Origin of the sequence: Microbulbifer variabilis ATCC 700307, assembly GCF_000380565.1 — a bacterium.
Lineage (GTDB): Bacteria > Pseudomonadota > Gammaproteobacteria > Pseudomonadales > Cellvibrionaceae > Microbulbifer > Microbulbifer variabilis.
On the sequence record NZ_AQYJ01000022.1, the window covers coordinates 1 to 57671 of the forward strand.

Annotated in this window: 50 protein-coding genes (1 of these 50 running past the window's edge); 14 read left to right on the top strand and 36 right to left on the bottom strand. The window is 50.0% G+C overall.

Annotated elements, in window-relative coordinates:
• Positions 1 to 118: 118 nt before the first annotated feature.
• From G367_RS0104170 to G367_RS0104190, 5 genes are all read right to left on the bottom strand, one after another.
• Entirely contained in the window at positions 119 to 1528 is a 1410-nt protein-coding gene (locus G367_RS0104170; RefSeq protein ID WP_020411843.1) for a M20/M25/M40 family metallo-hydrolase, read from the bottom strand.
• A 29-nt stretch (positions 1529 to 1557) separates the two neighbouring features.
• Complete coding sequence (locus G367_RS0104175; protein WP_020411844.1) at positions 1558 to 1908, bottom strand: hypothetical protein; 351 nt, start codon at positions 1906 to 1908, stop codon at positions 1558 to 1560.
• A gap of 4 nt (positions 1909 to 1912) precedes the next feature.
• Positions 1913 to 2680 (bottom strand): TSUP family transporter, encoded by a 768-nt coding sequence (locus G367_RS0104180; protein WP_020411845.1) that lies wholly within the window; start codon positions 2678 to 2680, stop codon positions 1913 to 1915.
• Positions 2667 to 3296, bottom strand: a complete 630-nt coding sequence (locus tag G367_RS0104185; protein WP_020411846.1) for a lysophospholipid acyltransferase family protein — start codon at positions 3294 to 3296, stop codon at positions 2667 to 2669. The genes G367_RS0104180 and G367_RS0104185 overlap by 14 nt, the downstream gene beginning before the upstream one ends.
• Before the next feature lie 70 nt (positions 3297 to 3366).
• Positions 3367 to 4947: a peptide chain release factor 3 gene (locus G367_RS0104190; protein ID WP_026304917.1), complete on the bottom strand. Its 1581-nt coding sequence runs from the start codon at positions 4945 to 4947 to the stop codon at positions 3367 to 3369.
• A gap of 361 nt (positions 4948 to 5308) precedes the next feature.
• Between G367_RS0104190 and G367_RS25975 the strand changes: the two genes are divergently transcribed.
• From G367_RS25975 to G367_RS0104205, 4 genes are all read left to right on the top strand, one after another.
• Positions 5309 to 5716: a hypothetical protein gene (locus tag G367_RS25975; RefSeq protein ID WP_157533335.1), complete on the top strand. Its 408-nt coding sequence runs from the start codon at positions 5309 to 5311 to the stop codon at positions 5714 to 5716.
• 426 nt (positions 5717 to 6142) lie between these two features.
• Positions 6143 to 6583: a hypothetical protein gene (locus G367_RS0104200; protein WP_020411850.1), complete on the top strand. Its 441-nt coding sequence runs from the start codon at positions 6143 to 6145 to the stop codon at positions 6581 to 6583.
• Positions 6584 to 7193: 610 nt separating this feature from the next.
• Positions 7194 to 7301: a hypothetical protein gene (locus G367_RS27065; RefSeq protein ID WP_157533350.1), complete on the top strand. Its 108-nt coding sequence runs from the start codon at positions 7194 to 7196 to the stop codon at positions 7299 to 7301.
• Positions 7302 to 7779: 478 nt separating this feature from the next.
• Positions 7780 to 9543, top strand: a complete 1764-nt coding sequence (locus G367_RS0104205; RefSeq protein WP_020411851.1) for an aminopeptidase P family protein — start codon at positions 7780 to 7782, stop codon at positions 9541 to 9543.
• Positions 9544 to 9612: 69 nt separating this feature from the next.
• Here G367_RS0104205 and G367_RS0104210 read toward each other — a convergent pair whose 3' ends face one another.
• From G367_RS0104210 to G367_RS0104260, 13 genes are all read right to left on the bottom strand, one after another.
• A complete protein-coding gene (locus G367_RS0104210; RefSeq protein ID WP_026304918.1) occupies positions 9613 to 10284 on the bottom strand; it encodes a response regulator in 672 nt (223 codons plus the stop codon).
• 5 nt (positions 10285 to 10289) lie between these two features.
• A complete protein-coding gene (locus G367_RS0104215; RefSeq protein ID WP_020411853.1) occupies positions 10290 to 11747 on the bottom strand; it encodes an ATP-binding protein in 1458 nt (485 codons plus the stop codon).
• Positions 11748 to 11930: 183 nt separating this feature from the next.
• Positions 11931 to 12488 (bottom strand): hypothetical protein, encoded by a 558-nt coding sequence (locus tag G367_RS24880; RefSeq protein ID WP_020411854.1) that lies wholly within the window; start codon positions 12486 to 12488, stop codon positions 11931 to 11933.
• Positions 12489 to 12518: 30 nt separating this feature from the next.
• The gene (locus G367_RS0104225) at positions 12519 to 13865 is read right to left on the bottom strand and encodes a YHYH protein (protein WP_020411855.1); all 1347 of its coding nucleotides are present in this window, start codon (positions 13863 to 13865) and stop codon (positions 12519 to 12521) included.
• A gap of 553 nt (positions 13866 to 14418) precedes the next feature.
• Positions 14419 to 14565, bottom strand: a complete 147-nt coding sequence (locus tag G367_RS25985; RefSeq protein ID WP_020411857.1) for a hypothetical protein — start codon at positions 14563 to 14565, stop codon at positions 14419 to 14421.
• Positions 14566 to 14670: 105 nt separating this feature from the next.
• Positions 14671 to 14853, bottom strand: a complete 183-nt coding sequence (locus G367_RS24885) for a YHYH protein (protein WP_020411858.1) — start codon at positions 14851 to 14853, stop codon at positions 14671 to 14673.
• Between the two features lie 3 nt (positions 14854 to 14856).
• Positions 14857 to 15540, bottom strand: coding sequence for a hypothetical protein (locus G367_RS24890; RefSeq protein ID WP_157533337.1), 684 nt, complete (start codon positions 15538 to 15540; stop codon positions 14857 to 14859).
• Between the two features lie 233 nt (positions 15541 to 15773).
• The gene (locus tag G367_RS0104235; RefSeq protein ID WP_020411860.1) at positions 15774 to 17156 is read right to left on the bottom strand and encodes an MATE family efflux transporter; all 1383 of its coding nucleotides are present in this window, start codon (positions 17154 to 17156) and stop codon (positions 15774 to 15776) included.
• 155 nt (positions 17157 to 17311) lie between these two features.
• Positions 17312 to 17788: a ribosomal protein S18-alanine N-acetyltransferase gene (gene rimI / locus G367_RS23070; RefSeq protein ID WP_020411861.1), complete on the bottom strand. Its 477-nt coding sequence runs from the start codon at positions 17786 to 17788 to the stop codon at positions 17312 to 17314.
• Positions 17785 to 18552, bottom strand: coding sequence for a hypothetical protein (locus G367_RS0104245; RefSeq protein ID WP_020411862.1), 768 nt, complete (start codon positions 18550 to 18552; stop codon positions 17785 to 17787). Before G367_RS0104245 ends, rimI begins: the two co-directional genes overlap by 4 nt.
• Positions 18553 to 20088, bottom strand: coding sequence for a 2-isopropylmalate synthase (locus G367_RS0104250; protein ID WP_020411863.1), 1536 nt, complete (start codon positions 20086 to 20088; stop codon positions 18553 to 18555).
• Between the two features lie 399 nt (positions 20089 to 20487).
• On the bottom strand, positions 20488 to 20985 hold the full coding sequence (locus G367_RS26740; RefSeq protein WP_020411864.1) for a MarR family winged helix-turn-helix transcriptional regulator: 498 nt from the start codon (positions 20983 to 20985) through the stop codon (positions 20488 to 20490).
• Complete coding sequence (locus G367_RS0104260; RefSeq protein ID WP_020411865.1) at positions 20982 to 21461, bottom strand: glutathione peroxidase; 480 nt, start codon at positions 21459 to 21461, stop codon at positions 20982 to 20984. The genes G367_RS26740 and G367_RS0104260 overlap by 4 nt, the downstream gene beginning before the upstream one ends.
• 170 nt (positions 21462 to 21631) lie before the next feature.
• Here G367_RS0104260 and G367_RS0104265 point away from each other — a divergent pair, with 170 nt between their 5' ends.
• Positions 21632 to 23563: a cytochrome c/FTR1 family iron permease gene (locus G367_RS0104265; protein ID WP_211214882.1), complete on the top strand. Its 1932-nt coding sequence runs from the start codon at positions 21632 to 21634 to the stop codon at positions 23561 to 23563.
• A 254-nt stretch (positions 23564 to 23817) separates the two neighbouring features.
• Here the strand turns inward: G367_RS0104265 and G367_RS24895 are convergent, their stop codons facing one another.
• The 6 genes from G367_RS24895 to G367_RS0104300 form a co-directional block, all read right to left on the bottom strand.
• Positions 23818 to 25641, bottom strand: coding sequence for an MFS transporter (locus G367_RS24895; protein ID WP_020411868.1), 1824 nt, complete (start codon positions 25639 to 25641; stop codon positions 23818 to 23820).
• A 168-nt stretch (positions 25642 to 25809) separates the two neighbouring features.
• Entirely contained in the window at positions 25810 to 26250 is a 441-nt protein-coding gene (locus G367_RS0104280) for a lysophospholipid acyltransferase family protein (protein ID WP_020411869.1), read from the bottom strand.
• 23 nt (positions 26251 to 26273) lie between these two features.
• Entirely contained in the window at positions 26274 to 26612 is a 339-nt protein-coding gene (locus tag G367_RS0104285; protein ID WP_020411870.1) for a hypothetical protein, read from the bottom strand.
• A 197-nt stretch (positions 26613 to 26809) separates the two neighbouring features.
• Complete coding sequence (locus G367_RS0104290) at positions 26810 to 28696, bottom strand: MFS transporter (protein WP_020411871.1); 1887 nt, start codon at positions 28694 to 28696, stop codon at positions 26810 to 26812.
• Between the two features lie 194 nt (positions 28697 to 28890).
• Positions 28891 to 30960, bottom strand: a complete 2070-nt coding sequence (locus G367_RS0104295; RefSeq protein ID WP_020411872.1) for a M13 family metallopeptidase — start codon at positions 30958 to 30960, stop codon at positions 28891 to 28893.
• 212 nt (positions 30961 to 31172) lie between these two features.
• The gene (locus G367_RS0104300) at positions 31173 to 32402 is read right to left on the bottom strand and encodes a TonB family protein (protein ID WP_020411873.1); all 1230 of its coding nucleotides are present in this window, start codon (positions 32400 to 32402) and stop codon (positions 31173 to 31175) included.
• A gap of 342 nt (positions 32403 to 32744) precedes the next feature.
• On the opposite strand from G367_RS0104300, the gene G367_RS0104305 reads away from it, so the two are divergent.
• From G367_RS0104305 to G367_RS0104320, 4 genes are all read left to right on the top strand, one after another.
• Positions 32745 to 33455 (top strand): cyclic nucleotide-binding domain-containing protein, encoded by a 711-nt coding sequence (locus G367_RS0104305; RefSeq protein WP_020411874.1) that lies wholly within the window; start codon positions 32745 to 32747, stop codon positions 33453 to 33455.
• 321 nt (positions 33456 to 33776) lie between these two features.
• The gene (locus G367_RS0104310; RefSeq protein WP_020411875.1) at positions 33777 to 34973 is read left to right on the top strand and encodes an efflux RND transporter periplasmic adaptor subunit; all 1197 of its coding nucleotides are present in this window, start codon (positions 33777 to 33779) and stop codon (positions 34971 to 34973) included.
• Positions 34970 to 38122 (top strand): efflux RND transporter permease subunit, encoded by a 3153-nt coding sequence (locus G367_RS0104315; RefSeq protein WP_020411876.1) that lies wholly within the window; start codon positions 34970 to 34972, stop codon positions 38120 to 38122. Before G367_RS0104310 ends, G367_RS0104315 begins: the two co-directional genes overlap by 4 nt.
• A gap of 67 nt (positions 38123 to 38189) precedes the next feature.
• Complete coding sequence (locus tag G367_RS0104320; RefSeq protein ID WP_020411877.1) at positions 38190 to 39116, top strand: hypothetical protein; 927 nt, start codon at positions 38190 to 38192, stop codon at positions 39114 to 39116.
• Positions 39117 to 39220: 104 nt separating this feature from the next.
• Here G367_RS0104320 and G367_RS0104325 read toward each other — a convergent pair whose 3' ends face one another.
• Both G367_RS0104325 and G367_RS0104330 read right to left on the bottom strand, forming a co-directional pair.
• Positions 39221 to 40144, bottom strand: coding sequence for a hypothetical protein (locus G367_RS0104325; protein WP_020411878.1), 924 nt, complete (start codon positions 40142 to 40144; stop codon positions 39221 to 39223).
• Between the two features lie 1315 nt (positions 40145 to 41459).
• Positions 41460 to 41864 (bottom strand): hypothetical protein, encoded by a 405-nt coding sequence (locus tag G367_RS0104330; protein ID WP_020411879.1) that lies wholly within the window; start codon positions 41862 to 41864, stop codon positions 41460 to 41462.
• Between the two features lie 171 nt (positions 41865 to 42035).
• On the opposite strand from G367_RS0104330, the gene G367_RS0104335 reads away from it, so the two are divergent.
• Complete coding sequence (locus tag G367_RS0104335) at positions 42036 to 42488, top strand: methylglyoxal synthase (RefSeq protein WP_020411880.1); 453 nt, start codon at positions 42036 to 42038, stop codon at positions 42486 to 42488.
• Between the two features lie 186 nt (positions 42489 to 42674).
• Complete coding sequence (locus tag G367_RS0104340; protein ID WP_020411881.1) at positions 42675 to 43097, top strand: ExbD/TolR family protein; 423 nt, start codon at positions 42675 to 42677, stop codon at positions 43095 to 43097.
• A gap of 150 nt (positions 43098 to 43247) precedes the next feature.
• Here G367_RS0104340 and G367_RS0104345 read toward each other — a convergent pair whose 3' ends face one another.
• Positions 43248 to 44039, bottom strand: coding sequence for a tryptophan 2,3-dioxygenase (locus tag G367_RS0104345; RefSeq protein WP_281164325.1), 792 nt, complete (start codon positions 44037 to 44039; stop codon positions 43248 to 43250).
• 120 nt (positions 44040 to 44159) lie between these two features.
• On the opposite strand from G367_RS0104345, the gene G367_RS0104350 reads away from it, so the two are divergent.
• The 3 genes from G367_RS0104350 (at position 44160) to G367_RS0104360 (ending at position 47432) form a co-directional block, all read left to right on the top strand.
• Complete coding sequence (locus G367_RS0104350; protein WP_020411883.1) at positions 44160 to 45407, top strand: Zn-dependent hydrolase; 1248 nt, start codon at positions 44160 to 44162, stop codon at positions 45405 to 45407.
• An 84-nt stretch (positions 45408 to 45491) separates the two neighbouring features.
• A complete protein-coding gene (locus G367_RS0104355) occupies positions 45492 to 46412 on the top strand; it encodes a dimethylarginine dimethylaminohydrolase family protein (RefSeq protein WP_020411884.1) in 921 nt (306 codons plus the stop codon).
• 240 nt (positions 46413 to 46652) lie between these two features.
• A complete protein-coding gene (locus tag G367_RS0104360) occupies positions 46653 to 47432 on the top strand; it encodes an enoyl-CoA hydratase (RefSeq protein ID WP_020411885.1) in 780 nt (259 codons plus the stop codon).
• 46 nt (positions 47433 to 47478) lie between these two features.
• Here G367_RS0104360 and glpQ read toward each other — a convergent pair whose 3' ends face one another.
• From glpQ to G367_RS0104405, 9 genes are all read right to left on the bottom strand, one after another.
• Positions 47479 to 48582: a glycerophosphodiester phosphodiesterase gene (glpQ, locus tag G367_RS0104365; RefSeq protein WP_051089471.1), complete on the bottom strand. Its 1104-nt coding sequence runs from the start codon at positions 48580 to 48582 to the stop codon at positions 47479 to 47481.
• 197 nt (positions 48583 to 48779) lie between these two features.
• Positions 48780 to 50411, bottom strand: coding sequence for a long-chain fatty acid--CoA ligase (locus G367_RS0104370; protein ID WP_020411887.1), 1632 nt, complete (start codon positions 50409 to 50411; stop codon positions 48780 to 48782).
• Positions 50412 to 50641: 230 nt separating this feature from the next.
• The gene (locus G367_RS0104375; protein ID WP_020411888.1) at positions 50642 to 52102 is read right to left on the bottom strand and encodes a M48 family metalloprotease; all 1461 of its coding nucleotides are present in this window, start codon (positions 52100 to 52102) and stop codon (positions 50642 to 50644) included.
• 29 nt (positions 52103 to 52131) lie between these two features.
• Positions 52132 to 52794 carry a hypothetical protein gene (locus tag G367_RS0104380; protein WP_020411889.1) on the bottom strand — a complete coding sequence of 221 codons (663 nt, stop codon included), beginning with the start codon at positions 52792 to 52794 and terminating at the stop codon, positions 52132 to 52134.
• Positions 52795 to 52806: 12 nt separating this feature from the next.
• Positions 52807 to 53475 carry a hypothetical protein gene (locus tag G367_RS0104385; protein ID WP_020411890.1) on the bottom strand — a complete coding sequence of 223 codons (669 nt, stop codon included), beginning with the start codon at positions 53473 to 53475 and terminating at the stop codon, positions 52807 to 52809.
• 23 nt (positions 53476 to 53498) lie between these two features.
• Positions 53499 to 54503 carry a VWA domain-containing protein gene (locus G367_RS0104390; RefSeq protein ID WP_020411891.1) on the bottom strand — a complete coding sequence of 335 codons (1005 nt, stop codon included), beginning with the start codon at positions 54501 to 54503 and terminating at the stop codon, positions 53499 to 53501.
• Complete coding sequence (locus G367_RS0104395; RefSeq protein WP_020411892.1) at positions 54500 to 55582, bottom strand: vWA domain-containing protein; 1083 nt, start codon at positions 55580 to 55582, stop codon at positions 54500 to 54502. Before G367_RS0104395 ends, G367_RS0104390 begins: the two co-directional genes overlap by 4 nt.
• Entirely contained in the window at positions 55572 to 56876 is a 1305-nt protein-coding gene (locus G367_RS0104400) for a hypothetical protein (protein ID WP_020411893.1), read from the bottom strand. Before G367_RS0104400 ends, G367_RS0104395 begins: the two co-directional genes overlap by 11 nt.
• Positions 56877 to 56924: 48 nt before the next feature.
• Positions 56925 to 57671, bottom strand: the 3' portion of a protein-coding gene (locus G367_RS0104405; protein ID WP_020411894.1) for a MotA/TolQ/ExbB proton channel family protein. Its footprint extends 48 nt past the window's final position; 747 of the gene's 795 nt are visible here — the last part of the coding sequence; its start codon lies beyond the right edge, outside the window; the stop codon is at positions 56925 to 56927.

The following is a 57671-nucleotide window of genomic DNA, read 5'->3' on the forward strand; positions in this document are numbered from 1 at the left end:
TTTTATTAAAGGTGGCACGGAAGTCTTTGTGATCGAAAGTTTGGGTTGGGTGGAATAAGAGGGAAATAAAAAAGCCCCTCTGAGTGGGGCTTTTTAAAATAACTGGAGTATTTATAGATTACTCAGATTTAGTGGGAATACGCCCGAGGTCACCTTCCATTTCGGTGGCAAGGAAAGACATCACCACCCAGGCAGCGACATTTTGGCGCAGGTTCTCAGGGTCGATCTTGTCCAGGGTATCGTTGGGAGTATGGTGGTAGTCGAAGTAATCAGTACCATCCTGGTAAAGGCCAAAGGCTGGCACACCCTGGGCGACGAAAACACTGCTATCGGGGCCGCCATAGGATTCGTTATTACCACGCTCAATGCCTAGCGGCGCCAATAATTGCATCATCTGGTCGGCGATATCGAATTTACTCTCCGGCAGCCTAGTATCAAAGCGCCAGACTTTTCCTGCGCCAAAGTCAGATTCTGAAATGGCGATAATGTTGTCGAGTTCATGGCGGTGGGCATCGATATATTGCTTAGCACCGACCAAGCCAATTTCTTCTGCACCGAACAGGACTACACGCAGGGTGCGACGTGGACGCTCGGGTAACTCACCAATCAGGCGTGCAGTCTCCAAAACAATGGCGACACCAGCACCATCGTCAAGGGCACCTGTGGCTTCGTCCCAGGAGTCCAGATGGGCCCCAATGATCATGACTTCTTCCGGTTTTTCGCGACCAGTAATTTCCCCAATCACATTAAAAGAGGGGCCATCGGCAAGGCGCTCATTATTCACATTGAGCTTAACTTCTACAGGTGCACCGCGTTTGAGCATGGCTTCAAGCAGGTTGGCATCGGGTGCTGAGAGCGCCAGGGCGGGGACCGGATTTTTAATACCGTCGATAGACATCATACCGGTGTGAGCGAAACGGTCTGAGTCTGTGCCGACGGAGCGCAGGAGCAGGGCAGCTGCACCTTTCTCTGAAGCTGCGCGCATACCGCGACTGCGCCCCTGAACTGCAGGGCCATAGCCTTCACCGGTGCGGGCTTTTTCCATGCGTTTGTTGATAAACGCTATTTTACCCTTAACCTGTTTTGGCGATGCTTTAATTAAAGCCTCTACATCGGCGAACTCGACAATCTCGGCGGTGAGACCGCCATCGGGTGTTGCAACACTGTAGCCCAGGGAGCTGACAACCAGGGGTTGCGGATAAGGAGAAACAACTTCTGCGTGGGCATGGCCACGAGCCCAGCGCGGTACGTCTATCTGTTCCGTATAGACCCGGTCAAAACCCAGGTCTTTCATCTTTTTCTGAGCCCAGGTCACTGCACGCCGGTCTCCCTCTGTACCTGCGCGGCGAGGCCCAACTTCCACTGTCAATGATTCCACGATGCTGTATGCATCTGAGGACTCCAGGGCGCGGTCGCGTAGCACCTCGGCAACTGAGAGGTCCTCCTGAGGCAGCGGTTTTGCCTGGGCGATACCAATCGCCATGGTTGCTATAAGACCCCCGGTAAGGGATAACAGTGGTTTAAACATATGTTTATCCTTGATTAACACTCGTTGGCTCAAGATTTTGACTGTTTGTCTGATGTATTAATAAGTAGTTTGCTGCGAATTTGGCGCAGCTGTTCCAGTCCCCTTTCGGTAAATAAATAGGGTGGGCTATCACTGGACTCGTACTCTTCTATTTCCAGGCACTTGAGACGCATTTTCTCCAGCTCTGGGTCATGGCGCATCGGAATCGCCACCAAAGCACGCCACTCACTCTCGCTGGCCTGACCGGTAATGGCGTCTTCCAGGCCTTTAATAAAAGTGGCTCTATCCATGCGAAAACGCGGGGTACGCAGGTGCATAAAAGTCCAGATTACAATGACGAATGCACAGAAGGACAGCAGCAAGGTGAGAAACAGGGTCACTTTTCTACGGCTCCAATAGTAATTTTATCGAGATAGCCAGGGTGGCAAGAATAATCACAGGCTTAATTAGCTTGGCTCCATGTGTGATAACCAGGTTGGACCCAAGTCTTGCACCAATTATCTGGGCGGCAGCCATAGTAATACCCAGCATTAGAGAGAGGTGGCCACCTAGTATAAATATAACTAGAGAAGTGATATTTGTGGCCAAAACCAATGGTTTGGTCGACGCAGTAGCTTTACGCATGTTGTAGCCGAGTAGCGCCGCAAATGCCAAGGCATAAAAGGCTCCCATACCGGGGCCAAAAAAACCTCCGTAAAAACCTATCCCGCCACCGACAAAAAGATGAAAGAGCCTCGAGTCCATTCTGGGTTTGGAGTCGATGTCTGAAATTCTCGGTGAAAAACTGAAGTAGAGAGCAATGGCGATAATCAGTAAAGGCAGTAATGTATCCAGTGTTTCAACGCCGAGCTTTGTGACAGCCCAGGTCCCCATGGATGAACCGATCATTGCTGTGACCAGGCCGGGCCACAGGGGTCTCAGTTGCAAGTGCCCCTTTTGAAAATAGTTAAAACTGGATGAGAGAGTGCCGAAAACCGCTTGGAATTTATTGGTGCCGAGGGCATCGAGCGGGGGAAGGCCAGCCCATAAAAGTGTGGGCAGGGTGATCAGGCCTCCACCACCGGAGATGGCGTTGATAAAGCCCGCGGTGAAGGCCACCGCGGTGAGTATCAGGAGTGTGGTTAAGGTTAAATCGCTACTAAGTTCTATCACGGGAGGATTCGTTACCCTCCAAGGTGCCAGTCTGCATTTTGCGGTGGAACCCCTGGTATTTACTGAAGCGGTGCTGGATCTCTCTCATATCCTCGTCCAGGTTTCCGGTGGGATGGTAGAGGGAGTCAAGGCAGAAGCGTTTACGTGAAAAATCCCAGGCAACCAATAAGATTGGTACATTGGCTGCGTAAGCAATTCGCAGGAAACCACTTTTCCACTTGGTAACTTTCTTACGAGTTCCTTCGGGAGTAATACCGACCCACATTTTTTCGTTATTGCGGTACTGCGTGGCTACCTGTTTTGCGATACCCCCTGCGGAGCCGCGATTGGTAGGGACACCGCCGAGCCACATAAAGAGATTTTTAAAGGGGAAGAAAAAAGCTTCCCGTTTCATCAGCCAGGAAATTTTTACCCTGTAGGCCATGATAAAAGGCATGGCTACGACAAAATCCCAGTTGGATGTGTGTGGGGCCAGGGCCACCATCACTTTCTTCTCAGGGGGGAAGGTGCCCTCCAGGCGCCAGCCCATCAGCCTGATCAGCAGCCTGCCAATAGCAGCGGTGACGCTGTTGCCAAGGCGGGGTATCTCTGCCGGTAATTCTTTCTGCTGACTCATTATGGATCTCTCAGTCTACTGCTTAAACGCCCTGGAACTGGCAAATGGTCTCAGGAAAAGCCCGCATAAATTAATGCTCACGGGTAGCGTAGAAGCGAATATCCGGATAACGCTCCTCTGCCAACTGCAAATTCACTCGGGTTGGTGCCAGATAGGTTAGGTGGCCGCTACCGTCAATGGCGAGATTGGTACTTGCTTTGCGTTTGAAGTTCTCCAGTTCTTTGACGATTTCACTTTCCACCCAACGGGCTGTATTCACATTTACATTTTCGTAAATGGCTTCTACTTTGTATTCGTCCTTAAGGCGATAGGCAACCACTTCAAACTGCAGTACACCAACGGCACCGACAATAATGTCGTTGTTATCCAGCGGGAAAAATACCTGGGTAGAGCCTTCTTCAGAAAGCTGTTGTAAACCTTTTTGTAACTGTTTCAGTTTCAACGGATCTTTGAGGCGAATCCGGCGGAACAACTCTGGAGCAAAATTGGGGATACCAGTAAATTTAAGAGCCTCACCTTCGGTAAATGTATCGCCAATCTGGATAGTACCGTGGTTGTGTAAGCCGATAATGTCACCGGCAATGGCCTCTTCTACATGGGTGCGGTCGCCGGCCATAAACGTCACGGCGTCGGCAATTTTTACATCCTTGCTAATGCGCACATGCTTCATTTTCATTCCGCGGGAGTAGGTACCGGAACAAACGCGCATAAAGGCGATACGATCCCGGTGTTTGGGGTCCATGTTGGCCTGGATCTTAAACACAAAACCGGAAAACTTTTCTTCGCTCGGTTCAACCTGGCGCTCTTGGGTAGCGCGGGACTGGGGACCCGGAGCCCACTCCACAAACCCATCGAGCATTTCACGAACGCCAAAGTTACCAAGGGCAGTACCAAAAAATACTGGGGTAAGTTCACCCGCAAGGTAAGCTTCCAGATTGAACTCATGGGTGGCACCGCGCACCAGCTCGATCTCCTCGCGGATATCCTCTGCGTACTCCCCGAGCAATTCGTCAGCCTCTGCTGAATCAAGTCCCTTAATCTGGATATCATCCGGGATGGTGTGGCCTTGGCCTTGGGTAAATACGTGAATCGTATCGGTGTAGAGGTTGTAAACCCCTTTAAAGCTTTTGCCGGAACTGAGCGGCCAATTGATAGGAGCGGCCTGGATGTTGAGGACCTCCTCAATTTCATCCATCACTTCGATGGGGTCTCGAATGTCCCGATCGAGTTTGTTGATAAAAGATAGAATGGGAGTGGTACGCAGGCGGCACACATTCATTAGTTTTATTGTACGGTCTTCGACCCCCTTGGCCCCATCGATCACCATCAGTGCCGAGTCCACTGCGGTGAGTACCCGGTAAGTATCCTCGGAGAAGTCCTCGTGTCCAGGAGTATCGAGCAGGTTAACCGTGCGCTCTTTGTAGGGAAACTGCATGACCGATGAGGTGACAGAGATGCCCCTTTCTTGTTCCATGGTCATCCAGTCAGAGCGCGCATGGGGCCCCTTCTTACCTTTGACAGAGCCTGCCATCTGGATTGCGTTTCCGAACAAAAGTAACTTTTCGGTCACGGTTGTTTTACCGGCATCCGGGTGGGAAATGATGGCGAAAGTTCTACGTCTTTGAAATCGTTGAGAAAAATCTTGGTTCACTTAGATTTAACCTTATCTGTGTACGCCCTGTGTACACATATAGAAATATACTCCAAGGCCGAATCCGAAAGGACGCATTATATCAAATTGGCCTTTGGTTTTGCTCTTGGCTGGTGACCAATGAATACTATCCGGTCAGGCTGGTCGATGCTAATAGGGTGGCAGGGTAGGCTCTTGGCTGTATACATTTACTGTTGCTGGAGTTGACTCTTTCCAACGTTCCTGGGTTAGCTTCACTGATTAGTTTTCGCGGTCCATGTTTTGTATTGATGTGACAATATTGACATTTGATGACAGGCTGGGTTGAAATGACTATGGACTTGCTGAAAGTCTTCACACGTCATTTTCAAGGAGCACTGAAATGGAAGTTAAACGAAAATTTTTTCTAACAGCAGCATTACTTGTATCAGTAGCGCACTCTGTACCGGCACTGGCATCTACATTATCAACAAGCATAGAACTCAAAAATAACACTTCTTCTGATAATGTGCTCATTAATGGAACAAATTCAACCGGGATTATTTCTCCATTATTTCCAAGCCCAGCAGTTGCAAACAATTCGACTTTCCACACCTCTATCACTAATGGTGTGGCGGATGCTGGGGTATTAACCTATCAATCATGTAGGTTCAATTGGTCAGTTATCCAGATGAATGGCTACTATCAATTTTCAATAGGAGCAACCCCTTCATCTAAGTGCAGTTCAGATGTATTGGTTCAAAATGTGTTTACTGGGGAATACAAAATAAGATTCAACATCGACGCCTAAATAAGTAAGTAATCCTTAGCGAAGGCGATGAGGTGCCTGTCATCGCTAAGGATGGACTGGAAAGCAACTGTGTATTTTTTAAGTGTAAAATTTGAACCTCCCGCTGCTCATCACCTTTGATCGACTAATATTCATTTAAAATCTTTTTGCCTTCGATATCGAAAATCCCTTAGAGATACGCAAAATGTAATACCCGCTCAATTTTAACGCAGAAAAAATAATTATTTTCTATTAATTGATTATGGGTAATGGAGATAGATTTATTGAGAAATGCAATAAAAGACGCCGTGTAATTGTGTGTGATAAATAATGAAGTTCGAAGCGTAACAACTTACCCCTTAGTGCCGACAAATAATCTCAAGTCAGATTTTTTACTTGAACTTAGTGGATAAATTTATTTGCGACGGTTATGTAAGGAGAATGATGATGTGTAATAGTTGTTATAGTTCTGGGGCAACTTATACCTTAATAAATAAAATTGAACTGTGGGCCAATAATGGTCTTACCTATACCGATTTGGAGTGTTTGGTTCGTTCATCTGCTGTGACTTATCCAAATACTTATGTTTTTGTTTTTAAAAATGCAATTATATTTAACGGTACTGCTCGAAAGGTATACGTCGACGTACATTATGTTGGCAACAAAATAATTCCGGGTTCGCCGCGACAAGCATTTGGAGGGCTTTGGGTGAGCGGAGTTGGAAATCAAGCGATGAAACCAGAACAGCACGGTGGTGTGCTACTAAGACAATTAAAATTGGAGCTTCCCAGTCATGCGCCAAAAGGTGGAGTAAAAGCTGTATTTGGTGACCGACATGGCAATCAGCCATTACCAAATGGGATAATTCAATCGAATAAGTTAATATAAGGTGCTCTTTTCGGGTTGATATCCTTCCCGCCCGATAAAATACAAGCTTTCCTCTTCGGGTGGGGAAGTATTGGTCTCAAGCTGATTCTGGATGTGAAACTTGAGACTCTCACTTTTCAATATCATCGATAGCCCAATGTTTGTGACTGTCAGATGCTTTGATGTGTGGCTATGGAAAAGGGTTTGTGTCTCATTTTATCCATCTAAAAAATGTACGGCATGAGTAGCGGTAGTGCTGGTATAAATCCTTGGTTGACCAATATCCTTTAATCATATTTTTTCTGTTTCTTAATATCTAGACATTTTGCTCTACACAAAGGCAAATCCCTGGCCGTTGTGTGTGAGTTCACCTGCTTGCTACACGGAGTCGTAAACGGGATTAACCGTTGCGTGTTCGAAGAAAATATCGTTGATAATATTGCGTATCATTAGGTGATGTGATCGCCGAAGTTACCATTACCGCTATACAGACTCCATACATCACCGGTGATTCGTAGGTAGATTTTCGGCAGGTCAGAAAGTCCATTATTGGGTCGTAATTGCCAGGTGAAGGGAAACTATACAAACGATCGAAAGACTCAATTTAAAGTCTGGCTAGGGAACCCTTTATCTGGGGGCTGTAGGTCCTCAAAAGAAATGGAAGATACAGGAGGCTTATATATCTCCTGCCTATACCATTAGGTGGGGACTTGCCAAGGGTGATGACTTGAGTAGTTAGTGGAAGCTGTACCTTAGGAGTGGGATTTGCTGAGGGTGGCAACTTGAGTGGCTTGCAGAAATTTTACCCTTAGAAAATTAACATTTAAATCAGGTAGTGTTCCACTTCATATTCTTTGTGCCATCTCAGCCACTGTATTCTGCCAAGTGTCCGACAGTGCTCTGTACGTATACATTTTCACGGTTAACAACAAGTCGATTTGTGAACATGCCTATATACAGATTTTCTTGTGGTTGAGGTTGGTTTTGTATGCGTCGGTACTGTTTAGAGGGTGGGGTATACTGCGAATTAGGCAATATGTGAGCTTGATCAGCGAAGACCAAGCTCCAATGGGCTGAGTTGCTGTCAGGGCTGGCGTTTCTGGACATCTTTCGAATAAAGTTGGCCTTTCAGCCAAATCAATGTTGGACGGATTGCACAGTGGGACCAGTCAAGGCTGGTGAACGGGTTTGCAGTTCTCTTAAGCTAAGGGGGATCTATGAGTCAGGACAGGTTGCAGGCGTTGCGTGGTGAGCTCAAGCGGCAGGGGGTGGAGGCCTTCCTGGTTCCCCGCGCTGATGAATATCAGAATGAGTATGTACCCGCCGCCGATGAACGACTGTCCTGGATAACTGGGTTTACCGGGTCCGCCGGCATGGCAGTAATCAGTCAGAGGGAAGCAGCGCTGTTTGTCGATGGGCGTTATACATTGCAGGGAGAGCAGCAGATAGGGGATCAACCCATTGAGTTGGAAAACCTTGATGGTCAGGCTATTGCTGCTTGGGTTTGCGATCAATTACGTGAAGGACAGTCGCTTGGCTTTGACCCACGTCTACATACCGAACCTGGACTGGCACTGCTGAAAAAGCGTCTCGCCGAGAGGGATATCTCTCTCCGGCCACTGGAACAAAATCCAATAGATGCGGTTTGGCGGGATCGGCCCCACCCCCCCTGTGGAGCCGCGCGTCCACATCCATTGGTATTTACCGGGGAGCACTCTAGAGAAAAGCGCCAGCGTATTGCTGGATTACTGGCGGAAAAACGTGTAGATGCCCTTTGGCTGCCCAACCCCGAAAGCTGCGCTTGGCTTTTTAATATCCGCGGTGATGATATTCCCCACCTCCCCGTTGCCCTGGCTAATGCGGTGTTGTACCGGGATGGCAGTGCCACACTGTACCTGGCCGAGCAGGCTATTGGTGAAGGGGTGCTGGAGCATCTGGATCACGAAGTGACACTGGTGTCAGAAAAAGGGCAGTTATTCGAAGACTTGCGCCGTCGCCATGCCAATAAGATCTGGGTAGATGCCTCAATAAGCAATTGCTGGACCCTGCAGCAGCTGCGCGAACTGGATTTACAGTTGCTACTTGAGCGCGATCCCGTGATTGAGGCGAAGGCTTGTAAAAATTCTGTGGAGCTGGCCGGCTCCAGGGCCGCCCATGAGCGCGATGGCGCGGCACTGTGTGAGTTTCTGTGCGAGTTACCCAGCGCGGTTCAAAATGGCCTCGACGAACTGTCGGCGGTGCAACTGCTGTATAGCAAGCGCGAGGAGCGCGAGGGTTTTCGCGGAAATAGTTTTGAAACTATCTCGGGCTACGGACCTAACGGTGCCATTGTGCACTACCGGGTGAGTGATCAATCCAGCTTGGCGATGAAAGCGGAAAGCATTTACCTGTGTGATTCCGGGGCTCAATACCCGGATGGCACCACCGATGTCACTCGCACAGTGGCCCTGGGGAAATTTCCGGCACCTGCAAAGGAGCACTTTACCAGAGTACTGAAGGGCCACATTGCAATAGCCACCCTCCGCTTCCCACTAGGCACCTGCGGAGAGCAGATAGATGCTATCGCAAGGCGCTCACTGTGGGAGGCGGGTCTGGATTATGCTCATGGTACAGGCCATGGGGTTGGCAGTTTCTTAAGTGTGCATGAAGGACCACAGAGAATTGGCAAGGTAGCCACTGGTGTGGCATTGCAGCCAGGCATGATTCTTTCCAATGAGCCCGGCTTTTACCTTACCGGCCAATATGGAATTCGAATAGAAAATCTGGTTTTCGTTAAAGAGAGTGCGGATTACATCGGTTTTCTGGAGTTTGAGGAGCTGACATTGGCGCCGATCGATCACCGTTTAATTGATGTGGAGCTGCTGACAAAAAAGGAGTTGGACTGGCTCAATCGCTATCACCAGCGCGTACGCGATACTATTACGCCGCTGGTCAATGAGAAGACTGCCGAGTGGCTGCAAAAGGCGACCGAAGCCCTGTAATTTTTTAGCTGGGGCTTGCCCCCAGCAGTTGTTATAAGCACCAAAATTTGCCTATGAAAAACAAGGCTATTATTGCATCTCGAATTTATATCCCGCCCCATACACCGATTGAATAAGCTCTGTGTCTGGTAGTACAGCGGTTATTTTCTTGCGTACTTTTTTGATATGGCTGTCGATAGTGCGGTCGCTGATTACCCGGTAATCTGAATAGATGCGATCCATGATTTGCTCTCGGGAAAAAATGCGGCCGGGTTCACTGTAGAGCAGCTCAAACAAGTGAAACTCCAGGGAGGTCAAACCAACATCGCGGCCGCCAATACGCAGCTGCCTGGTTTTGGGTTCCAGTTGTATCGTGCCCAGGTCTGGTTGCCCGGTGGCAGTGGTACGACGTAATACCGCCTTTACCCTTGCTACCAGCTCCCTGGGACTGTACGGCTTGCACACATAGTCGTCCGCACCAATTTCCAGCCCTCGCAGGCGGTCTGCTTCCTCTATTCTGGCGGTCATCATAATAATCGGTACATTACTGGTGCGACGGATTTCCTCGCAGATTTCCAGTCCGCCTTTTCCGGGGAGCATCAGGTCCAGCAAAATTAAATCTGGCGATTGGGACTTCATATAGGGCACAACCTGATTGCCATCAGAAAGGATATCGGCTTGATATTCAGCTGCGCGTAAATAGTCCAGCAGCAGGTTGGCCAGCTCGGTTTCATCTTCAACTATAAGGATTTTTGCGGTCATTATTCCTACCATTTGATCCGCTGAATAAGGGGGAGAAAAATACTGATTTCCAGGCCTCCTAAGCGCGAAGAGGTGGCTGAGATACTGCCCTCATGGGCTTTGACAATATTTTGACAGATTGACAAACCCAGGCCAGCCCCACCGGTCTCGCGGCTACGTGAACTTTCAGTACGGTATAGGCGGTCGAAAAGGTGGGGTATATCCCCATTGGTGACTCCAGGGGCTGAATCCTCGAAAGTGAGGATAACGGTTTGTGCTTTGGCACGGGCTGAAACTCGTAATTGGCCGCCACTATCGGTATAGCGCTCACTGTTAGTGAGCAGGTTGCCGAATAGCTGCTGTAGGCGCGCCGCATCGGCATAGATGAGCCTGTCTGCACTTAGTTTATTGGTCAATTTCAAGGCTATATTTTTCTGCGCAAAGGCACTGCGAAAATCATCGACGATATCATTTAGTAATGGAGCTAGGGGAATATCGGTTTTGCAATAACTAAGAGCTCCCACGTCAGATAGGGAGAGTTCGTAGAGGTCGTTGATCAGGCGATTTAACTGGTGAATTTTATCATGGAGTATATCGAGGTTTTTTGGGGAAGCGGTGCGTACACCATCCTGTAACGCCTCAATTTGTCCCTTCAACACTGCCAGTGGAGTGCGCAATTCATGGGATATATCTGCCATCCAGCGATTGCGTGCGTGTTCATTGGCCTCAAGGGTTGCAGCCAGCCGGTTGAAATCCGCACTTAGCTGGCCCAGCTCATCGCTGCGTTCAATATCGATACGGGTTTTGTAATTGCCGGAGGTAAGGCGATGGGTAGCTTCAGCTAGGCGGCGGATGGGGCGAACCAGCTGCCAGGCCAGGGGCAGGGCGATACCAAGGGCCAGGATGAAGGTGACAATAGAGATCAGTGCAAAAGTACGTGACTGTTCCCGTATAAAGCCCTGCTCATAATTATTGGACAGGGATGCCGGTGGGTTGATAGTGAGAAACCCCACTGTCTTGCCTTCAATGGTCAAGGGTTGGTAGAGCAATTTCTCTGCTGGTGCGGGGCGTCCAATCACCAGGCGCTTTTCGCTATCGAGCAGGCTTAGGCGTGGGCCGAGACGGTCACCAGCGGGTGGGGGCATTCCTGGTCTGCCACCTTCTGGACCCATGCCCCTTGGAGGCCTGCCGGGGCCGCCAGGGGGCGGTGGTGGTAATTGTCCCAGTTGGCGAAAGATAGTTTGGTGGTGTAGGTCCAGCCATTCATGGCCGTTGCCTTCCAGGGACTGCCAGCTCCCTTTATGTGCATAATAGTCTTCCAGCGCTTGAACAAGGTCTTCAACATCGCGTAGTTCCTGTGCACGCATGTAGGCGAGAAAACCGTGGCTAAAACTCCACTGGAAAAATACAAACATACCACCGACGGTAATTGCGGTGGTCAGTAAAAATGCCAAGCTGAGTTTGTAGCGAATATTTAACGACATATCGTATCCGGTTCGTCCTTCAGGCTGTAAACGCGGCGAATCCTCCCGTTCCGTTGATCCTGGGTCGTGCCTGTGCTGGTAGGTTGTAACACAAGCGTACACGTACAGTAATTATGCAGTAAATACGCAGGTGATTTTCTTTCCCATGGCGGGTGAGTAGCTTTTGCTGTGCAGAACAAAAGCTCAATTATTTGCAAGGGCGGCTCCCAGTGTTGGAGCCTGATTTTTAACGGAAGCTCCGAGAGAAATTGGCGAAGTGGAAAACCGGTGTAAGACGAAGTTTTCCCGGTCGCACTGTATAAAGAGGGTTGCCAGTATCCGTTTACCTCCACGGCTCCAGGTGCTGTGATCATGTGCATTTAGGGTTACAGTGATTTGGTTAAATCCGGGCCGTAATAGCTTTTCTGGCAGGTGCACATCGGCGGCATAGAGGCGCTGTACTTTTTTGCCATTAATATAAAGATGTGCGTGGCCCTCAAGAAATCTTTGTGGGGTATCACTGGCATCGCGAGGTGATTCGAGTTCGAAGCGGTCAAAGTCGATGTGTAAATTGAATCCGGACATCGTATCCCGGCTGATGTTCAGCTCAATTCTCGGTGTGGCAATATGCATTGGTATTTTCACAATGGGGTGCTGATCACCACCGTGTCCTGTATGCGGATTGGCTTGGGCTATCACTGTGAGGGTGCCGATCACTGCATATACCAGGAACCCAGCAGTTAAATACTTGTGTAATTTCATAAGCTGCTCGCTTCCAAGTATGATTAAACTTTAACGACCAACAGTAGTGGAGCATCGATTCACGATAGTTTGGTCGTCCAGTTTTCCGTAAAAGCGCGGCCCAAAAGTAAATGGGAATGCCGGTATCAGCTGGGCATCATCACTGAGCGTAACCGTTAGGTGGTAGTGATAGCCGCGCTCGCTATCGCTGTGCCCGTTGTACTGATCAAGGTAGGCTCCGCCCAGAGCGGTTAATTCGGAATCCCAGTAGTAATCTTCGTAAAAGAAACCAGAGGTTGTATCGAATTCATTACCCGATAGTGAGGTATAGCTGCCGCTGGTAGTGGGACCGGTATTATTGGTGGTTTGGGTCCCCTGGTTGATGTTGTATTCATCTACCAAGAGACAGCTCCGCTCTCCGGCATCGCCACAGCCGGTTTTCGAGTTGGGATCGTTATAGTTGCGCACCGCCCAACTACTCAGTGCCAGTTGGTCGTCGTCTTCCCAGGGGCCGTGAATGGCATAGCCATCGGCAGTGTAGCCGTAGATTGGTGAGTGGCTATCACCCACATCACCCACCAGGTCAGCGAGGCAGTTGCTGTAGAAGTGATGGTGGTAGTCGCCATTGGCGGCATGGCCTCCACAGACATCCACATCGTAGACCTCTGCGAAAGGTGCGAGAGTGTGCCAGGTGTTGTTAACTGACTGGCCATCACTCCATTGGTAAATTGAGGTGCCGTTCACCCAGTAGCCCTGGACGCCGAGGCCGGTCTCGCAATCCTCGGTAGCAACTTCTGGCGTTTTGGGAATATAGCCTTCATGGGAAACGTTTTCTGGGCAAAGGGGCCCCGGTGGCCAAAAACCATATCCAGCTTCAGCGCCGCAAGAGGAATTACTGCGGTAACCAATATCCTGACCAAAACTGATAATATCCCCTGGCTGCACTGTAGGGCTGCCACTGAGGAAGTCTGTGCTGACTTTGGGGCGGCTGAGAAGCGCGTTGAGGATATTGTCAGTGATAAGAATTTCGTAGTCGGGGATGCCTGTAGCAGTTACCCGTGTATAGTCTCTGCCATTCACCGTTACTGACTCGACACTTTGTACGTTTACCTGAACCTGTTCATTACTGTTATTCTCATAGATGTAAGGAGCGCGCTCATCGGTGGTGTTGATGATCCAAACACCGGCATCCCCCGAGCCGCCATCATCGCTGCTGTTATCCCCAGAGTCACTATCGCCATCACTGCCACTGCTGCTCACATCACTGCTTGTTTCTGTTTCAGAGGAGGAGTTTCCACCACCTCCACAGCCATGCAGTACACCAGCGAGTAATGTGAGGGTGAGGGCATAGGACAGTAGCGAGTACCCGTCGTGATTTAAGAGTGCTTTTACTTTCATAATCCACCGAGGCATCAAAGGATAAGTACTTTGAAACTACCCGAGAAAAGTGGACAAAATATGGATGCTTGCTGTGCATTTTGATACTGGATGCAGTACAAGAATTATACTGAGAAGCGGTTTCTAAGCTGGAAATTCCCCCCGACAACCTAAACTGAAAAGCTGTCCTATGTCTTTGCCGCTAAGTAATTCAGTCATTTTTTAGAGAGAGCAAATTCCTCCTGTACCTATGATTATTTATCGCCGGGCATTGTGTACAGTGCGCCTGGGGTAATGGTGTTAATTTTTGCAAAGCCCAATATTTTTATGGACAGAGTTCCAGCGCACAGGCTGTGCGCTGGAGTCCCGTCGAGTCACGGAGGGAATCAGGGGCGCGGAGGTGGTCTGGGTGGCAGCCCGCCGCCGACTTCACCGGAGCAGACATTTACCAGGGTTTGATCGTCCAGCTTGCCGAAGAAGCGTGGGCCAAAGGTATAGGGGAAGGCTGGAATTAACTGCGTGTTGTCACTCAGGGTCACGGTCAGGTGGTAATGGTAGCCACGCTCGCCCCATTCTATTGGTCCAGATAAGCGCCGCCTTGTGCGGTTAGATGCGGGTCCCAGTAGTAATCCCTATAAAAGAAGCCGGCAGAAGTTTTGAAGATATTGCCGGACAGAGCGGTAAAAGTATCGCTGGTACTGGGACCAGGTTTATTCAGCACTTCATAACCCTGTGCCAGGCTTTATTCATCGACCAGCCGGCGGTTCCTCTCTCCGGGAGAACCACACCCGCTGATTGAGTTGGATCGTCGTAATTTTCGGATAGCTCAGCTACTTTTGGCCAGCACACCATCTTCTTCCGAGGGCCCATAAACTGCATAGCCGTCGGCAGTAAAGCCGTAAATGGGTGGGTGGTTGTTACCTATGTCGGCTACAAGCTCTGCAAGGCAGTCGCTATAGGAATGGTGGTGGTAATCGCCACGTGCGGCGTGCCCACCGCAAATATCCACATCCTACATTTCTGCCACTGGCGCCAGAGTGTGCAAGGTTCCATCCAAAACCTGGCCGTCGCTCCACTGATAGATAGAGGTACCGTTAACCCAGTACTCTTGGACACCCAGGCCAGTTTCACACGCCTCCCCAGACTCTTCCGGCACCAGCGGAAAATACCCCTCGTGGGAGATATTTTCCGGGCAGACCGGGCCTGATGGCCAGTAATCATAGCCAGCATTCACGCCACAGGAAGAGTTACTGCGATAGCCGATGTCCTGGCCAAATCTGATGAGATCGCCAACCTGTAGGAGTGGATTGCCGCTGACGAAATCGGTATCCACCCTGGGTCGACTTAGGAGCCATTCGTACAGGTCTTCAGTAATTTCGGTTTCATAGTCGGGGATACCGGGGGCCGTTACACTCGAATAGTCTTTTCCACTCACCGTAACCGAATCGACACTCTGTACATTCACCAGAACCTGTTCATGACTGTTGGCTTCGTAAATATAGGGCGCGCGTTTATTGTCGATATTTATTATCCAGGGGAAATTATCCAAGTTTTCAGTGAAGTTATTTAAATTCTCACTCGAGTCAGAGCTTTCTTGGGTTGGGTTATCCCGATCGCATCCGCCTAACAAGCCAATGAATATGATTAACAGGATTTTTTCAGGCAGCAGGCGCTGCATTGAGCGGGGGTATTCCATTGCTTCCATAGGTCACCGACCATGTTGGGAATTGGTCGATTTCTAAGTGATCCTTCACCGGAAATGCCGGATTTGAGGTGAGGCTTGCCGGTGGTGTCTGAAGCGATTGAGGAAAAGTGGAAGTAATGTGCATGAAGAGAAAAGTGGCGGTCGCTTCCTTGACTGGTACTGACGTTTGAGTTAGTGGAGTGCCTGAGGTGGGGAGTAAGCCCCGGTGTGCCCGGGGCTGCTGTTTAGCTGGCTGGCAGCTGCTCCGGGGTGGCTACTTCGGCCGTACGCTGTCGGGTATCGTGGCGTAGCCACCACCATGAAAGGATACCCAGGAGGATATTGGATGTGGCTGTCGCAACAAACAAACCGGTCATTCCCCATAGCTGATTTCCCAGCCAAGCCAGGGGCAGGTAGATACCGAGCACCCTCAAGAAGGAAATCATGGTAGCGGGCAGGGGGCGTCCAAGGCCGTTAAAGGCGGCATTGGCTGACATTACAAAGCCGTAACCGGCATAACTGATGGGCACCAGGGTGAGGTAGGCGACTGCCACGGCGATAACTTCTGGGGACTCACTAAACAGGCGCGCGATAGGTTCGCCAATAAAATATAAAAGTACTGCCAGGCTACTGCCCAGTATGAGGCAGAAACGTGCCAGTACGCTGACAGTTTCCCGCAGCCGATCGATTTTTCCAGCTCCAGCATTCTGTCCCATAAAAGGACCAACTACCGCTGAAAGCGCATAGAAGATAATCAGAGCCATCGGCTCAATACGCATCGCTACCCCCAGGCCGGCAACGGCATCATCACCATGCACAGCAACCAGTGCTACAACGACACCGCCAGACATGGGGATGATCACATTGGTCAGTATCGCCGGCAGTCCTACGGCCAGTATCTTGCGCCAGGATTCAATCAGGGTGCCCAGGTGCCATTGGGGTGGGGCCATCAAGTGTTCGCGGCGAATCAGGAAATAAAGAGCTGCAAAGAAACTCAGTGCGCGCACGATGACCGTCGCGATTGCCGCACCCTGTAATTCCAGGCGGGGGAAGCCAAACAGCCCAAAGATCAGGATGGGATCGAGAATAAGGTTAAACAGGGCCACACCCACCATAATACGCCCGGTCAAGGCGCTGTTGCCGATGGCGCGTAAGGCGGACATGGCGATCGTGGGGACAATCACGAAGATAGTGCCGAGGTACCAGGGCACCATATAGTCGGCAATGAGTGGCAGTAGCTCAGGGCTCGCACCAAGCAGTGAGAATAGTGGTCGGATCGTGAGCAGGCCGGCAACTGAGATTACCAGGGAGATCAGTAACGCCAAAATCGAAGTATCGGTAACCAGTCTGCGTACATCCTGTACTTCTCCGGCACCAAAGGCACGGGCGACTGCCGATGAGGTGCCGGCGCCCAGGCCGATAGCAAAGCTGTTGATTACCATCACTACGGGAAAGGTAAAACTCATGGCCGCCAGTGGCGCACTGCCCAATTGGGAGACAAAGAAAGTGTCCACAATATTGAAGGACATTACGGCGAGAATGCCCCATACCATAGGAAGGGCCAGCCTCTGCAGGTGAGCGGGCACCGAGCCTTCGAGGAGTGATGGGCTGCTGTTCGATAGCGTCATTCAATAACTCTTTTTACGCGGTCGGATCAGTGGGAACCTCGGTGATGCTGCCGCAAAAACTGATGGGTGGTGACGCTGTTTGGCAGGGCGCCCCCCTTGAAAGTCGCCCTCTAGGCGCAGTGAGAAAACGGTCCTTTCTGTCGTCAGTGGGTATTTTACGACCCGCTATCGTCCAGGGCGAGGCTCATGAGTACAGCATTCTCTCTGCTACCGTTTTCTGCGGGATAGTAATTCTTACGCAAGCCGTCTTCAGAAAAACCTAGTTTGCGGTAGAGCGAGAGTGCGGCGAGATTTGAACTGCGCACCTCAAGCAGTAGCCGCCGGATGTCATCGGGTAGCTCTGTGATTAACCCCTTGAGCAATCTCTCGGCGATGCCGTGCCGGCGCCAATTAGGAGCGACGGCTACATCGAGGATTTCCACCTCGTCGAATAGATGGCTGATGACACAGCAGGCGATCATTTCCCCTTCATTCTCAAGTAGCCAGCCTTGGTGTCCAGACTCAAGACTTTGTCGGTATTGGGTTTCATTCCACGGGTGGCTGTGAGCACTGCGTGCAAGCGCAGCGAGAGCTGCACAATCAGTTACTCCTGCCAGGCGTTTTCGTAACCCAACAGCTGCCGGCAAACTCATTTTGCCTCTGTCTCTGCCGGGTAAGTTACACGCAGTAATTGCCAGAGGTCGCGTTTGCGCTCGGGTTCCTGTAACAATAGGGACAGGCTTGGCATGCCGATGACACGGACCCCTTGCCAATTATTGACAGTTTCATCGAGTGGAATGGGAGTACAAAACTTCTGTGCTTCATCGCCCATCAGCCAAATAGACTTTACCGGGTGGCGGGCACAGGAAGCTTCTAGCCAGCTGGAAAAAGTATCTCGAGCTTCAGAGGCATCGGCTATCGGGCCAAAGCGGTTTTGTGCCAGAGGCCAGTGCAAGCGCTCCTGCTGACGCGATAACTGATGCCAGTTCATCGCTTGTACAATATTGCCAAACAGGGCATCCAGCGGTAGGGCGGCTCCGGGCTCATGGCTGTCCACAGCGAGAAGCTCTTCCCCGAGTCGCCAGCAATTGAGGACAAATGGCCGAACCTCCTGTCGGGGCGGCGCAACCTGCGTAATGACCGCAGGTTGCACTTGGGGTACGCCACCGGTAAGCGTTGCAATATCCGGCGGGCTAACAGCTGTGTCAGCCTGCTCTGGGGTAGAGACAATGTGCGCTACCGATTGAGGCAGAGGGTTGGCAGCGGGCTCTGCCTGTCGCAGTGGGGGTGGGGCAGCCTCTACAGCCGGTGGCAGCAGGGCTTGGCGAGGCTCCGGTGCGAGCGGCAATACGAAGCGCGGCGCATAGCTGGCGACACCAAGTACTGACAAATATTCCGCTCGCTGCAGTTCGTTCACTTACACGCCCTGTTTTTTACTCTCACTACTGGCGAGCAAGTTTAACGCATCCATATAGGCTTGTGCGGAGGCAATTAGAATATCGGTATCTGCCCCTACCCCGTTAACCAAACGGCCATCTTTTTCCAGGCGTACAGTCACTGATCCCTGGGAATCGGTTCCCTGGGTAACAGCATTCACGGAATAGAGTTTCAGGTCTGCACCGCTATCGACGATATACTCAATGGCTTTAAACGTGGCATCTACGGGGCCGTCACCCTTAGCTTCTGTCTCGTGAGCTTTGCCATCAATTGACAGGCTGATAAAAGCCTGGGGGGCGCTGCCAATTTTGCTGCGTACATCCAGGTCGTTGAGCTGAAAGCGCTCCACAGGAGCTTCACTTTCAGCAACCAGGGAGTGTAAGTCTTCGTCGAAAATTTCGTGTTTCTTGTCAGCCAGTTCTTTAAAGCGCAGGAATACCTGATGGAATTCTTCGCTGTCTGAGAAATTGATGCCCAGTTCTTCGTAGCGGGCGCGCACGGCAGCACGACCGGAGTGTTTGCCTAAAACTAGGCGGTTCTGGCCCCAGCCCACATCCTCAGCACGCATGATTTCATAGGTTTCACGATGCTTGAGTACACCGTCCTGGTGAATGCCGGATTCGTGCGCGAAGGCATTGGCGCCGACGATAGCTTTGTTTGGCTGCACCGGGAAGCCGGTTACTGAGGAAACCATGCGTGAAGTGGGTACAATATGGCTGGTATCGATACCGGTTTCTACTGGGTAGAGATCCTGGCGGGTCTGCACAGCCATAACAATTTCTTCCAGGGAAGCATTGCCTGCGCGCTCTCCCAGACCGTTGATAGTGCACTCTACTTGACGTACCCCATTCATCACGGCGGATAGGGAGTTGGCTACTGCCAGGCCCAAGTCGTTGTGGCAATGGGTGGAGAAGATGGCTTTATCGGAATTGGGGACACTCTCGATAACCCGGCGGAACATGGCACCGTATTCTTCTGGTTCGCCGTAGCCGACAGTATCGGGAATATTGATGGTGCCAGCCCCGGCAGTGATTACCGCTTCAATAATGCGGTACATAAAATCGGGCTCGGAACGGCTACCGTCCTCCAGGGAGAATTCCACATCATCGGTAAACTGGCGTGCGGTTTTAACTGCGTTTACCGCTTGCTGCAACACGTCTTCCGGATCCATCTGTAGCTTGTACTTCATATGGATCGGAGAGGTGGCGATAAATGTGTGGATGCGGGAGGCGTTGGCTTTCTTTAAGGCTTCACCGGCACGCAGAATATCGGCGTTAACCGCGCGGGCCAAGCTACAAATCCGGGATTCGGTCACTGCTTCAGCGACTGCCTGCACGGCTTCGAAGTCCCCGGGGCTAGCGATTGCAAAACCGGCTTCTATAACGTCCACCCGCATGCGCTCCAGCATACGGGCAATACGTACCTTTTCCTCTTTGGTCATAGAGGCGCCGGGGCTCTGCTCACCATCGCGCAGAGTCGTATCAAAAATGACTAACTTATCTTTCTTTGTGCTCATTTTCGCTTGTTCTCCTTATTTGTTCCGAGGCTAAACAAGCGGCTCTGCTGCTGTCTATGCGCCGTCCAAATAAAGTTGGGAATTCTGTTGGGGGTGGGGGAGAGAAAAATTATATGCCGCGTAGCGGCACTCGTAGCGAGGAAGCTAGGGCGAGATGATGCTGGCTAAATGTACAGATGTCAGTCTTCATGTCTGGCGATATCCGCGTCGGACTGGATTTCACACATTATGTATATTTTTCAACCTTGCAGTCAATGGTTATCCTAAATTTGCACTTTATTCTTTTTTTTGTAGTTTTTTCATCCTATTTTATATCGGTTTTCAATGAATTTTATTTAATAAATGCATGTCCCCTCAAACTGTGAGGCCAATGAGGGGGCATAAATGGAGCAGTAGAGTCTATTTAGTAGGTGAACTGGCAGTCTCACTTCCCAGCTTATTCAGGAATTGCCAAAGGTCTCCGTGCAATTGCTCCACTTCAGACCTAGTGATTGAAGACTGGTCAATGCGTTGTTGTACCCAGGCGCGGGCCCGGGGCTTAAGATCCAGAGCTACTTCGGTAGCCGACAGTAGGGTGACACGTTCATCCCAGGAGGCGCGGTATCTTTGGACCAGACCGCGCTGCTCCATGCGCTTTAATAGGGGGGTGAGTGTGCCCGAATCGAGCATGAGGCGCTGGCCAAGAGCTCCAAGGCTCCGATCTTTGTGGCTTTGATCCCCCTCCGCGGCCCACTCCCACAGAACCATCAATACCAGGTACTGGGGGTAGGTGATATCCAGGTCCTTCAGCATGGGCTGATATGCCCGGGTCATAGCTCGGGAGGCGGCGTAAAGGGCAAAGCAGAGCTGGCGATTGAGAGCCAGCTCTATGGAATCATCATCACAGACCACAGTCACAGCATCCGCTCAATTTCCGCCTGGAGGGATTCGGGAGTGTCCTTGGGAGCGTAGCGCTTTACCTGTTCGCCGTCCTTACTAATCAGAAACTTGGTGAAATTCCACTTGATTCCTTCGGTGCCAAGCAGCCCCGGTGCACGCTTTTTCAATTCTACAAACAGTGGATGTGCAGAGGGGCCATTTACGTCCAGCTTGGCGTAAACAGGGAAACTGACTCCAAAATTCAGCTCACAAAACTCCTGAATCTCTTCATCACTGCCTGGTTCCTGCTTGCCGAATTGGTTGCAAGGAAAACCGAGAACAGTCAGGCCGCGATCCTTGTACTCTTTGTAGAGGTTTTCCAGCCCACTGTACTGTTTGGTAAAGCCGCATTTACTAGCGGTATTGACTATCAGGATCACCTTGCCCTTAAAGTCTTCGAGAGTTGCAGTCTCACCAGCGGCAGTCTTGACGGGAATCGAGTAGAGGTCAGTCATGATCATCTCCTGTAATTTATATTGTGCGCAATGTAATTGTGTGCAATATAAATTACAAGCTTATCTCTGAAGCAGTTAGTGTTCATGCGGACTTTGTTGTGAGAATGGTTATCAATTATATTATGCGCCATATTCTCAACATTGTTTGCAGCAACAGAAAAGGACTCTCCATGCGCCTTTCCCAATACCTGGCCCGCCTGTTTGTGGCGTTGTTGGCGATTACGATAATCCCCACCCAGGCCCAGCAGGCAGGCCTTTCCGAGCAGCAGCTGCGCCAGCTTATGCAGATGGCGGAATATATAGGTGTGGATTACCCGGAGGCGGTGGCCGACGGTGAGATCATTAACACGGATGAATATGCTGAGATGGAGGAGTTTGCCCAGTTGTTGATCGACCGTGGGCAACAGCTCGCGGATTCCGCAGAGGCTGTGACAATCCGCGCCGAAGCCAGGGCTTTACAGGAGGCGATTCAGCGCAAAGCAGCTATTGCCGAGGTCCAGGTGCACACGGCTAAATTGCGACAGGGATTACTGTCTATTGCGCCGGCGCTTTCTCTGCCTACCACGCTGCTCGATCTTAATGAAAGTCGTGCCCTCTATCAGGCTCAGTGTATCGCTTGCCACGGTGTGGAAGGTAAAGGGGATGGCCCTCTGGCGGCCCAGCTGGAACCTGCACCGACCGATTTCCACGAGCGCGAGCGGGCTGAGAATCGCTCGCTGCTTGGGCTCTATGATGCCATTAGCAATGGTATCGACGGTACTGCCATGACAGCATTCAAGAACCTCAACGAACAGCAGCGCTGGTCACTGGCTTTTTTCGTGGGGAGCCTGGCTTTTACAGGAGAAAGCGCTGACGCTGCAGAACCGAAGCTGAGCTTGCAGGATCTAGTGATGTACAGCCCACAGGTACTGCGAAGCGACCGTCCGGATTTTTCCCCCCAGTCAGTAGCGGCTCTGCGTGGAAATCCCAGCGCGCTGTTTAGCACTGCAATGGAAGAGGGGGACACCCCAATTGATGTCGCGCGTGTACAGTTGCAAAAATCCCTGCAAGCCTACCAGCAGGGCGACTTTGTCAGTGCCCGTACTCTGGCTATCAGCGCTTACCTGGATGGCTTTGAGATGGCTGAGAACTCGCTGGATTCACTGGATGTGCATCTGCGCCAGGCCACTGAGCGTGAACTGCTGGGTTTGCGTGCACAACTGAACGCAGACAGCGACCCACAACAGGTTGAAGATCAGGTTGAGGCGATTCTGCAGCAACTGGCTCAGGCGGAAGCACTGATGGAGGATAGCAATCTGTCCGGCGCCGCCTTGTTTATTGCCAGCTTGGTAATCCTACTGCGTGAAGGGCTGGAGGCCCTGCTGGTAGTAATTGCGCTGACAACAATTCTGGTGAAGACTGGACGCCGCGATGCCCTCAAATTTGTGCACTTGGGTTGGATTGGTGCATTTGCAGCTGGCTTTGCCACCTGGGTTGCGGCCCAAAGCGTTATCACCATCAGCGGTGCCAGCCGTGAGGTCATGGAAGGTGTCGCTGCGCTGTTGGCCGCAATGGTGCTCTTCTATGTAGGTTTCTGGATGCATAGTAAGACACAGGCGTCAGAGTGGCAGAAATATATTCAAGATAGTATCAATCGCAGCTTGAGTACTGGCGCCCTGTGGGGGATTGCCGGCCTAGCCTTCATTGCGGTTTATCGTGAAATTTTTGAAACTATTCTGTTCTATCAGTCGCTGTTGGCGCAGACTTCAGAAAGTCAGTACAACACACTCTGGGGAGGTATTGTCGCTGGTGTGGCCCTGCTCGCAGTAGTTGGCTTTGCCCTGATGCGTTACTCAGTGAGCCTGCCGATTGGCAAGTTCTTCTCTGCGACCACTTATGTACTGCTGGCCCTGTCATTCGTGCTCGCAGGAAAAGCGGTGGCGGCGCTACAGGAAGCGGCCTGGATTGCTATTTCACCCCTTCCAGTACAATTCAGTATTGACTGGTTGGGAATTTACTCCACTTGGCAGGGGCTAGGTCTGCAGGCCACTATTCTTGTGGCCGCGTTATGGCTGATGAGAAAAGGCGGTGCTACTGCTGAAGCTGCGGGCAAAGCGGCTTAGATGTCAACGAGATACCCGTTCTTGTGGACGGGTATCACCTCCCCCTACTCCTCCTTCAAGTTTGCATTTGCTCTTGCAGAGTTTCCGCGTCAATTTTAAAAGCGGTCAAAGTCTTACCTGTCACGGCCAGAGTTCTGGGAAAGCTGGTTTTTTCTTGTCTCGGGTTGTCGGGCCAGTGAGTTTGCAATATGGCTTTTGGGGAGCTAGGGGCATTACTGGCGCCGACGAACAATTGCTCAAGTACCCCTTGGAGATCATTGGTGAAAGGTTTTCGTATCTTCAGGAGTAATTGCTGCTCCAGCGGTGATATGAACTTTGGACAGAAGTTTCTGCCGCTTTTTACTCTTATTATTTCTGTGCGTATTGAGCCCCTGTAAAAAGATAGGAAAAAGGGGAGTAGTTATGCCGGACAGAACTCTGTCGATAGAGACCCGGTTATCTTGGGTATGATCTTTATCCGTTCCAGTACTGGGGAATAAGCAAACCAGATCACCATTGCCTAGCGCATTTTGGATGTCTCCAGATACTTTCTCTTCAGCTTCGGTTATGTCATGGATGATGGGATTGGTGCCGTAATTCTTGAATATAAAGTGCAATACCGGTGCTTCATAGATAGACCTGGGCAACACAAAACGAATAGGGCGTGAAAACGTGTCCATTAATAGTAGAGGGGCAAGTTTCCCGTCAGGAGAGCAAACCAATAGAGCCGCGCCCTTTTTGGGTATTTGATTGAGGTTTCCGTGTGTTGTGCGGACCAAAAGGCGAGATGAAAACCAGATTATCAGGTGCACAATAAATTCGGGTAATTTGCAAAAGAGGAAGGTTATGACTGCAATATTTAAAAGAGCGATGAGAATAAACAACTGTGGAATGGTGATTTTCAACACGTCCAAAAATACGATATTCAGCAGTGAGATAGCTACAATAAAGAAAGCGTTAAGTACGTTATTGAGAGATAAAACCTGAGCGCGAACCGTTTTTTCTGTTCGGTCCTGAATAATGGTATAGAGTGGAACGATAAAAATACCTCCAAAAATGCCCAGTAAAGCGGTGTATATCAGGATTGCATAGGCGCCATCGCTGCGGAGGTACTCTGCTACCGATGCCCCGGATAGTGTTTCAAACTGGGCGGCACTCCAACCCAACCCAAGACCGGCCAGTGTTATACCTAACGCACCGACAGGCACGATACCGAAGGTAATTCGTCCCCTGGAGAGACTCTCACACATCAGTGAGCCTACCGCGACCCCAATAGATAAACAGCATAAGATGAGGGTGATAACAGGTTCACTGGCGCCCAGTATATTTCTAGTGAAGCTGGGAATCTGGGCCAAATAGGCTGAGCTCACCAGCCAAAACCAGGAACAGGCAATAATTGCATAAAAAACAGATGGTGTTTTTATGGTCAGCCGTAAGATGCGCCAAGCCTGTGACAGGGGGTTCCAGCCGATATGTAGCTTGGGAGCCGATGATGGTGCTGTCGGGATCCAGCGACTAGTTAAGTAGCCAAATATTGCGACGATGACCATGATCCAGCCTATATCGAATAGACCAGGCTGTCCCGGTTTGGTATAGCCAGCCAGTAGAGAGCCGGCAATGGTACCGATAAGTACCCCGGCAAAGGAGCCCATTTGTGCAAGCCCGTTACCGCCCATTAACTCCTGGCGCTGCAAGTGCTGGGGTAAAATGGCATATTGCACTGGGCTGAAGATCGCTGTGTGTGCTGCCAGCAGGAAGAGCACAAGAAAGTCCAAGGTACGGCTGTTGTAAATCAGGGCATAGGCCCCGAGTATCACAATAAAAATCTCAGCCAGCTTCAATATTCTGATGATTACGCTTTTGTCATACTTGTCGGCCAACTGCCCGGCGGTAATGGAAAATAAGAAGTAGGGCAATATATAGAAGCCGGTAGCCAGGTTGATCAGTGCGTTGGCCTGACCTTCTGATAGGCGGAATGCCAACATTACCAGGAGCGCATTTTTGAATATATTGTCATTGAATGCCGCGGTAGTCAGCGACAGAAATAATGGCAGGAATCGGCGTCTACATAGCAGTTTGAATTGATTGTGCTGAGCCATTGATGCTCGCTTCATAGAATTATTAGCGCTGGATATTGCCGAGAGGCTCTAAGTATCTAGGGCATCAGTAAACGCAGCCTCGCCGCCCAATAGTGTGGAAATATCAAGATGCTAGTTATAAGAATGCTAGCAGGTTGTGGCAGTCATATTTGCCTGGCTTGTTTCAAGCTAGAAATACTTTTTCCATAGATAAGAAAACTGTCGCTCAATACTCGCTTTATTTACACTGGCGCCATTAATAGGCTTATCAGCGAGGAGATAAAGCCGTCTAAATAGATGATGATGTTCATTATTGCCCTGTGTATCTTGAATTGAACCCGATTGCGTCTTTCCTGTTAAAAGTAGCGGAATGACTGGAAGTTCACTGTGCGCAAGGATTTTCCCTATCCGTCTATCCCAAGTACGTTCACCAACTTCTAGCTCAGGAAAAATACACAGTAGCTCGCCCTGACCGATGGCCCGCTCCAGTTCGGCACGAGTGGTCTTTGTGAAGTCCCCTGTGGGTAAGTCATACCAAATAGGAGAGGGGCCGCCATGTTTCAGTGTGAATCGCAGAAGTGCCGATACTTCTTGGCAGTATAAAGCGGACTTGTCGAGGCACCGTGTCATAAATAATCAGTGGAGCCAGTTAATCAAATGGGCTGCAGAATTTTACTGCCAATAAAGAGGGCGGCCGCACCCAGTAGAACTATAGGAATCTCTATCAGTTTGATGATTCGCAGCATACGGCTTTTATCTACCCTATCTGCCAATTGCCCTGCGGTAACTAAAAATAGGAAGAACGGGAGTAAGTAAAAACCGGTGGCGAAGTTGATCAGGGCATTGGCTTCTGACTTTGCCAGCTGGAATGCCAGTATGACCAGTAGAGCATTCCGGAATAAATCATCGTTGAAAAAGGTGGTGACGAGAGATAAAAAGAGTGGCAGAAAGCGACGTTTGCCCAGCAGTTTAAATTGATTTTCTCTGGCCATCGCCGCTTATTCTGGGAATAGGATTGTGCAGAGTCGTATAAATAACTGACAGCCATACTCTAGGCACATTCTGTACAATAAGTGGAGCGTCAGAGCGGAGCTAGGTGGGGAAAGGTTAGCGTTTGGGAGACTGTGGCTCAGTATCGTAACAATGAACTGGGGCTGAGCATGCAGGTCAGCCCCGGGAATAAGGGCTTTTAGCGCTGTTCGCCGCGCAATTCTAAAACTTCATCGTGGAGTATTTCTGCCTTGGCCTCGGGGGGCTCAATTGGACTACCGGCAACTACGCTCACTTTGGACCAGAAGCGCCGAGGCCAGGTAGAAAAAGCGTGCCCATCCTTGTGGCTGAAAAAACTGCCCCACAAGCCCCTTAGCGCCATAGGAATTACCGGCACCGGGGTTCGCGCCAATATTTTTTCAATACCGGCTTTAAACGGTTGTATTTCTCCATCCTTTGTCAGTTGTCCCTCGGGGAAAATACATAGTAGATCGCCATTCTTCAGCCCCTGTTCAATTTCCTGGAAAGCTTTTTCGTAACCCTCTGGGTCCTTCGCCTTGGAGCAGATGGGAATGGCGCGCCCGGTTCGGAAAATAAAATGCAAGACCGGAATTTGGTAAATGGGCTTGTACATGATGAAGCGAATCGGGCGTCGCACGGCGCCGGCCAATAGTAAAGCATCGACATAACTGACATGGTTGCACACAATTAGTGCCGGACCATTTGCGGGTATCTGTTCCAGCCCTTCGTGCTTTACCCGGTACATCGTATGGGAAAGCATCCAGATCAGTAAGCGCATGGCAAACTCGGGCACCTTGGTAAATACGAAGGTGGCCACAGCGGCATTCATCAAGGCAATTACCAGAAAGAACTGTGGAATGGTGACTTCCAGGATATTCAGGAAGAACAGGCCGAGCAAGGCGGAAACCACCATAAACAGCGCGTTGAGGATATTGTTGACGGAGATAATTTGTGCGCGAATTTTTGCGGCTGAACGGTCTTGCATCATCGCGTAAAGAGGTACTATGTAGAGTCCCCCGCAGATACCGATCAGAACCAGACAGGTGAGGATTGGGTAAGCTCCGTCACTGCTGAGGAAAGCGCCCAGGCTTGCCTGCTGTAATTCGACAAAATTGCTGCCGAAAACAGATAGGGCAATACCGGTAACAGTAAGGCCGGCGGCCCCAAGGGGAACCAGGCCCAGTTCAATATTTCCATCCGACAAGCGCTCACATAGCAGTGAACCCAGGGCTATGCCAATGGTAAAGGTACATAACAGCAGGGTGACGAGGGATTCGTCACCGCCGAGAACATTTTTGGTAAAGCTGGGAATCTGTGTCAAGTAGGCTGCACCCATTAACCAGAACCAGGAAATACCAATAATTGCGTAGAAAATGGATGGGGTTTTGGAAGTCTGAACCAGGATGTTTTCTGTTTGGGTAAAAGGGTTTGGGTTGACGCGTAGGTTTGGCGCTGGTGCTGGAGCCAGTGGAATACTGCGACTAGTCAGGTATCCCAGGACTGCCGCCCCCATAATCACCAGGCTTAGGTAGAAGAGGCCGTTTTCTCCCTGGCCGGTTATCCCTGCCAGCAGGCCGCCGACGATGGTCCCGGTAAGGATGCCGACAAAGGTTCCCATCTCTACCAATGCATTGCCGCCAACCAGCTCAGAGCGCTTCAGGTGTTGCGGCAGGATGGCATATTTAACTGGGCCGAAGAAAGCGGACTGTATACCAAGCAAGAAGAGCACGGCGAGACAGAATACATTATTTCCACTGTAAAGTGCGGTGACGCCAAGTGCCCCAATACAGATTTCCCCGAGCTTGATAAGCCTGATCAGACGGCTTTTATCGTACTTGTCGGCCAGTTGCCCGGCGGAGGCGGAAAAGAGAAAGAAAGGCAGGATGAACAGGCCCGCAGCCACATTAATCAGGGCATTGGCCTCGCTCTCTACCAAGCGGAAAGCAATCATCACGATCAGTGCATTTTTATAAACATTATCGTTAAAGGCACCGAGAAACTGGGTGAGGAAGAAAGGCAGAAAACGGCGGCTGCTTAGCAGCTGGAATTGGGTGCGGTGGGCCATAAATAATCTCTTTCCAGTAAGCACCTTACCTATGTTACGCCATAGCGGCTACAAGTTGTCTAGGCTGTAGTGGCAATGAAATATGCGAAATTGGCGCGGGGCAGTGAATAGTGCAGAGAGGGGCGGGAGGAGAGATATCGCAGGGATAAGGATGACCGGCCGCTGGCGGCGGCCGGTCTTGAGAGGAAAGTCCGTTACCAGATTTTCACCCGCTCTTCCTCAGGCAGATACATGCCGTCACCCTCTTTTACATCGAACGCCTCGTAGAAAGCTTCAATGTTGGGCAATACGCCTTGGACCCGGTATTCGGCGGGAGAATGGGTATCTGTTTTCATACGACCGCTAAGCGCTTTATCGCGCATTTTACTGCGCCAAACCTGGGCCCAGCCCATAAATACACGCTGATCGCCAGTGAAGCCATCAATCACCGCAGCCTCTTTGCCATTAAGGGACATTTTGTAGGCTTTGTAAGCGATGCCCAGACCGGAAAGATCACCGATATTCTCACCCAGGGTCAGCTCGCCATTGATATGTTCGCCTTCCAGCGGTTCGAAAGCGTTGTATTGGGAGACCAGCTTGCTGGTGAGGCTTTCAAAGTTGCTTCGGTCTGAGTCTGTCCACCAGTTGTTCAGATAGCCCTTGCCATCGAACTTGCTGCCTTTGTCGTCGAAGCCGTGACCAATTTCATGGCCGATCACTCCACCAATACCACCATAATTCACCGCGTCGTCCGCATTTACATTGAAGAAAGGTGGTTGCAGGATAGCGGCCGGGAAAACAATCTCGTTCATCGCCGGGTTGTAGTAGGCATTAACGGTCTGTGGGCTCATGCCCCATTCGCTGCGATCGATAGGTTTACCCAGCTTGTCACGCTCGAAGCTGGCTTCAAACAAGTTGGCGGCCAGCACGTTACCTACCAGGTTATTGGCATCCACCTGAAGGGCGGAGTAGTCGCGCCACTTATCGGGATAGCCGATTTTTGTGGTGAAGTTATCCAGCTTAAACAGCGCCTGCTTGCGGGTATCCTCCCCCATCCACTCCAGAGACTGGATGGATTCACGGTAGGCCGCTTTCAGGTTATCCACCAGAACGACCATGCGCTCCTTGGCCTCTGGCGGGAAGTGCTTTTCTACGTAGCGCTTGCCGACAAGCTCACCCACCGCGCCGTTGACGAACTGTACTCCGCGCTTCCAGCGGGGTTCCATTTGCTCTACACCGTGAATAGTGGTGCTATAAAAGTCAAAATGGGCCTGTGCCAGTTCACTGTGCATATAGGGCGCCATAGCGGATAGGACTTTGACCTTTAGATAGCGCTTCCAGGTGGCCATATCGGTATCGGTGATAATCTGGTTGGCCGCTTCCAGGTATTCGGGCTGGCCGACGATGAAGCTGTCAGCCTTACCCAGCTTGGCCTTGGCCAGATAGCTGTCCCAGTCTACCGCCGGCATCAGCTTCTTTAGCTCCGCAACAGATTTTTTGTTGTAGTACTTCTCGGGGTCTCGGTTATCCAGACGGCTGCGCTGGTGCTTAGCTAAGCTCTCTTCCAGTTTGAAGATCTTGTCAGAGAAAGCTTTGGCATTGTCGAGCCCAGCCAACTCCTGGATTTGTGCCAAGTACTCTTTATATGCTTTGCGCAGTTTCTTGCTCTTCTCGGTATCCTCGAAATAGTAATCTCGATCCGGCAGTCCCAGACCCGCCTGCCAGAGGAAAGTTATGTAATTTTCAACCTGCTTCAGGTCCTGATAGATAGTACCGCCGAAAGGAACGTTGTAGCCGGCGATATCTGCATAAGCGAAGAAGTCAGTTAGGTCTTTACGGGACTTGATAGCGTCTACCTTGGTGAGTTCACCGGAAACGGCAGACAAGCCCTTTTTCTCAATCAGCTTCTCATTCATAAAGCTGTTGTAGAGGTCACCAATTTGTTTAGCGCCATCGCTTTTGGCGCCCTTGCCCGCTTCCATAATGAGGGCTTTTACCTGCTCGGTGCTCTGGTCCCGCAGGATTGAGAAGCCACCCCAGCGGGATTTGTCAGCGGGGATTTCGGTGTTTTCCAGCCAGGTACCGTTTACATAGGCAAAGAAGTCATCCTGTGGACGTACGTTAGTATCCATGGCGCTGAGATCAATGCCTGAGGAGAGCTGCTCCTGCTGGCTAGCGGCTTTATGATGGCCAGAATTGCCGTGATCGTGTGCCTGGGCTGTTATTGATAGTTGGGTGCCGGTAAGGATGCCCGCGATAGCGACTGGTAATAATAATTTTTTCATTTTTGCTCTATTGGCTAAATTTTCATCGGTCAAAACAGCCGCATATGGTAAGAGGTGACCTCAGGCCAGGACAAGGGGAACTGCGTTCAGAGGGAGATTGGTCGCGATAGACTGCGGAGGGAGCAAGTAAAAAGAATGGGATGAGGGCGGTAAAAGTATCAGTTTGAGCCAGTAATAAGGCCCCATAAGCTGGGACCTTATTGGGATGGGACTTAGTCTGGTAAGTTAAAGGTAATTGGCAGTGAGAAGCTAAAGCCCTCGCTCCCGAGCTGTGTGGGCACAGAGGGGTAGGGGGCTGCCCGCTCAACAGCAGCACGGGCTTCGCGATTGAGAATACTGTAGCGAGAATCCTGTACCGTCTGAATTTCCTGGATATCACCAGCAGAATCAATTACCACATGCAAGCGTACACTGCCTTCCTGGCCGCGTTCCTGGGCGCGTTTGGGGTAACGAATATGGCTGAAAGTATGGCGCAATAGGGTGGAATGGAATATCTGACGGGCGAGAATCATATCTGCGGTGAGAGGGGCTTCTTCTTCCTCCTCAAGCATTTCCGCAGTGTCGGCGGAGGACTCCATGGCGTCAGTGGCAGCCAGTTGGTTGGCCTCTGCGCTGTCTACACCTGCGAGTTGGCGCGGTTCACCTGCTGACTGCAGGAGTTGGTCTGTTGTCTCAGCTCCGGCCGCGCTCTCTACCAAGTCTATGACCTCAATAGTCTCGGCAGCCGCGGGTGTTAGGGTCATTGTTGGGGGGGCGAGTTCGACTGCGGCCAGAGTCGGTTTGGGTAATACCTCCTCTTTTTCCGGCTCCTGGGCAGCCGCTAGGGCTTCTTCCTGGCTGATTTGCTTCAGCTGCAATTCGGCGATGCGTTCACTGCTGGGCTCGAGTGCTTCAAAGGAAGTGAGTAGGCCACTGGGAATATTTCCCGCAGCGAGCAGACCATCGCGGAAATCTGTGGATGGCGGTACAGGACCAACCCAGGCACGCATCAGGGTATCAAAGAAATCGGGATCATTGATCTCGCCCAGAGTAATGCCGTTTAAGGCTACGGTGGTGATGCCGGTATCTGCGGCAAAATCAATGGTCAACTGGTCCCCGCGTAAAAAGCGCCCCTTAAACAGATTGGCAAATGTCACCATGGTTTCAGCCTGGCTGCTCAAGGTATCGCCGCGGTTGTTAATGGCGATGCCTTCCATCCACTGGTTGCGGAATCGGCGTGCGGGCAGGCTACTGGCTAGTACACGCACCTCGAGCCGTCGTAGCAATTCACTATTAAGTAGCCCGGCGGAGTCACCGCTGAGGTTTTCAGAATAGATGGCGGCGATGTAGAGCTCTTTGTTGAATTGCTTTTCGAGCGCGAGGCCGTTTAGGAGTGGTGCAGCTTTTGCAGATACAGCAAGTGTAAACACCAAAAGTGAGAAGACAATTTTTATCGATTTCATTGTTCTACGGTGTCTGATTACCCGGATTAAGAGGTTCCGGTAATTAAGAAGTTGGGGCCCCTCCCCAGTGCACACAAGTCAGATGAAAAAGTGCGCATTCAAAGTGTGAGCGAGCACACTGTACTCACCACTTCGTCTAACTCTACTGCAACTGCAATGGAGTTCAAGCCTAGAGCGGTTAGAATGTCCTCCTACAGGTGATTGGACGATCACAGCGGGAAACGATTGTCACAAGTCAGGATGGGTGTTGCAGACTGTTATCGTTTAGAATCGCGCTTTATAAAGTCGCTTTGGCCACAGTTTCCAAAAAAATGGAATAGTTTTCACTAATTTGTCGTACGCATGGAAATTAAACCTCTTATCGATTACCCGCGGGATGCCGTGGATCGGCTGCTCAATGTCATTCATCTCTTTCGTGATATTCGCGCAGCCAGTGAATGGCAGTATGATGTACTGTTGAAGCGATCCAGGCTGGTAAGCCTGGAGCCGGGAGAGCAACTGTTGCGCGCCGGTGATGTGGATCAATGGGTCTATTTCCTGTTGCGTGGTGAGTTGCAGGTACAGATGGAAAATACCGGTAATGGTTTGGGGGTGTCCCCGGAGCGTACCTTGGCAGTTATTCGGCCGGGAGAATTATTTGGCGATTTGTCGATGTTGCTGGCGGAGCCGCGCAGTGCCAATGTATTTGCCGCGCGTCATAGCCGTGAGACTCAGGTACTAGGCCTCGATTGTACTTTGTTTGGTGATCTGGAAGACCTCTCCCTATTGCAGTTACCGGCTAAGCTGATTTTTTATCGCAACATGGTGCATTCACTGCGTTGGAAACTAGAGGTTTACCGCTCCAAGTATCCGGGCCACCAGTTGGCGGATAGCCACCGCAGGCTGAAACTTTATACTGGTCCCAAGAATAGTCGCGAGGAACTCCTTGCCCTTGCGGAGCAGGCTCGTGCATTGGCGCAAATACTGCTCGATTGGAATGCGGAGTTTGGTTCTGGCGAGTTGGTCGATGATGAATCTGATATGCTCGGCTTCCTCGAATCCATGCTCTCATGAGTATCAAACCAATTTAATCTTTAAGAGGGTTGAGCTGCTGTCGTGGCCCTAGGTAGTTAGTCAGAATTTGGCAGTGGCCAGCCTTCCCTCCTCTTTAGGTTAAATTCCCGGTTAAAACCAACGCTGTGATTAGGCTCCCCATATACTCAGAGTCTCTCAGACCTCTGTGGATGTAATCGGCCCTGTCGTCACGTCAGTTGGTCTATTTCCAGCAAAATTCAATTTTGGAATATGGCCGTGCTGTGTAAAATTTGGCCTGCTTAAGCCCCTGCTCCATTGAAGCGGGGCCTGTTTACCTTTGTTCAACAGGTTTTTATAGCTATGAGTTTATTGGCATCCATCTGGTCTAACCGCAATTACCGCATGGCAATGTTCATCAGCCTGTTGGCATTTGCCTGGCTGTTCAGCGGCGAATTGCGTTCGGGTGATCCTGTTGAGGAAGAGGAGAAAGCGGCGGCAGGTATAAAGCCCGAGGCGACTATGCGCGTCCAGGCCCAGCGTATCGAGGCACAGTCCTATGCAACCCAGGCACTGGTAAATGGGCACACAGAAGCTAACCGCAGTGTACGCCTGCGTGCGGAACTGGATGGGATCATTACCAATCTGCCTGTGCCCGAGGGCAGTTCTGTGCAACGCGGAGAGGTGATCTGCGAAATTGAAGCGGAGGATCGTCTGGATAAATTGGTGCTAGCGGAGGCAGCCCAGCGCAAGGCTGAGTTGGATTATGCCGGTGCCTTGCGCTTGAAAAAGAAGGGGTTGCAATCGGATACCGCCATGGCTGCTCAGCAGGTGGCATTGGCCCAGGCGCAAGCGGACTACATCCAAGCCAAGGTTATGGTTGATAACTTAAAAATCCGTGCCCCTTTTGACGGCGTTGTTAACAGCCGGGCTGTAGAGTTGGGAGACTTTATTCGCCGCGGTGAAGAGTGTGCCACTCTGTTGGATCTGGACCCGCTCCTGATAGTCGGAGAAGTATCGGAAAACCAAGTAGGCCACCTAATTCCAGGGGGACCAGCCAGCGCGCAATTACAGCGTGGAATACCGGTGCAAGGTAAGGTCCGTTATATCAGCCAACAGGCCCAGGAGATTACCCGTGCCTACCGGGTCGAGGTTGCAGTTAATAATCCTGATAATGCTCTACGGGGTGGCTTGAGTGGTCGCCTGGCCCTGCCTACCGGTGAAATCCTGGCACATCATATCAATTCCTCGCTATTGACCCTGGATGATCGGGGTGAACTGGGGGTGCGTATCCTCGATGAAAATAATCAGGTTAACTTTATTAATGTCACCCTGGTGGGCGATGGGGATGGTGGTGTCTGGGTTAGTGGTCTACCGGACAAGGTCACATTAATTACTGTAGGCCAGGAATATGTCAGTACTGGGGATATTGTCCGTGTGGAAATGATTGCACCCGAGCGGACTTTTGAAAGTCTTTCCCAGCCTGCAAATACTAACTCCGAGCCTGTTTTAATACCTGCCTCGGACCAGCGCCCAATAGTAGAAGGTGACCAGCAATGAAGTTGTTGGAAGGCGCGATTGAGAGAAATCGCAGTACGCTTTGCTTGATGCTGCTGATTGTCCTGGTGGGGCTGGTGGCACGCGGAGCAATGACGATCGAATCCAGCCCCGAAGTAAATCCACCCTTTGTTATGGTGCAGGTAACCCATGAGGGAATCTCGCCGGAGGATGGAGTTCGACTGTTAGTGCGCCCAATGGAGCAGGAAATCCGTGCAGTCGAGGGCGTTGTCGAAGTGATTGCCGTCGCGCGGGAATCGCTCGCCTATATAGTGGTGGAATTTGATTCCGCAATCGACGTCGATGATGCCGTGGACGATATCCGCAATGCTGTTGAGAGAGCCAGGGCCGAATTACCCAGGGATGCGGAGGAGCCGACAGTTGAAGAGGCTTCAGCACAGCCATTCCCCACAATAGTAGTTACTCTTTCTGGAGAAAAGGTCAGTGAGCGGGTTTTACTCGACAGTGCACAACGGCTAAAACGCAAAATTGAAAATCTCAGTGATGTGCTGAGTGCAGACCTGCATGGAAACCGTGAAGAAGTTGTTGAAGCAATTATCGACCCGGTGCGCCTGGAGCATTACCAGGTAACCAGTAACCAGCTGATTAATGCGGTACTGGGTAATAATCTGCTGATTCCCGCCGGCGAACTGGATACCAAGCGCGGTCGTTTTTCAGTAAAAGTTCCAGGTTTGATAGAAACTGCCCAGGATGTTTATGAGATCCCCTTAAAAAACTCCCCCGATGGAGTCATTACCCTGGGAGACGTTACCGATATCCGCCGTACCTTCAAAGATGCCGTTAGTTATACAAGCATTAATGGCCGCCCCGGTCTCGCAATTAATGTCGAGAAACGTAACGATGCCAGCTCCGTAAATGTGGCTGACAGTGTCAGACAGGTTGTACAGGAAGAGCTGGATATGCTGCCCAGGGGGGTGGAAGTGGAATTTGTCTTCGACCAGTCCAACTTCGCGCGGGATATGGTCAGTGAAATGCAGGGCAATATTCTCACAGCCATGCTGCTGGTGATGATTATTGTGGTCGCCGCACTTGGTTTCCGCTCGGGTATCCTCGTGGGTCTGGGCGTACCTTTTTCATTGCTATTTGGTTCCATTGTTACCTGGTATTTGGGTTACTCCTTCAACTTTATGGTGATGTTCGGCATGTTGCTGGCGCTCGGGATGTTGATTGATGGTTCCATTGTGATCACCGAGTTTGCCGATCGCAAAATGGCTGAGGGGTTGAGCGCACGCAATGCCTATATCGCCTCAGTCAGCCGCATGTTTTGGCCGGTGGTCGCCTCTACCGCGACAACGCTCGCCGCTTTTTTGCCGATCATGCTTTGGCCTGGAGTTGTCGGGGAGTTTATGCGTTATTTGCCGGTGACTGTATTTGCAGTTCTGGCGGGTTCGCTGTTGTACGCGCTCTTTTTTGCCCCGGTGCTGGGCTCCCTGTTTGGCAAGAGTAATCTGACTGCATCCACTCGAAATCACCTCAAGCAACTGGAAGAGGGAGAGCCGACCCTGCTGCCGGGCATTACCGGATATTACACACGCCTGCTGGCGTTTGTACTGCGTCGCCCCGCCGCAGCATTTGCAACCACGATAGTGATACTTGTGGCGATCTTTATGGCCTTTGGCCGTTACGGTGCTGGGGTGGAGTTTTTTACGGAAACTGAAGAGCAATATGGCAATGTAGAAATTCGGGCTCAGGGCAACTTGTCTATGGCGGAAAAGAAAGTACTTGTAGCCCATGTAGAAAAGGCTGTGTTAGGCGTACCGGAAGTTCGCGTTGCTCACAGTACTATTGGCTCTGGAGGAATATCCGGTAATTCCGATAGGGCACCGGATCAAATAGCCAATATGCTGGTAGAGCTGTTACCGGCAGAAGAGCGGGCAAGGCGCAGCCGGGAAGTATTTGAAGATATTCGTGCACGCACTGCCAACTTTGCCGGAATTAAGGTGACGGCCAATGTTATGGAGGGAGGGCCGCCGGTTGGTAAGGATATTGTCTTGGAGTTACGAGGGCAGGATTATGAAAAACTCCTGGCGGAGACTTGGCGATTGCACCGGGCGATGGAGGATGAATTCACAGGTCTGCGGGATGTTGTGAATACAGCCCCACTTCCCGGTATTCAGTGGGAGGTGCAAGTGGACCGAGCCAAAGCTGCCCTGTATGGAGCGGATCTCACTGAAGTAGGGCGCGCAGTACAATTGGTGACAAATGGTGTGCGCGTGGCCGAATACCGTCCCGATGACACTGATGAAGAGGTGGATATTCGTATTCGCTACCCAAGGAGCGCCCGTGGAATTACCGCATTGGAGCAGCTGAAGGTAAATACGGCCCGAGGTACAGTGCCGATCAGTAGCTTTGTACACACAGAGGCCATGCCCAAGGTTGATAAAATAGAGAGGATTGATGGAATAACCCGTATGCAGATTAAGGCGGACGCCCAGGAGGGAGTATTACCGGATGATAAGGTAAAAGAAATCCGGGCCTGGCTGGAAAAAAATCCGGTGGATCCGAGTATTGAATTACTGTTTCGTGGTGCAGATGAAGAGCAGAGTGAGTCTTTCCAGTTTTTAGGCGTTGCTTTCCTACTTTCACTATTCCTCATGTTTATCTTATTGGTGACCCAGTTCAACAGCTTTTATCAGTCATTGCTGATTCTATCCTCGGTAATTATGTCTACCATTGGCGTCATGCTCGGCCTGCTGGTAACCCAAAGTACTTTTAGCGTCATTATGACTGGAGTTGGCATCGTTGCTCTGGCGGGAATTGTGGTCAACAACAATATCGTACTTATTGATACTTACAATTTTGTGCGTAAGAGTGAACCGGGACTCACACCAGCCCAGGCTGCGCTAAAGGCCTCTACCCAGAGGCTGCGCCCGGTGTTTCTTACTACGGCCACAACTATTCTTGGGTTATTACCACTGGCTTTGGGGGTGAGTGTGGATATGGTTGGCAGGAATGTGGTGGTTGATGGAGTGATAGCCTCCTTCTGGGTCAAACTTGCCAGTGCTATTGTGTATGGTCTTTCTTTTTCCACATTACTAACGCTTCTGGTCACTCCGGTGATGCTGGTGCTACCGGGACATCTACGTGGAAAGCGATTTGGGACCGGGTTGGGCAAAATTCGCTGGAGTTAGCTTTATATAGTCTTATGATCACTAATTGCGGGGGCCATGGCCCCCGTTTTCTTTGTAGGAAATAAAAATGCTAAAAACCTGGCCCGAAAGTATTGTGGAGCGCAGCCGCTATCTTGTCGGGACAAACTTGCGCTCCAGTATCGTGGACTTTATTTCGCAGCATCAGTTGCCAGCGGAGTTTCACTCAGAGGTACTTCAATATTATTTGCCGCTGGCATTGTGGTTGCAGGAGTGTCATGCACCAGGAAAAACGCTGGTAGTGGGTATTAGCGGTGGCCAGGGCACTGGTAAGTCCACACTGACAGACTTTATTCGTTGCGTTTTGTCAGAGTTTGGACTCGATTGTTGTGCACTCTCCCTGGATGATATTTACCTGACCCGCGCAGAGCGACGACAACTTGCACAGGATGTTCACCCCCTTTTGCAAACTAGGGGAGTACCGGGCACTCATGACGTTCAAATGGGGATTGATATCCTTGAGGCTCTGTGTCATGCCAGCAGTCAAACGACTATAGCTCTCCCCCGTTTTGACAAAACTGTTGATGAGAGGGCGCCTCATGATCGGTGGCCGATACACAATGGGAAGGTGGATATAGTTCTGTTTGAGGGCTGGTGCCTTGGAGCTCGGCCAATGGTTAGAGCAAATTACCCATTAAACCTTCTGGAAAAGACAGAGGATCAAGCTGGTATCTGGAGGAATTACGTCAACCAACAGCTCAAAGATCATTACCAACAGCTTTTCGATAAAGTAGAAGTTATGGTATTGCTAAAGGCGCCAGATATGAGTTCTATTCTTGAGTGGCGAAAACTGCAGGAGCAAAAGCTACGTAAGCGGACTGGTATGGGGATGCGAGAAGAAGAGTTGGAGCGATTTGTTCAGCATTATGAAAGAGTAACTCGAAACATCCTGATGGATATGCCTAACTGGGCGAACTGTGTTTTGCAATTAGGTAGGGACCATCGAATTAAGAAAGTCAGACTCAGGCCAGAATGAGAGAATTACGCGGCTTGGAATAGGAGGAGTGGCAAACGAAAAGCTGAACCCCGGGCCAGCCGGGGTTCGTACAGCGGGAGTTCAAGTTCCCGTTGCTAGGGCACTTACTTGGCCTTGGGCGGGCGGCCACGACCGCGCTTTACAGGAGCAGTTTTAGTTGCAGCTGGGGCTGCGGCGTCTGCTTTTTTGGGGCGCCCTGGCTTTTTCTTTGCTTCTTCGCTTTTAGCTGGGCGTCCAGGCTTCTTTTGTGCAGTTTCTGCCTTTGGTGGACGGCCGCGGCCGCGCTTCACTGGAGCAGCTTCAGTTGCAGCTGGGGCTGCAGTGTCTGCTTTTTTGGGGCGCCCTGGCTTTTTCTTTGCCGCTTCACTTTTGGCGGGACGACCGGGCTTTTTCTTGGTTTCTTCAGTTTTCTTGGGGCGACCGGGCTTCTTCTTAGTCTCTTCAGCGGCTGCTGCTTTTGGCGGACGGCCAGGCTTCTTCTTGGCTTCTTCAGTTTTAGCCGGGCGTCCAGGCTTTTTCTTTACAGCAGTTGCCTTCTTTTTCTCTGCAGCGGCGGCCTTTTTGGCAGCAGCAGCAGCTTTTTTGGCTTCAGCAGCGGCTTTCTTCTTGTCAGCAGTAGCCAGCTTTTTGGCAATAGCAGTTTCTTCTTTAGCGACAACTTTAGCTACCTTAGCGGCAAGTTTGTTGGCAGCTTTGATCGCAGCCAGTTCTTCTTTGGCTTCAGCCGCGGCATTCTTGAGTTCAGTTGCTGCGGTTTTGGCAGCTGCTGCGGCATCGCGGGCTTTCTGCAGTTGCTTTTGCTGTGCAGGAGTCTTCTTCTTGGCGCGAACAGTGGCCAGTTTTTCCTGGGTGGTTTTAGCTTTTTCTGCAGCTTTCTTGGCGTTGATGGCCAATTTTTCTGCTTTAGTGGAAAGGTCTTTCTCTTGTTTGACTCGAGCGCTTTCCAGTTTTGCGGTCAAAGAGCGAAGCTCTGCTTCTAGTTGAGCGATATCGCTAGTAGCGACCTTAGGGGCTTTCTTTGTAGCCATTAAATTATCCCTGCAAAAGATTTGTTTTAGTAAATTGGAGGCATTCCTATCAATTATTCTCAGCCATCTTTGCGTTGCATTGCGTCACTAAAGACGTTTGTTTTCGGCAGAAAACAATTGATAGTGAGTCCCTCCAAGTAAGCGGCGCTAATTGCAGCTTATTTGTATACCTAAATGCAAGTGTTTTATAGGGTTTTTTGCAATTTAAGTTAAAAAAAATGGTTTTTTTTAACTTATTTCCATTTTGTGGACCTGTCAAAGAGGATTTCGAAGGGCGTTTTGTGTTTCTTGATAAGTTATGGACACGTTTTGTTTATCGTAGTGCACGTTTATCAAATGTGTTTAAAACGTGAATAGTTGAGTAATTTCGTATGGATTAATGGTCCTACATTTTTTGTGGCCAACTCTCTTTGTTGGCAAGCTTCTCACTACGGTTAAGATGAGTTAAGTAAGCAATTTAACTTTCTTGTCTACTCATCATGCTAACAAAACCTAACTGATGGCTGTCCATGCCACTTTGTATCTCCGGAAATTTCGCTGTGCAAAGGCATCTATTATCGGGGTGTATAAGTGTGGTGAAGCAAATCATGTAGTTTGAGTGGTTCTTGAGTGTAACTAGTGCGGTGTAAATTAAGTATTTGCAGTGGAAGTGAGTGGCAGACGATATAGCCTTCTTATTTATACGGTTTTATGAGAGCAGTTCTTTGGGAGCAGATTATTAGATGATGCTTTTTGTAACCCATGGTTCTACGGCAACATGGCCGATCTCCGACACCAATGTATAGATTAGTTTTGATGCTCCAGGTTAAGGGGTGCCAACTGATTGAGGGGTTTACACAATGTTTGTGACAGGATTACCAAATAAAAAGCAGGTCAGTTCTTTCAGCCAAAGGAGGGGAAGTTCTAGAGGGGTAGATTAACTAGTTGTTTGTTGATTCATACACTCTGTATTGTCCCTACTTCAGACCGAATCAATTCATTTTGTTATATAGTGACACAAGAACGTATTTCTCTCATTTGTGAATCCCAGTTGATGTTTCGAAGCTTGAAGTAGTCTCACTAGGCAGCATTCGGCCCACGAATTATCACTTTTGTTCATTTTCTATTGAAAGTTGTAAGGGCTTAGTTTGTTAATAGTGTTCATGGGCAGATGTCAGGCTGGGTTGGCGGCAACAAAGTTATTGCGATTGATATTTGCAATTGGGTGGGAGGAGGTTGGACTTTAGTGGATTCTTTTATGGGGCTCCGGTGAAAGGAAAAGACCAGGCTGTTTCTTTCACCGAACAACTAGCTATCTTCATTAGTAATGATTAGATCATAGTGGCCCGTATGGCAGATAGCGGTTATCAGAGTGTTGGCGAATCCACAGCAGCTGTTCTCGTGATAGCGCGGCTTTACGTTGTCGAAGAACCTTTGCTAAAGGTATTACGGCTGACTCCGCTCCCGCATCCCAGCCGGCCAATTGCATTTCTGCGAGTGTGAAAAAACGTATCAGTTGCCATAGCTGATCGTTATTCCAATGCTGGCTTTGCTCCAGCCACTGTTGAGCTGGAAGTCGGATAAGTTGTGAGGCTTGTTGGTCCTCCTCATTTATGGTTTCTGCTAGAGGGCTATCTATCACTGTGGCCGCAATAAATCTCTGCAGTTGATCCCGGTTGAATTCCCAATGGCTTTCTTCTTGCTGGCCATTCACCTGTGGCTCCCAGGCACCGACACTCATACTCACTCCTTTATATAGATAGGATTTTTTTCCTATTATAACGGGCTGGAAATATTCCTGCGGGAGAGAATTTTCTTAATTGGATTGGCAAAGGGTTTTCAAGGGGAGGATGCCAGAGCTAAAAGCCAGAATTAAGATAATATAGAAGAAAATCACCCTGCCGAGGTTCCAATGGAATTTATCTCTAAAGCCCTGCCTGCTACCAAACGCGTCGCTCTAGTGGCACATGATAACCGCAAGGGAACAATGATCGACTGGTGTTTGCGCCACCGCGCGCTTCTGGAAAAGCACAACCTCCTGGCTACTGGAACTACCGGTGGCAAGATTGAGGAGGCCACGGGCCTGAGGGTGGAAAGGTTGCTAAGTGGCCCCCTTGGTGGGGATCAGCAATTGGGGGCCAGAATCAGTGAGGGAGAGGTCGACCTATTGGTTTTCTTTTGGGACCCTTTTGAGCCGATGCCACATGACCCGGATGTTAAAGCGCTATTGCGTATCGCGGCAGCCTGGAATATCCCTGTGGCTTGTAATTCGAGCAGTGCTGATATGATTGTGCAGTCGGCCTTGATGGATCAGGCTTTCAATCGTGAAGTACCGGATTATCAGAACTATTTAGAACAGCGCTAGTCGGATTTTTTCGCTCAAAAAATGATCTGCGGGGCTGGGATTATTTTGTAAGCTATTGATTTTTATGGACTATTTGTCTGAGTTATAGGTTGTGCTTGCAATGCTTGCCGATTCGCGGCAATCTTGCCCACCAGATTAGACCGGTTAATCCGGCACCTTTGGTATTTGATAATTGCACGGTGTTTTATGAGTAGACGACGCGGAAAGGCCGTAGAAGAAGAAAAGGCGGATATCGACCTGACGCCCATGCTGGACGTTGTGTTTATCATGCTGATCTTCTTTATTGTGACGGCGTCCTTTGTGAAAGAGAAAGCGTTGGACGTAAATGTGCCTGATCCGAATCAGACCAACCAGAACCCACCTGATGAAAGTAATCAGAATATTCTACTGGTTGTGAATGCCAATGATGAGATCACTCTGGCGGGTAGCAGAATTGATAGCCGTGCGGTTCGTGCCCGTATCGCCCAGCTGTACGCTGAGAATCCCCAGGCAATCGTGATTGTACGTGCGCACAACAAGTCCAGTGCCGATACTTATGTACAGATTGCTGATGCGGCTAAGGAAGTAAGCCCGGTTATCCAGGTGTCACTGGTACCCTTCGAGAAGTAAGCTCACTCAACTATTTAGTTGAGGGTTAGAGTTAAAAAGCCAGCATTGTGCTGGCTTTTTTTATGCCTGCGCAGTTTTACGGGCAGGAAGAGCTACTTGACTATTCACCGACTTATAGTCATAGCTACTTTCTTAGGTCCCGAGTTGTATCTAGAATTCTGAGCGGATAGCCCACAGATCAGGAAAAACGGCCTTGAACAGGGTAGTTTGCAAGTAGCCCACACCACTAGAGCCGCCGGTGCCAATCTTACTGCCAATGGTACGCTCCACCATCTTCACGTGCCGATACCGCCATTGTTGTAGTGAGGTATCAATATCCACCAAAGCCTCGCAAATCTCGCTAATCAGGGGATCATTGCGATAGATATCAATTAGAATTTGCTGTACCGCAGGGGATGGTTCGGCAACCAGGTTAAAATCACGCTCCAATAGACTATTGGGTATATGGTGGCCCTCCTTAGCCAGGAAATTTAGAAAAGCGTCCCACAGTGTTGGGGATTTCAGTCGCTTTTGCAGGCGAGCATAGTGTTCAGAACCCGGTAAATAGTTATCGAGCTTTCTTGGATCCTTGGCTCCATATAAGAATTCCAGCTCGCGGAATTGAAAAGATTGAAAACCACTGGCGGTTGAAAGACGATCACGGAAAGAGAGGAACTCCAGAGGGGTGAGGGTTTCGAGGATATCTACCTGCTGGATTAGGGTACGATAAATGGCATCCACTCTTTTCAGCGTATGCAGAGCGCGGTTGCGTTCGCCAGCATTGAAAAGGCTCACGAGGAAGTCCAGCTCGTGCAGCATTTGCTTAAACCACAATTCATAACTCTGATGAATCACAATAAATAAAAGCTCATCGTGCTCTGGGCCATCAGAAAGGGGCTTCTGGCATTGCAGAAGCTCGTCTACTTTAAGGTATGAGCTGTAGGTGAGTGGCATAGTGGGCAGCTTCCTGGTCGAGTTTTGATCAGCTACAGAATATTGCTCTCTTTAGCCAGTCAGGATCAAAACAAAAATTTCAGCAAAGTGATTAGTATGTTGCTCAATATTAGGCCCGGAGTTCTTTGAATGGAAAACCCCGTACAACAACTGCGTGTCGACGGTGCACGCCTATGGCGTAGCTTGATAGAGATGGCTGAAATTGGAGCCACTCCTGCTGGTGGCTGCAATCGACAGGCGCTGACGGATGAAGATCGCAATGGGCGCGATTTGTTTGTGCGTTGGTGCCGTGAAGTTGGCTGCGAGATTCGTGTGGACCGGATGGGAAATATCTTTGCCAGGCGAGCGGGTTTAGATAATAGCTTGCCTGCGGTTATCACCGGGTCCCATCTGGATACCCAGCCTACTGGCGGAAAATTCGATGGTGTGTATGGAGTACTGGCGGGATTGGAGGTACTGCGTACTCTGGAGGAGAAGGGGATAAGGACCAAAGCGCCACTGGAAGTAGTCGTGTGGACTAATGAAGAGGGCGCACGTTTTTCCCCAGCGATGGTGGGTTCTGGTGTTTGGGCTGGGGAGTTCAGTCTCGAGTACGGCCATAGCCGTGTTGATAAGGCGGGATTCAGTATTGGTCAGGAGTTGGAGCGCATTGGATACCTGGGAACTGAGCCAGCCAAGCCCTTCCCGGTAAAAGCGGCTTTCGAAGCTCATATTGAGCAGGGGCCGATTCTTGAAAAGCAGGATCAGGTGATTGGTGTGGTTACCGGGGTACAGGGTATCCGCTGGTACGATGTCACTTTTTTCGGTACTCCCTGTCATGCCGGTCCTACGCCTATGGAGGACCGCCGTGATCCGGTGCAGGCTTTGGCATGGCTTTGTGAAAGGCTTTACGGCGAAGTAAAGGCTTACTCTGAAGATGCCAGAATGACCTGTGGCGATCTGCGCGCAGCTCCGGGCAGCCGCAATACAGTGCCGGAAAAGGTTGTACTGGCCCTGGACTTGCGTCACCCCAAGCCAGAGGGGTTAGAGCACCTGCATCGCAGCCTTTACCGAGTGGCAGAGCAGGTGCAGGAAGCCAGTGGTGTTGCCATTGATGTGCGGGAGGAATGGTATTCGCCGCCGGTAGCTTTCGATGAGGCGTGTATCGAGGCTGTTGACAGCGCTGTGCAAAGCCTGGGTTACAGCCATCGCAAGATGGTCTCCGGTGCTGGGCATGACTCTGTTTATGTCTCCAGGGTTGCCCCGGTCTCAATGATTTTTGTCCCCTGTGCAGGTGGCCTTTCCCATAATGAGGCTGAATCCGCTGAGCCTGGACATCTTGAGGCAGGTTGTAATGTCTTGTTGCAGGCAATGCTTTCCAGTACTGATTTGGCCTGAGGCTATAGAGAAATAAATTAAAGACTGAATGGGCTTTTGGGGAATATAGCCAGTGGCCCGGCAATAGTAATTTGGATGGATTAGATGAGTGAATTTACCCTGAAGTACCGCAATGAGGATGGCGGCACAGTTCCCCTTGCCAATTGGGGGATGGATTCCGAATACGGCGTATTGCGCGATGTACTTATCGGGCCTGTGGATAACTTCAGCTGGCGGACTGGTAATGCCAGTGCCCGTCGCGCCGAGCGCCTCGGAATGCAGTTTGATCACAAGGTAGCTGAAGCCCAGCACGCGGAGATGCTTGATGCTTATCGACATGCGGGAGTAAATACACACCTGATTCCAGCCGATCGTAGCTTGCCTTACCAGATTTATGGGCGTGACTCCTCAGTAATGACTCCTTGGGGCCCGATAGTGACGCAGATGTACAGTCCCTGGCGTCGTGGTGAATGGGTGCCCATCGTCAAAAAATATGCCCAACTGGAAATTCCCATTTACGATGTGATTACTGCAGGTTCTCTTGAAGGCGGTGATTTCATGGTGTTAGAACCCGGGGTAATACTTTGTGGATACTCTGGCGAGCGCACTAGCCGCCAAGGCTTCGAGCAAATGCAACGCTGGGTGGAAAAAGAGGGCTGGGAAGTGAAGGGTTACCAGTTTGACCCCTTCTTCCTGCATATTGATGTCATGGTGGCGATGCTGGCAGAGAAGTTGGCAGCTATTTGTGTTGATGCTGTAGAGCCTGAGTTGGTGCAGTGGTTTAAGAGCCGTAATATCGGGATTATCGATATCCCTTTCCCTCAAGTTTTGGAACTCGGGGTTAATGTGGTGGCTCTGGGCAACGACCGGGTGATGTTGCCTAAGGCTAACACTGGCCTGGCGGAGAAATGCCGCGCTCATGGGCTGGAAGTGATTGATCCAGACATCTCCATGATCACCCCGGGGGGTGGCGGCGTTCACTGTATGTGTCAACCTCTACGAAGGGACCCTGCGGTAAAAGGCTAGCGGTGCAGCCCTCCCGGTGACTCTCAGCTGCCGGGTTAATCCCGTCAACGAAAGTGGTTGGTTATGAACTCGCCTAAGCGAGTGCAGCCGGTAATATGAATCGCCTGAATAGGTGCTCTCTGTTATTGATCCGCTCATTGAGTGGATAGCTGGAGTCGTTTTAATGCAAAACGGCTCTATGACAGGCCAATATAAAAGACTGTTTGGCAGTCTCAAATGATTCTATACCCGGAGAATAATATGCAAAGTGCATGTACGGAAATTCTGGCCCAGGTCAACGACCGTATACTGGAAATCACCATTAATCGCCCGGAACGCAAAAATGCTCTGACCATGGCCATGTATACTGCTATGGCTGAGCTGCTCAATAGTGCAGCGAATAACTCCGATATTCGAGTGGTCATCATAACTGGTGCAGAGGGCATTTTTACAAGTGGTAATGATTTAACAGACTTCCTCGGCGGTTCCGCTGAGGGTGAAGAGTCACCGGTATTCCAGTTCATGAGTGCGCTTTACAGCTTCCCCAAGCCTGTTGTAGCAGCGATAAATGGTCCGGCGGTAGGTATCGGCACCACTATGCTGTTGCACTGTGACCTGTCCTTTGCCGGTCATGATGCTATGTTCCAAATGCCTTTTGTAAACTTGGGGCTTTGTCCCGAGTACGGTTCCAGTTACTTGCTCCCCCGTATTGCTGGCCATGCCAAAGCTTCAGAACTTCTATTACTCGGCAAGAAGTTTTCTGCACAGGAGGCTGTGGATATTGGTATTTGTAATGCGGCGGTGGAACCTGAGCAAGCGATTGCTCGTGCTCGAGAGGCCGCTTTGGAACTTGCGGTAAAGGCACCGGCAGCTGTGCGCTTGACCAAACAATTATTACGTCAGGCGACACTGGAAAAAGGACTGGAGTTTATCCAGGATGAGGGGCGCCACTTCAAGGATCGACTAGCCTCGGAGGAATTCAAAGAAGCTGCGACTGCTTTTATGGAAAAACGTCCCGCAGACTTCTCAAAGTTCGACTAAAAGTAAAAGGCCGCTAAAAAGTGGCCTTTTTTTTCGCTTGATTTACTTACTGTTGATGTTGCTTACGGTTGCCGCGGGATAGGTAATTGACTGCCTGATCGGGGTGATCTGTAAATAAACCATCCACGTGTAACTGGTAAGCGGCAAAATGTAAAAAGTGATTAAAACTTTCGAACTCTTCTGGGAGCTTTTCTGGGTCGGCGCGGAAAGTGTAAGGATGTACCTGTAAATGTCTGCGGTGAGCGCGGCGTACGACATTATTGGCACGTGGTTTTCCATCCTGAATTTCAATCAGCATGGGGTACCAGGGGCCGATGCCATCTGCGTAGTTGGCAATCTTACGCAAACCGCCCTGTTCCAACATCCAATCATAATCGTAATTTTGAATATTGCCGTTAACTTGAATTAATTTCTCTCCCCAGCTGGTTGCTGCAATAAGTTGAACCAGAGGGATGTCCATATCGAGAGCAGGCATTAATTCATATTTAATTCGTTGTAATTCTTCAGCATCAAAACACTGGAAGAAGATTTTTTGATCCCTGTTGATGTAACCGTATTGCTTAAGTTTCTCCAGTGCAATTGCGGCAATGTCCTTACCTTCCCAGTGATGAAAGTAGGGTTTTTTGATTTCCGGATAGATACCAATGTCATAGCCAAGTGAGCGGTTCAATCCCTGGATCAGTTCAATTTCCTCTTCAAATGTAGAGAGTTGGAAACTGGATTTCCACAGGGGGAAACGATGTGGATATTTCGCCTGAGGTCCATCTTCACCCATGATGAATGCTTCACTGACACGTAGTTTTTTCAGTTCTTCCAAAGTGAAGTCAATAGTGTAAAAGTGGCCGTCCTCACGGGCCCGATCGGGAAAAACATCAGCAACGTCGGTTGTGCTATCAAGATAAATATCGTGCATTACAATCAGGTGGTTATCTTTACTAAGAACCAGGTCCTGCTCGATATAATCAGGGCGCATACCGTAGGCCAGTGCTTTAGCCTCCAGGGTGTGTTCCGGTAAATAGGCAGATGCTCCACGATGGGCAATGACCAGAGTGCGCTTATTCTTGTCAAAAGAACTATCTGTTTCGGCACAGGTAAGACTTGCAGCAACGGAAGAAAGTATTATTAAAAAAGATAAAAATTTTTTGAACATTTGAAATGCATCCCATATGAAGATACGAGACTTTCTAGCAAATAAATATGACAGGGATGTATCAGTATACAGGGTATAATCTGAGGTTGTGATCTGCCCAGCATTTTGCTGGGCTCCGCCAGTCAAGTCGTTGCATTCAGACAGATTCTTCATATCTGTCTGAATGCAAAATTTACTAAACATTTTACTTCTGGATTTTATACGGTTATCTCTTGAGGCCATAAGTGTTCTGAAAATTTCTGACGCAGATCCTTTTTACTAATTTTTCCAGTAGCTGTGAGTGGTAATTCATCGATAATTATACAGTCATCGGGAATCCACCATTTGGCAAACTGCCCCTGGAAAGTACTGAGAATTTTATCGGGTTTTAGTTTGACACCTGTTTCGAGAACCACGAGCAATAGGGGACGCTCTGCCCATTTTTCATGAGTCACGCCGATAACTGCCGCCTCTGCTACACCCTCTAGTGTCATAGCGAAGTTTTCCAGCTCTATTGAGGAGATCCATTCACCACCAGATTTAATAACATCCTTAGTGCGGTCGGTAATTGTCAGGTATCCAAGAGAGTCGATAGTGGCAACATCGCCTGTGTCAAACCAACCGTCGGTGGTTAGAGCAGACTCTTCGGACTTAAAGTAGCGCTCACAAATCCAGGGACCGCGCACTTGTAAGGCGCCAAAGGCAGTCCCATTGTGAGGGAGGAGGTTTTCTTGAGGGCCGACAATACGCATTTCTACTCCAAACCCTGCTCGTCCCTGCTTGAGTCGTAGTTTTTTGGCTTCTTTAGGTGCAATAGAGGGAGCGATTCGGGCGTTATAGGTACCGAGTGGGCTCATCTCGGTCATGCCCCAGGCATGGTGGGTATAGACACCATGCTGCTGTTCAAATTCTTCCATAATGCTCCAGGGACAGGCGGAGCCACCCACTACTACGCGGTTGAGGCTCGGAAGGGTCTCTTTGCTATTGCGTAGGTACTTCAGCAGTGCCAGCCAAACAGTTGGGACGCCGGCGGCAATCGTTACTGATTCCTGTCTTATCAGTTTACTAAGTGTCTCTCCACAACCCATACTGGGCCCAGGTAAAACGAGTTTGGCGCCGACTGCTGGTGCTGCGTAGGGAATAGACCAGGCATTGACATGGAACATGGGGACAACCGGGAGAATGGCTTCGTCGCGGCGAATAGCAAATGCATCTGGCATTAACACACCATAGGTGTGCAGTGCCATTGCGCGGTGGGAATAGAGTACGCCTTTTGGATTACCGGTGGTTCCAGATGTGTAGCAAAGAGCTGCCGCACTCTCCTCACGTAAATCTGGCCATTGGAAGCAGCTGGGCTGGTTGACTAGTAGGTCTTCATAGCAATAGTAATTGGCTAATTTACTATCGGGCATATGTGCCCTGTCTGTTAAGACAATTACACCCTCCACGGTGCTGAGCTTATCCTCCAATGATTCGATGAGTGGCACAAATAAAGGATCAATAAATAGCCAGCGATCTTCGGCGTGCTCAATAATATAGTGAATCTGCTCAGGGAAAAGCCGGGGGTTAATCGTGTGGCAGACCAAGCCGCTGCAGGATGTTGCGTAATAGAGTTCAAAGTGCCGGTGGTCATTCCAAGCGAGTGTGCCGATGCGGTCACCTCTATTTGCTCCGAGCATACATAATACTTGGGCGAGCTGCGCAGCACGAGCAAAAGCCTGCTTATAGCTGTAGCGGTGGAGGGGGTTATCCAGAGTAACCGAAATGACTTCACTATCCGGTGAATTACACAGGGCGCGGCGTATAACAGCGGTAAGTGTGAGCTGAGATTCCATCATCATGCCGTTCATAGTCGACTCCTATTATTATGTTTATTGTCATCTATCGGTAACTAGCCTGAATGGCCACACCGGACTTTAGGGGGTTCTTTCAAAATGACTCAGGTAAGCTTTGAAATCAGGGCCCAATGTTCAAGCTTATGAAAAAACAAATCACCCTTCATAAAGTAGGCAAATAAAAGCTTTACAGAAAAGAGATACTGTTGCCAAGAAATTAATGTGGATGAAGCAGTCACAATGCGTTACCGCACTATCTTAATCCATTCACCAGGTTGAGGTTCACCGCGAGGGTAGTAACCATTTAAAAGTCTTAATTGCTCTTCGGCATATTCACCAATTTCCATATGTTTAGCCAGAGAGGAAAAAGTAGTTTTTTCATTTGCTTTTACGTAGCGCAACCGGCGAATATCTTTCTCCACAATATCTGTTTTACGTAGGGGCCGGAAACTACGGATACTAGTTAGGAACATAGTGTCATATTTTTCCAGGGCCTCTTTATCCTGAGAGCCAGAGTTGGTTACCTTGCCCTCCAACATAAATTGCCGGCTTCCATAGTAGATAACTGCAACTCTGTCGGGATCGGGCGCCTCTTTTTCAAGGTTGGGAAATTTTCCTGTGTGACCCACAAGCTGATATTGTTGTAATTTTTCCCCTTGCTCCAGTTTTCGTAAGTCATATTCCTCACGCAAGGCCATATCTGCAGGTTGGTTACCATCGCGTTTCGCTACCTTGATAGTAATTGTGGCGGAGCTATCTGGGGCGGATCCTACAATTGAAGACCGCTGGTTTGCCACCGTCCAGCCATCTGGGAAGAGGAGAGAGAAGCCCAGGCGTTTATGATTAAATCGATTTTTATTGGATTGCCGGGAGTTATCCCCGTACACCAGACCATCTGTCTTCTCCCGATAATAGGCCACTTTGGTTTCTTTATTATCTTCAGGTAGGGTACCCGCTGCTTTTACTACTTCCTGCAGGCGAAGATCATTACGAGGATGAGTAGAAAAAACACCATGATAGGTTTGGGGTTTTTTACCCTCAATACGGGCACGTCTTCTGGCAAAGGTCTCCTGGTCTTTTAATAGCCCGATAACATTTATCATTGCCTGTGGATCATAGCCCGCATTAAACATATATTGCGCACCGAATCGGTCTGCTTCCAACTCCATTTCCCGGCCATAACCCTTTACCGCTGCTGTACTGTATAAATTGGCTACATCGCCAACCACGCCGCTACCGGTTACTAGAACCGATAAAACCGATGCGACGCTGGCACCAGTGGCTGCAGTTTTTTGCCGAACAGCGTGTCGCGCAGTAATGTGCCCGATTTCATGGGCTAGTACGGCGGCCATTTCTGCCTCTGAATGTAAATAGGTGAGTAGGCCGCGATTGATATAGACATAACCGCCAGGAAGGGCGAAGGCATTGATGTCCTGGCTGTCGATGATGGTGAAATGGTACTTGAGATCAGGCCGATCACTGGCAGCAGCCACTTTTTGCCCGACATGACTGACGTAGGCTGTGAGAATCGGATCCTGGTAAATAGGAGTACTTTCTATCAGCTTCTCATGCATCTCTTTGCCAATAGAGATTTCCTTGCCTTCAGACATTAACACCAAGTCTGGGCTTTTTGTGGCAGGGTTGAATGCACACCCTGCCCCCACTGCTACCAGCGCACTGGCGAGCCACCGATTAATGGTTTTCATTACCCCCTGCCTCCTTGTCTATTTATTGTCTAAGAGCTTGTACCACTAGCTGGAACCAGGAACTGTTGTAGCTGGGCCGCCATACCTTTACAGGCATTATTCTGTACCCTGGCAATCAAGGGGATTGGGATGACAATCGCAGGCATATAAGAGGTGCCTTTGGCATCAGCACTCAGTTTGCCTGATAATTCCCGATCGCGGAAATCCCAAACAGAGGCCTCATAGTCGGATTCCTTATCCCAGGTACCAAACCCGAAACAGCCGGCGCCGCCGGTACTGATGGTGCAGCTAATAGACCCAGCACTTGCCGTCGTTTCAGTGGATCCATCAATCCATACTATGTACTTAACCCCGTAGTTTTCCATGCGCTCACGCACGCCTTCATTTTCCATTAGACGGTCCAGAGAACGCACATGCATGGGAGCTGTGCGGGGTTCAAACCAGGGGTACATAATGTCGACAAATTCTTTCTCTGGAATGATGTTTACACCCATCTCCGGGTTGTGGAGCTCTCTGCCGACACAGGCAATAAGATCTGGTTCTGTCTCATAATCGCTGGAGTGACGGCGCCCGAGAATAACTACGGAGTCGCCTGCTCTTAGCTCTCCATCGCTACGCCGGTATTCGTCAATAACAACAGTGGTACAACCGGTCAGGAAAATCAGTGCGAAAATAATGAATGGCTTGAACACAACAAAAATCCTCTATTCAGCCTTGCTGGATTTCACTTTGAACTCCTGCAATGAAGCAGACCTTAATTTCCCAGAGAGAAATGCCTGTAACTCAGGTACTTTTTCGAAGCCGGTGTAGAGCGTTGCCCCTGCGTCACGCAGGGCAATGTTGATTGCCTGGGTTAGAGCCTGCTCCTGGGACTTCAGGAAGGCTGTAGGTGTTTTTCCGTAGGCAGTAATTACCCAGCTGGCTACCTGTTGCCCACGGGGATCATAAGCATTCATGTCATATTTGATCCACACTTCAAAAATATTAACTCTGGTTTCCCGTGGCATGGTGAATTGCAGCTCCCTGACTTCGGGAACTATTACCAACTCGACATTATCGGGTACTTTTTGTGGGTACTCGGAAAGGGAAACTGTATTGGTAAACATGGAACCGAGTACTGTCTCGAACAGGTTTTTTTGTGCCCGGCCAGTATTAATCTTCCATTCCTCACGATCTTCGCTATCTTCCTCGTAAATGTAATTTCTAAAATCGTCACTGAGGTAAATGCCTACAGAGAGGGGGAGCTGTTCACCCACAGGTGATGGATACTTCCCCTCCACCCGCACAGTATGAGAGCAGGCCGCAACCAGTAGTGAAAACAACACCACCGCGGTAAAGTGGAGTGGCAAAGCCGCCTTTATCCTGTACTTCATGAATTGCTCCTGGAATCAATCAGCTAGCGAAAATCGTTTAGTCCTACAAAAGTGCCACCATTGCGATAGGTGAGTTCACGCATAAGGGCTGCAAATCGCAGGCCAGTGGTTTGCAAATGGGGAGGGCGGGAAAACTGGATGGGAAATCCCACAGCATGAATGCGGATATTGCGCTTTCCTTCTCCATGCTTTGCGTTCACCCGATCGACCGCTAGCATCACATTACGGATAGATTTACCAGTAAATTCATCGCCCAGGACATAGATACTGATTTTCTTGTCGGGATCGTAAAAGCTACGAACTGCTTTTTGTATACCTTCCACCGGACTGGAGTTGCTAAAGGGGTTCCAGGTTTTTAAACGATTAAGAATAGCCTGGCGACGCCCGGGTGTATCGGGAATCCACTTGTTGCGGTAATTGAAAAACATGTAATCGCCCATGTCATTCATCACCTGAATGCCCTTAACATTGGGATAGAGATCCAGAGTATTAACCATTTCTGCCATCATGCGGTCCCAGCCGTAATTGAACATACTTCCGGAGGTATCGATGATGAAGAGAATGTATTCGCTGTCTACAGGAATACCGCCAATAACATTGTTTTTACGTTGATAGTTTTCACCCAGTAAGCGACGCATTTCTTCAGTCAGTGTCTGTAATGCGACGGTAAGTTCCCCTTTTAATTTCCCCTCTTCACTTTGCCCTTCGGTTTTACTGGCATAGACGGCCTGCAGAGCTACTAACTCTCCACGAAGATTGGCAATTCGCTTGTGTTCAATATCAATTTGTTCTCGTTTAGCATTGAGGTCTCGATTGAGGACTGTGGTCTCCCCACGGATTTCTGCCAACTGCTGTTGCAGTTCCATTACCTGGGCTTCCAGGTCGACTTCTGCCTCCTCTAGAACTATGGGTTCGGCAGTTTTAGCGATCATCAAGAGCAAGACAATGGCTCCGAAACCACAGCAGATTACGTCGAGAAAGGAAATACTGAACTCTTCTTGGCGTCTTTTCTTTCGTGAAACTGTCATGGCCAGTCCCTCGATGGTGCGAGAAAAGAGCCTTGGGTTTCCATTGCCAACTTCCAAAACTCGCTGGCAGCAAATGGGTCGCCTTCCATAGGAGTCAGGATAATATTCACGGGGACATTTTTAGGAAGTACCTTGACGGCGCGCTTGAACAGGTTGCGCCTTTCTCTACCAGAAATTGTGGAGCCCCTGGGCGATTTAATTCCCTGGGTAGGTAGCCCATCTGTGATGAGAATAATGTTATCCGGTAGTGGAGTCATAGCATGAATGGCGTTGAACACCCTTTCCAGGCTGGTACCGTTTTCAGGTACTATTTCATTCAGTCCTTTAATTGCCTGGTCCAACTGGTCGCGATCATCCACATTGAGCCAGCGATCTTCCGTACCGGCAATGGCGGCGCGAAAAGAGGTATTAAAAGTATAGATCTGGTACTGGCTGTCTGGAGGCAGCTGTGCGGTTAACCAAGAGACTGTGTTGATAGCCCTACGCCACTTTTCAGTTTGTCGTTTCACTCGTGACGACATATTTCGAGCGCGTATGATTTTGATCAGTTCATCGCCGAGCATAGAAGCGGAAGAGTCCAGCAGGACCAGGATTCTGTTGCCTCCCAGGCGTAGCCCGGTCAGGTATTGGCGATCACCATCACCGGTATATTTGCGCACATTGTTGCCTAACTTCTTATTTTCCTCCTCGAGATTTTTCTTGGCCTGTTCCAGCTTTTTAAGCTTATCCTGAAGCCTTTTAATATCCTCTTGTTCGTCAATGCTGTCGATTTCAGCGATATTACCTTTTACCTCTTCAATTTGATCCAGTATACGGCGGGCGAGCCCTTGGGCCTCAGCCAACTCATCGCTGACGATATCTAAGGTATTACGTGCCTGGACCAAGTGCTCTTGACCGAATTCAACCTCTTCTTGGAGCAGGTTTACTTCGGCGCTCAAGTCTTCTGTTTCCACCTCTATTTCGTGGTCTGAGCCGTGTTTGATGATTAAAAAAATCAGTGCCACGGCGCCGAAGCCACAAGACATGATGTCTAGGAAGGATAAACTGAAGGTGGAAAAACGACGCTGCTTACGTCTCATGGCGTTCCACGCTAATTGCCGTTATCACATCCGGTTGATTGGCAATACCAATTTGGTCTCCTGCATTTAGATTGACCGGAGCAGACACCTCCTCGCCATTCAGCATTAGACGGGTTCCCGCATCCACACGTAGAGCCAGGCGACCTGCGTGATTAGTGACTGTTGCTGCAGGGTGTTTTGGGGGAGTGGGAGTTATTTGAAACTTATCTTCATGCCAAAAAACAAAGAGTGGCTGATGCGCAGCTAGGGCACGATGGCCGAACAGGAGATGCGTTGCCGCTGCTTCAGATGGCGCTTCGAGGCGTATGGTAATTTCGCTCTCCGGTGTTGCGCTGATACTGTTTATCAAGCGCAGAGCCGAGTCCTGGCTTCGCAGTTCCTGCCAACGATTATTGATGGATTGCGCGATACTGTCTCTGGAGAGAAGGTACATGTGCTGTGCCAGCTGAACACCTCCGGGAATCTCCGCCCAGCGGTGAGATATAAAGCTGACACTGTTATTCTCTGAGAGGTTTTCAATCATCGCCCGTACGCGGGAGAGTATAGGCGCAGTGGCATCCTGTAGCTGACGCAGAGTGATTTTTGCGGTGCGATCATCCAGCTCTGCCAGAACTTCTCCCTGGCGCATGGCGCGACTTACCCACTGTGGCATCAGGTCGTATAGCTGCTGTTCAGACTCTGCGGAGTGGAGTGGGTCAAAGCGACACTGCATGACAAAAGCGTCGGTAAAAACCCGTGCCCAAGCCTCCTGGAAATGATACTGTCCAGCATCGGCTACTGTTTCAGCGGACTTGACGACAGCCTCTTGATCAACATTGATACGGGAGACCAGGGTTTGGTGTAGTTGTAGTTCTACATGCAATTGCAATCCGGAAGGAGCAATATGGCCAATATTTGCAGTGGCAGAGTCAATAAGGCCCACAACATTTATACTGCTTTCTTTGATAATACCCAGCAACAAGGCCAGCTGCTCTCGAGTGAAGTTTCCTGGCACTGCGAGTACAAGTTCCTCTGGAAGATCGCAATGCTCAGAAATTTCTTGTAAATGGCAGTAGGCCAAATCGGCATGATGACGACAGCTCTGGTTTTCAGATTTCAGTGATTCCAGGCTGAGCCTGCGCCAGAACTGATTATTAACTTGGGTTGGGTGGTTGCGTGCACGCATTTGTGCTGCAGTACCTATATGGATCTGTCGGGGTTCAATTACCGCTATACCAGGGCTTTCTAGAACTTCCGTAGTTCCAATAAAAACCCTTAGACCATAATCATTGATTTCAAGGATACCTTGTCCCATGGGGGCTTCCTCGCGGCCAATAACCGATATGTTGACAACCTGTGTCGGTTAACTAATTTTCAGGAATCGCAAAAGACGGTTGTCACAGTAGTTCTGCGTATCGAGTACCAGCCTCTCTTGCATCAATTGCAACTGGTGCGTAAAAAACATAATGACAATACTGATTACCAGAGCGATAAAAGTTGAATTGAAGGCGACACCGAGGCTCACGGTCACCCCGGCAATATCACCCTCCACAGCTTTGTGCGCTTGTGCTAGAGCTTCACCGATGCCACGCACCGTACCAATAAAACCAATAGAGGGGATTGCCCAGGTGATATAGCGAACCATTGCCAGCTCTGAGTCAAGGCGGTCTCCCTCGGTTTCACAAACCTCTTTTATAGAGTTGGAAACTGCAGCCACATTACGGGTTGAACCAAATCGCTGCAGGGCGGTGAGAATAGCTCTGGGTACCAGATAACTACGCTCCTCCTCAGGGAGTGCCTGAATCGGTCGAGACAGGTCGCGAGTATCTTCTGGTAAAATAGGCGTGCCTTCACTGACATTGAGAAGTGCTCTGTTGAGCAGCTTCCGTTCTCGCATACTTCGCTGGGCTTTCAAACCCATTATTGCCATGGCCCAGAGCATTAGTACAAAACAGGCCTCCTGCTCATAGTCTCGCATCACAATATAGATGGAGCGCTGTTGCACGTAGGTTTCTCCCGCCGCCTCACGAGCCAGCTGCTCCTCAATTAATGCATCAGCGTTTGGACGGATAATGGCTACATAAATGGCATGTACCAGGATAACTGAGCC

Excerpts from the sequence above, each read along its gene's own strand:
- G367_RS0104170 (WP_020411843.1), bottom strand. The coding sequence starts at position 1,528 with ATGTTTAAACCACTGTTATCCCTTACCGGGGGTCTTATAGCAACCATG.
- G367_RS0104185 (WP_020411846.1), bottom strand. The coding sequence starts at position 3,296 with ATGAGTCAGCAGAAAGAATTACCGGCAGAGATACCCCGCCTTGGCAAC.
- G367_RS25975 (WP_157533335.1), top strand. The coding sequence starts at position 5,309 with ATGGAAGTTAAACGAAAATTTTTTCTAACAGCAGCATTACTTGTATCA.
- G367_RS0104200 (WP_020411850.1), top strand. The coding sequence starts at position 6,143 with ATGTGTAATAGTTGTTATAGTTCTGGGGCAACTTATACCTTAATAAAT.
- G367_RS0104205 (WP_020411851.1), top strand. The coding sequence starts at position 7,780 with ATGAGTCAGGACAGGTTGCAGGCGTTGCGTGGTGAGCTCAAGCGGCAG.
- G367_RS0104210 (WP_026304918.1), bottom strand. The coding sequence starts at position 10,284 with ATGACCGCAAAAATCCTTATAGTTGAAGATGAAACCGAGCTGGCCAAC.
- G367_RS0104215 (WP_020411853.1), bottom strand. The coding sequence starts at position 11,747 with ATGTCGTTAAATATTCGCTACAAACTCAGCTTGGCATTTTTACTGACC.
- G367_RS24880 (WP_020411854.1), bottom strand. The coding sequence starts at position 12,488 with ATGAAATTACACAAGTATTTAACTGCTGGGTTCCTGGTATATGCAGTG.
- G367_RS0104225 (WP_020411855.1), bottom strand. The coding sequence starts at position 13,865 with ATGAAAGTAAAAGCACTCTTAAATCACGACGGGTACTCGCTACTGTCC.
- G367_RS24890 (WP_157533337.1), bottom strand. The coding sequence starts at position 15,540 with ATGGAATACCCCCGCTCAATGCAGCGCCTGCTGCCTGAAAAAATCCTG.
- G367_RS0104235 (WP_020411860.1), bottom strand. The coding sequence starts at position 17,156 with ATGACGCTATCGAACAGCAGCCCATCACTCCTCGAAGGCTCGGTGCCC.
- rimI (WP_020411861.1), bottom strand. The coding sequence starts at position 17,788 with ATGAGTTTGCCGGCAGCTGTTGGGTTACGAAAACGCCTGGCAGGAGTA.
- G367_RS0104250 (WP_020411863.1), bottom strand. The coding sequence starts at position 20,088 with ATGAGCACAAAGAAAGATAAGTTAGTCATTTTTGATACGACTCTGCGC.
- G367_RS0104260 (WP_020411865.1), bottom strand. The coding sequence starts at position 21,461 with ATGACTGACCTCTACTCGATTCCCGTCAAGACTGCCGCTGGTGAGACT.
- G367_RS0104265 (WP_211214882.1), top strand. The coding sequence starts at position 21,632 with ATGCGCCTTTCCCAATACCTGGCCCGCCTGTTTGTGGCGTTGTTGGCG.
- G367_RS24895 (WP_020411868.1), bottom strand. The coding sequence starts at position 25,641 with ATGGCTCAGCACAATCAATTCAAACTGCTATGTAGACGCCGATTCCTG.
- G367_RS0104280 (WP_020411869.1), bottom strand. The coding sequence starts at position 26,250 with ATGACACGGTGCCTCGACAAGTCCGCTTTATACTGCCAAGAAGTATCG.
- G367_RS0104285 (WP_020411870.1), bottom strand. The coding sequence starts at position 26,612 with ATGGCCAGAGAAAATCAATTTAAACTGCTGGGCAAACGTCGCTTTCTG.
- G367_RS0104290 (WP_020411871.1), bottom strand. The coding sequence starts at position 28,696 with ATGGCCCACCGCACCCAATTCCAGCTGCTAAGCAGCCGCCGTTTTCTG.
- G367_RS0104295 (WP_020411872.1), bottom strand. The coding sequence starts at position 30,960 with ATGAAAAAATTATTATTACCAGTCGCTATCGCGGGCATCCTTACCGGC.
- G367_RS0104300 (WP_020411873.1), bottom strand. The coding sequence starts at position 32,402 with ATGAAATCGATAAAAATTGTCTTCTCACTTTTGGTGTTTACACTTGCT.
- G367_RS0104305 (WP_020411874.1), top strand. The coding sequence starts at position 32,745 with ATGGAAATTAAACCTCTTATCGATTACCCGCGGGATGCCGTGGATCGG.
- G367_RS0104310 (WP_020411875.1), top strand. The coding sequence starts at position 33,777 with ATGAGTTTATTGGCATCCATCTGGTCTAACCGCAATTACCGCATGGCA.
- G367_RS0104315 (WP_020411876.1), top strand. The coding sequence starts at position 34,970 with ATGAAGTTGTTGGAAGGCGCGATTGAGAGAAATCGCAGTACGCTTTGC.
- G367_RS0104320 (WP_020411877.1), top strand. The coding sequence starts at position 38,190 with ATGCTAAAAACCTGGCCCGAAAGTATTGTGGAGCGCAGCCGCTATCTT.
- G367_RS0104325 (WP_020411878.1), bottom strand. The coding sequence starts at position 40,144 with ATGGCTACAAAGAAAGCCCCTAAGGTCGCTACTAGCGATATCGCTCAA.
- G367_RS0104330 (WP_020411879.1), bottom strand. The coding sequence starts at position 41,864 with ATGAGTGTCGGTGCCTGGGAGCCACAGGTGAATGGCCAGCAAGAAGAA.
- G367_RS0104335 (WP_020411880.1), top strand. The coding sequence starts at position 42,036 with ATGGAATTTATCTCTAAAGCCCTGCCTGCTACCAAACGCGTCGCTCTA.
- G367_RS0104340 (WP_020411881.1), top strand. The coding sequence starts at position 42,675 with ATGAGTAGACGACGCGGAAAGGCCGTAGAAGAAGAAAAGGCGGATATC.
- G367_RS0104350 (WP_020411883.1), top strand. The coding sequence starts at position 44,160 with ATGGAAAACCCCGTACAACAACTGCGTGTCGACGGTGCACGCCTATGG.
- G367_RS0104355 (WP_020411884.1), top strand. The coding sequence starts at position 45,492 with ATGAGTGAATTTACCCTGAAGTACCGCAATGAGGATGGCGGCACAGTT.
- G367_RS0104360 (WP_020411885.1), top strand. The coding sequence starts at position 46,653 with ATGCAAAGTGCATGTACGGAAATTCTGGCCCAGGTCAACGACCGTATA.
- glpQ (WP_051089471.1), bottom strand. The coding sequence starts at position 48,582 with ATGTTCAAAAAATTTTTATCTTTTTTAATAATACTTTCTTCCGTTGCT.
- G367_RS0104370 (WP_020411887.1), bottom strand. The coding sequence starts at position 50,411 with ATGAACGGCATGATGATGGAATCTCAGCTCACACTTACCGCTGTTATA.
- G367_RS0104375 (WP_020411888.1), bottom strand. The coding sequence starts at position 52,102 with ATGAAAACCATTAATCGGTGGCTCGCCAGTGCGCTGGTAGCAGTGGGG.
- G367_RS0104385 (WP_020411890.1), bottom strand. The coding sequence starts at position 53,475 with ATGAAGTACAGGATAAAGGCGGCTTTGCCACTCCACTTTACCGCGGTG.
- G367_RS0104390 (WP_020411891.1), bottom strand. The coding sequence starts at position 54,503 with ATGACAGTTTCACGAAAGAAAAGACGCCAAGAAGAGTTCAGTATTTCC.
- G367_RS0104395 (WP_020411892.1), bottom strand. The coding sequence starts at position 55,582 with ATGAGACGTAAGCAGCGTCGTTTTTCCACCTTCAGTTTATCCTTCCTA.
- G367_RS0104400 (WP_020411893.1), bottom strand. The coding sequence starts at position 56,876 with ATGGGACAAGGTATCCTTGAAATCAATGATTATGGTCTAAGGGTTTTT.